This is a genomic window from Streptomyces sp. NPDC041122 (assembly GCF_055592445.1).
Map to the genome: position 1 here is coordinate 171,469 of NZ_JBVIYQ010000007.1, position 57,671 is coordinate 229,139.

38 protein-coding genes and 3 pseudogenes (2 of these 41 only partly in view) are annotated in these 57,671 nt (G+C 71.7%); 24 read left to right on the forward strand and 17 right to left on the reverse strand.

What is annotated here, in order from left to right; translation table 11 throughout:
* Positions 1-318: the final stretch of a LysR family transcriptional regulator gene (locus tag ACZ6B8_RS25095; protein ID WP_471608705.1), read on the forward strand. It extends 702 nt beyond the left edge of the window; the window shows 318 of its 1,020 coding nt (coding positions 703-1,020); the start codon falls outside the window, past its left edge; the stop codon is at positions 316-318.
* Between the two features lie 108 nt (positions 319-426).
* Positions 427-654: a hypervirulence associated TUDOR domain-containing protein gene (locus ACZ6B8_RS25100; protein ID WP_471608917.1), complete on the forward strand. Its 228-nt coding sequence runs from the start codon at positions 427-429 to the stop codon at positions 652-654.
* A gap of 103 nt (positions 655-757) precedes the next feature.
* On the opposite strand, the gene ACZ6B8_RS25105 is transcribed toward ACZ6B8_RS25100, so the two are convergent.
* Positions 758-1,453, reverse strand: coding sequence for a GntR family transcriptional regulator (locus ACZ6B8_RS25105; protein WP_471608706.1), 696 nt, complete (start codon positions 1,451-1,453; stop codon positions 758-760).
* A 129-nt stretch (positions 1,454-1,582) separates the two neighbouring features.
* Here ACZ6B8_RS25105 and ACZ6B8_RS25110 point away from each other — a divergent pair, with 129 nt between their 5' ends.
* The 4 genes and pseudogenes from ACZ6B8_RS25110 to ACZ6B8_RS25125 all read left to right on the forward strand — a co-directional run bounded on the left by ACZ6B8_RS25110 (position 1,583) and on the right by ACZ6B8_RS25125 (position 5,533).
* A complete protein-coding gene (locus ACZ6B8_RS25110; protein WP_471608707.1) occupies positions 1,583-2,116 on the forward strand; it encodes a YbhB/YbcL family Raf kinase inhibitor-like protein in 534 nt (177 codons plus the stop codon).
* 7 nt (positions 2,117-2,123) lie between these two features.
* Positions 2,124-2,791, forward strand: a pseudogene (locus tag ACZ6B8_RS25115) (metal-dependent transcriptional regulator).
* A gap of 275 nt (positions 2,792-3,066) precedes the next feature.
* On the forward strand, positions 3,067-4,257 hold the full coding sequence (locus ACZ6B8_RS25120) for a spore photoproduct lyase family protein (protein WP_471608708.1): 1,191 nt from the start codon (positions 3,067-3,069) through the stop codon (positions 4,255-4,257).
* 178 nt (positions 4,258-4,435) lie between these two features.
* On the forward strand, positions 4,436-5,533 hold the full coding sequence (locus ACZ6B8_RS25125; protein ID WP_471071580.1) for a carboxylate-amine ligase: 1,098 nt from the start codon (positions 4,436-4,438) through the stop codon (positions 5,531-5,533).
* A 158-nt stretch (positions 5,534-5,691) separates the two neighbouring features.
* Here the strand turns inward: ACZ6B8_RS25125 and ACZ6B8_RS25130 are convergent.
* The 3 genes and pseudogenes from ACZ6B8_RS25130 to ACZ6B8_RS25140 form a co-directional block, all read right to left on the reverse strand.
* Positions 5,692-5,841 (reverse strand): annotated as a pseudogene (locus ACZ6B8_RS25130) (uS14 family ribosomal protein); the annotation flags it as partial.
* 41 nt (positions 5,842-5,882) lie between these two features.
* Positions 5,883-6,566 (reverse strand): HNH endonuclease family protein, encoded by a 684-nt coding sequence (locus ACZ6B8_RS25135; RefSeq protein WP_471608709.1) that lies wholly within the window; start codon positions 6,564-6,566, stop codon positions 5,883-5,885.
* A gap of 283 nt (positions 6,567-6,849) precedes the next feature.
* On the reverse strand, positions 6,850-7,176 hold the full coding sequence (locus ACZ6B8_RS25140) for a hypothetical protein (RefSeq protein ID WP_471608710.1): 327 nt from the start codon (positions 7,174-7,176) through the stop codon (positions 6,850-6,852).
* Positions 7,177-7,338: 162 nt separating this feature from the next.
* Between ACZ6B8_RS25140 and ACZ6B8_RS25145 the strand changes: the two genes are divergently transcribed.
* Positions 7,339-7,701, forward strand: a complete 363-nt coding sequence (locus ACZ6B8_RS25145) for a hypothetical protein (RefSeq protein WP_471608711.1) — start codon at positions 7,339-7,341, stop codon at positions 7,699-7,701.
* Between the two features lie 171 nt (positions 7,702-7,872).
* Here the strand turns inward: ACZ6B8_RS25145 and ACZ6B8_RS25150 are convergent, their stop codons facing one another.
* Entirely contained in the window at positions 7,873-8,247 is a 375-nt protein-coding gene (locus ACZ6B8_RS25150; RefSeq protein WP_471608712.1) for a VOC family protein, read from the reverse strand.
* Between the two features lie 95 nt (positions 8,248-8,342).
* On the opposite strand from ACZ6B8_RS25150, the gene ACZ6B8_RS25155 reads away from it, so the two are divergent.
* Positions 8,343-8,804, forward strand: coding sequence for a MarR family winged helix-turn-helix transcriptional regulator (locus tag ACZ6B8_RS25155; protein ID WP_471071561.1), 462 nt, complete (start codon positions 8,343-8,345; stop codon positions 8,802-8,804).
* A gap of 50 nt (positions 8,805-8,854) precedes the next feature.
* Here the strand turns inward: ACZ6B8_RS25155 and ACZ6B8_RS25160 are convergent, their stop codons facing one another.
* Positions 8,855-11,170, reverse strand: a complete 2,316-nt coding sequence (locus ACZ6B8_RS25160; RefSeq protein WP_471608713.1) for a glycosyl hydrolase family 18 protein — start codon at positions 11,168-11,170, stop codon at positions 8,855-8,857.
* A 538-nt stretch (positions 11,171-11,708) separates the two neighbouring features.
* Here ACZ6B8_RS25160 and ACZ6B8_RS25165 point away from each other — a divergent pair.
* Complete coding sequence (locus ACZ6B8_RS25165; protein ID WP_471608714.1) at positions 11,709-12,437, forward strand: trypsin-like serine peptidase; 729 nt, start codon at positions 11,709-11,711, stop codon at positions 12,435-12,437.
* A 146-nt stretch (positions 12,438-12,583) separates the two neighbouring features.
* Entirely contained in the window at positions 12,584-13,033 is a 450-nt protein-coding gene (locus ACZ6B8_RS25170; RefSeq protein WP_471608715.1) for a spore-associated protein, read from the forward strand.
* Between the two features lie 126 nt (positions 13,034-13,159).
* Here the strand turns inward: ACZ6B8_RS25170 and ACZ6B8_RS25175 are convergent, their stop codons facing one another.
* From ACZ6B8_RS25175 to ACZ6B8_RS25185, 3 genes are all read right to left on the reverse strand, one after another.
* Positions 13,160-14,029, reverse strand: a complete 870-nt coding sequence (locus ACZ6B8_RS25175; RefSeq protein ID WP_471071548.1) for a TauD/TfdA dioxygenase family protein — start codon at positions 14,027-14,029, stop codon at positions 13,160-13,162.
* A gap of 135 nt (positions 14,030-14,164) precedes the next feature.
* On the reverse strand, positions 14,165-23,812 hold the full coding sequence (locus ACZ6B8_RS25180) for an amino acid adenylation domain-containing protein (protein ID WP_471608716.1): 9,648 nt from the start codon (positions 23,810-23,812) through the stop codon (positions 14,165-14,167).
* Positions 23,812-27,858 (reverse strand): non-ribosomal peptide synthetase, encoded by a 4,047-nt coding sequence (locus ACZ6B8_RS25185; RefSeq protein ID WP_471608717.1) that lies wholly within the window; start codon positions 27,856-27,858, stop codon positions 23,812-23,814. Before ACZ6B8_RS25185 ends, ACZ6B8_RS25180 begins: the two co-directional genes overlap by 1 nt.
* Positions 27,859-28,353: 495 nt before the next feature.
* Here ACZ6B8_RS25185 and ACZ6B8_RS25190 point away from each other — a divergent pair, with 495 nt between their 5' ends.
* Positions 28,354-29,181, forward strand: a complete 828-nt coding sequence (locus tag ACZ6B8_RS25190) for an SCO6745 family protein (protein ID WP_471608718.1) — start codon at positions 28,354-28,356, stop codon at positions 29,179-29,181.
* Positions 29,182-29,209: 28 nt separating this feature from the next.
* On the opposite strand, the gene ACZ6B8_RS25195 is transcribed toward ACZ6B8_RS25190, so the two are convergent.
* The gene (locus tag ACZ6B8_RS25195; RefSeq protein ID WP_471608719.1) at positions 29,210-30,106 is read right to left on the reverse strand and encodes a LysR family transcriptional regulator; all 897 of its coding nucleotides are present in this window, start codon (positions 30,104-30,106) and stop codon (positions 29,210-29,212) included.
* Between the two features lie 75 nt (positions 30,107-30,181).
* Here ACZ6B8_RS25195 and ACZ6B8_RS25200 point away from each other — a divergent pair, with 75 nt between their 5' ends.
* Both ACZ6B8_RS25200 and ACZ6B8_RS25205 read left to right on the forward strand, forming a co-directional pair.
* A complete protein-coding gene (locus ACZ6B8_RS25200) occupies positions 30,182-31,132 on the forward strand; it encodes an alpha/beta fold hydrolase (RefSeq protein WP_471608720.1) in 951 nt (316 codons plus the stop codon).
* 53 nt (positions 31,133-31,185) lie between these two features.
* A pseudogene (locus ACZ6B8_RS25205) lies at positions 31,186-31,230 on the forward strand (hypothetical protein); the annotation flags it as partial.
* Positions 31,231-31,274: 44 nt separating this feature from the next.
* Here the strand turns inward: ACZ6B8_RS25205 and ACZ6B8_RS25210 are convergent.
* Together ACZ6B8_RS25210 and ACZ6B8_RS25215 are read right to left on the reverse strand one after the other, a co-directional pair.
* On the reverse strand, positions 31,275-32,249 hold the full coding sequence (locus ACZ6B8_RS25210; protein WP_471608721.1) for an alpha-ketoacid dehydrogenase subunit beta: 975 nt from the start codon (positions 32,247-32,249) through the stop codon (positions 31,275-31,277).
* The gene (locus tag ACZ6B8_RS25215; RefSeq protein WP_471608722.1) at positions 32,242-33,228 is read right to left on the reverse strand and encodes a thiamine pyrophosphate-dependent dehydrogenase E1 component subunit alpha; all 987 of its coding nucleotides are present in this window, start codon (positions 33,226-33,228) and stop codon (positions 32,242-32,244) included. The genes ACZ6B8_RS25210 and ACZ6B8_RS25215 overlap by 8 nt, the downstream gene beginning before the upstream one ends.
* 663 nt (positions 33,229-33,891) lie before the next feature.
* Between ACZ6B8_RS25215 and ACZ6B8_RS25220 the strand changes: the two genes are divergently transcribed.
* The gene (locus tag ACZ6B8_RS25220; RefSeq protein ID WP_471608723.1) at positions 33,892-37,791 is read left to right on the forward strand and encodes an amino acid adenylation domain-containing protein; all 3,900 of its coding nucleotides are present in this window, start codon (positions 33,892-33,894) and stop codon (positions 37,789-37,791) included.
* A gap of 139 nt (positions 37,792-37,930) precedes the next feature.
* Here the strand turns inward: ACZ6B8_RS25220 and ACZ6B8_RS25225 are convergent, their stop codons facing one another.
* The gene (locus ACZ6B8_RS25225; protein WP_471608724.1) at positions 37,931-39,232 is read right to left on the reverse strand and encodes an aminotransferase family protein; all 1,302 of its coding nucleotides are present in this window, start codon (positions 39,230-39,232) and stop codon (positions 37,931-37,933) included.
* A 52-nt stretch (positions 39,233-39,284) separates the two neighbouring features.
* Positions 39,285-40,307, reverse strand: coding sequence for a methyltransferase (locus ACZ6B8_RS25230; protein WP_471071518.1), 1,023 nt, complete (start codon positions 40,305-40,307; stop codon positions 39,285-39,287).
* Positions 40,308-40,855: 548 nt separating this feature from the next.
* Here ACZ6B8_RS25230 and ACZ6B8_RS25235 point away from each other — a divergent pair.
* The 7 genes from ACZ6B8_RS25235 to ACZ6B8_RS25265 all read left to right on the forward strand — a co-directional run bounded on the left by ACZ6B8_RS25235 (position 40,856) and on the right by ACZ6B8_RS25265 (position 47,819).
* Positions 40,856-41,743, forward strand: coding sequence for a fatty acid desaturase family protein (locus tag ACZ6B8_RS25235; protein ID WP_471608725.1), 888 nt, complete (start codon positions 40,856-40,858; stop codon positions 41,741-41,743).
* 61 nt (positions 41,744-41,804) lie between these two features.
* A complete protein-coding gene (locus ACZ6B8_RS25240; RefSeq protein ID WP_471608726.1) occupies positions 41,805-42,470 on the forward strand; it encodes a GNAT family N-acetyltransferase in 666 nt (221 codons plus the stop codon).
* Entirely contained in the window at positions 42,442-44,124 is a 1,683-nt protein-coding gene (locus ACZ6B8_RS25245; RefSeq protein ID WP_471608727.1) for an aspartate aminotransferase family protein, read from the forward strand. Before ACZ6B8_RS25240 ends, ACZ6B8_RS25245 begins: the two co-directional genes overlap by 29 nt.
* Before the next feature lie 2 nt (positions 44,125-44,126).
* Positions 44,127-45,632 carry an AMP-binding protein gene (locus ACZ6B8_RS25250; protein ID WP_471608918.1) on the forward strand — a complete coding sequence of 502 codons (1,506 nt, stop codon included), beginning with the start codon at positions 44,127-44,129 and terminating at the stop codon, positions 45,630-45,632.
* Positions 45,629-46,609 carry an amidohydrolase family protein gene (locus ACZ6B8_RS25255; RefSeq protein ID WP_471608728.1) on the forward strand — a complete coding sequence of 327 codons (981 nt, stop codon included), beginning with the start codon at positions 45,629-45,631 and terminating at the stop codon, positions 46,607-46,609. The genes ACZ6B8_RS25250 and ACZ6B8_RS25255 overlap by 4 nt, the downstream gene beginning before the upstream one ends.
* On the forward strand, positions 46,606-46,854 hold the full coding sequence (locus ACZ6B8_RS25260; protein ID WP_471071505.1) for a hypothetical protein: 249 nt from the start codon (positions 46,606-46,608) through the stop codon (positions 46,852-46,854). Before ACZ6B8_RS25255 ends, ACZ6B8_RS25260 begins: the two co-directional genes overlap by 4 nt.
* Positions 46,851-47,819, forward strand: a complete 969-nt coding sequence (locus ACZ6B8_RS25265; RefSeq protein ID WP_471608729.1) for an amidohydrolase family protein — start codon at positions 46,851-46,853, stop codon at positions 47,817-47,819. The genes ACZ6B8_RS25260 and ACZ6B8_RS25265 overlap by 4 nt, the downstream gene beginning before the upstream one ends.
* Positions 47,820-47,845: 26 nt before the next feature.
* Here the strand turns inward: ACZ6B8_RS25265 and ACZ6B8_RS25270 are convergent, their stop codons facing one another.
* Complete coding sequence (locus ACZ6B8_RS25270) at positions 47,846-48,760, reverse strand: phenylalanine 4-monooxygenase (RefSeq protein ID WP_471608730.1); 915 nt, start codon at positions 48,758-48,760, stop codon at positions 47,846-47,848.
* Positions 48,761-48,931: 171 nt separating this feature from the next.
* Here ACZ6B8_RS25270 and ACZ6B8_RS25275 point away from each other — a divergent pair, with 171 nt between their 5' ends.
* Positions 48,932-50,920 (forward strand): cytochrome P450, encoded by a 1,989-nt coding sequence (locus ACZ6B8_RS25275; RefSeq protein ID WP_471608731.1) that lies wholly within the window; start codon positions 48,932-48,934, stop codon positions 50,918-50,920.
* Positions 50,921-50,923: 3 nt separating this feature from the next.
* On the opposite strand, the gene ACZ6B8_RS25280 is transcribed toward ACZ6B8_RS25275, so the two are convergent.
* Both ACZ6B8_RS25280 and ACZ6B8_RS25285 read right to left on the reverse strand, forming a co-directional pair.
* Complete coding sequence (locus ACZ6B8_RS25280) at positions 50,924-54,901, reverse strand: non-ribosomal peptide synthetase (protein ID WP_471608732.1); 3,978 nt, start codon at positions 54,899-54,901, stop codon at positions 50,924-50,926.
* A gap of 24 nt (positions 54,902-54,925) precedes the next feature.
* On the reverse strand, positions 54,926-56,227 hold the full coding sequence (locus ACZ6B8_RS25285; RefSeq protein WP_471071489.1) for an MFS transporter: 1,302 nt from the start codon (positions 56,225-56,227) through the stop codon (positions 54,926-54,928).
* A 164-nt stretch (positions 56,228-56,391) separates the two neighbouring features.
* Here ACZ6B8_RS25285 and ACZ6B8_RS25290 point away from each other — a divergent pair, with 164 nt between their 5' ends.
* A complete protein-coding gene (locus ACZ6B8_RS25290) occupies positions 56,392-57,279 on the forward strand; it encodes an EamA family transporter (protein WP_471608733.1) in 888 nt (295 codons plus the stop codon).
* 60 nt (positions 57,280-57,339) lie between these two features.
* Positions 57,340-57,671 carry the beginning of a helix-turn-helix transcriptional regulator gene (locus tag ACZ6B8_RS25295; protein WP_471071483.1) on the forward strand. It continues 361 nt past the right edge of the window, so 332 of the gene's 693 nt are visible here — the first part of the coding sequence; the start codon lies at positions 57,340-57,342; its stop codon lies off the right edge, out of view.

Here is a 57,671-nt window from a genome sequence, read left to right on the forward strand (position 1 = left end):
GACCCGACGTGCTTCACCCTGTTCCCCAGCGACGCGCCGCTTCCCGACCGCACGGGCCTGCGCTCGATCCCGCTCACCGCGCCCACCCCGCTCTACGCGTGGTCGCTCGCCTGGCGCGAGTCCCACCGCCCCGCACGCCTCGACGCCCTGTTGCGCGGTTTCACGGAAGCGGGCCGCACCCGGCGCTGGTTGGACTACGCGCCGCAGCGGGACTGGCTTCCGGAGGCGGACCAGGCACACCTCGTGGGCCCGGCGGGGCACCGACCGGCGTCGCCCGAGTCGCGAGAGGGCGCGCGGGCGCTTAGACCGGACGTATGAGCGGTCGTGGATCCAGGGCTCGGGGGCGATCTCTCCGGGCTCGAAGATCTGCTCGTCCTGTCGGTCGCCGTCACGTGGCCGACGCGGCCGAGGGAAGGTGAGTGGAGCGTGGCGAAGGACAAGAAGTTCAAGAAGGGCGATCGCGTCTCCTGGAAGAGCCACGGCCAGACCGTGCCGGGGTCGGTGAAGAAGAAGATCACCGATCGTACGGAGGCGGCGGGGCGCACGGTCGACGCCTCCACGGAGGAACCGCAGTACGAGGTGGAGAGCGAGAAGTCCGGCCGCACGGCCGTCCACAAACCGGAGTCGCTGCGCCGGAAGGGCAACAGTTCCTGACAGGTGTTTTGCCGTGACTCATGGGTCACCGGAGTGAACTCCGGTCAGTACCAAGTGAGTTGAGGTCGGTGCCACCTGGTGGGCGGTTGCGCGCACGCCCTCCTTACGCGGTTCCGTCGTGCGGCCCGTCGGTCAGGCCCGCCGCGGTCAGCGTGAGGTGCCGGACGAGCACTTCGACCGCCGTGTCGGCGTCGCGGGCCAGCGCGGCCTCCTCCAGCCGGCGGTGCTCGGGGGCGCCGTCGCGATCGGGCAGGCGCAGCGCGGACCAGCGGCGCGTCAGCTCGCTCGCCAGCCACATCCGGTCGAAGGTCTCCAGCAGGGCCCGGTTTCCGCACCCGTCCAGCAGGGTGTGGTGGAAGACCCGGTGGGCCTCGGCCCACGCCTCGGTGTAGTGCTCGCGCTCGTCCGGTTCGTATGCCGGGGTGCGGGCCAGCCGGTGGTGGGCGGCGCGCACCCGAGCCTCCCAGTCGACGTCGCCACGCTCGATCGACATCCGCAGCATGACCGGCTCGACGGCCCGGCGCGCTTCCGCGATCTCCTGCCAGCGGTGGTCGGAGACGGCCGGGACGGCGAAGCCGCGGTTCGGGAGCCGGTCGGCGAGCCCCTCTCCGACCAGCCGTACGAGCGACTCGCGCACGACCGCCAGGCTCACGCCCTGTTCCTTGGCGAGGTCCTGCGGTTTGAGCGCGTCACCGGGGGCGTGATCCCCGCGCATGATCGCGTCCCGCAGGTGGGCGTGGACCTGCTCGGAGAGCATCTGCTTGCCCGGTGAGGTCGGGGTGACGGCCGTCTGCGTCATGGGCCCATCGTAGACGATCTCATTAAGAATCGATTATTAATGTTATCGTCGATTCAGCGGCGACGGAATGCGGAGGCAGACCCCGAGGCCGCCCTACTTCCTGCATGGCTTGAAAGGAACGACGACGCGATGAGCGCCAACGACCCCTTCGCCCGCCTCCCCGAGGCGGCTTCCTTCACCGTTACGAGCACCACCGTCACCGACGGCGCCGCATGGCCCGCCGAGCAGCTCTCCTCCGGCCTCCCCGGCGGCAAGGACCGCTCCCCGCAGCTGTCGTGGAGCGGCGCCCCGGACGGCACCCTGAGCTACGCCGTCACCGTCTACGACCCCGACGCCCCCACCGGCTCCGGGTTCTGGCACTGGGCGGTCGCCGACATTCCGGCCTCCGTCACCGAGCTGCCGGAGGGCGCGGGCGACGACACCGGCTCCGCGCTGCCCGAGGGCGCCTACCAGCTGCCCAACGACGCCCGCGCGCCGCGCTTCATCGGCGCCGCCCCGCCGGCCGGACACGGCCCGCACCGCTACTTCGTGGTGGTGCACGCCCTCGACGTCGAGTCCATCGGCGTCCCGGCCGACGCCACCCCGGCCGTCCTCGGCTTCACCATGGCCGGGCACATACTCGGACGCGCCGTCCTGACCGCCACCGCGGAAACCCGGGCCTGAGCTGCGGATGACGCACCTGATCGACACCACGGAGATGTATCTCCGCACGGTCCTGGAGCTGGAGGAGGAGGGCGTGGTGCCGTTGCGCGCCCGCATCGCCGAACGCCTGGACCAGAGCGGCCCCACCGTCAGCCAGACCGTCGCCCGCCTGGAACGGAACCAAATGCTGCGCGTCGCCGACGACCGGCGCGTGGAGCTGACCGAGCACGGCCGGCGGCTGGCGACGCGGGTCATGCGCAAGCACCGCCTCGCGGAATGCCTGCTGGTCGAGATGATCGGCCTGGGATGGGAGCAGGTCCACGCCGAGGCGTGCCGCTGGGAGCACGAGATGAGTGAAGCCGTCGAGCGCCGCGTCCTGGAACTGCTGCGGTACCCGACCACGTCGCCCTACGGCACCCCCATCCCCTGTCTTGAGGAGCTGGGCCACGAGGGCGGCACGGGCCCGGCCACCGAGGAGGACGCGGTCCGCCTCAGCGAGCTGGATCCTGGACCCGACGGCGCGAGCGCGCTGGTCCGGCGCATCGGGGAGAGCACACGCTGCGGCATGCCGGGATCAGGCCCGGCGCGGTGATCACCGTGACGTCGACACCCGGCGGCGTACGGGTCGGTGGCGGGGCGGGTACCGCCGAACTGCCCCTGGGCGCGGCGGCCTGCGTCTTGGTGGCCGCGCACTGAGCCCGGCCACGGGAACAGCTGGGGCCTCGATCACAACCCGTGATCGGGGCCCTTGCTCAGTCCCGAGAGGGCCAGCACGCCGTACCGATCACGGCGACGGGCCGCGCTCGCAGCCTGCCCGTAGCCGTCCGGGCGAGGCCGGGGCGTCCAAAGGTGGCAGAGTCGGAAGGGACGGGCAGGGCTGCACGAGGTGGCAGCGGCATGGCCACGGACGACAGGAACGACGACACGTGGATCGCTCAGCGGCGGGATCCGGCCCGATGGAGTCCGGCCCGATGGCATCAGGCCCGGCGGAACCCGACGCGGCGGGCCCGGCGCCGGCGGAGCCCGAGCAGCAGGCGCTCTTCGGATGGGCGGACACCGTGGTCCCGCCCTCCGCCCCCGCACCGTTCAGGGACAGCCCCCAGGCGCGCCGCATGCTCGACGTACGGGAGGTCTACGCGGAGCCGGCGGCCCTGGACTCGCCGCGCGGCCGGCAGATCCTGGACCGCCTGCCGGGCGTGCGCGTGACCGAGGTGGACAGCCACTGGCGCATCCCCTCCCTGCACGGCAACGACGGCAACGTCGAGCGGTGGGTCCGCGTCAAGACGGAGACGCTCGTGCTCGGCGTCAAGCAGCACCTCGTGACGCGGCCCAACGGCAGATCGGCCGACTGGATCGCGCCCGGACCTTCCAACGGGTGCGCGATGGCGTGCGCCTACTGCTACGTCCCCCGCCGCAAGGGCTACGCCAACCCCATCACCCTCTTCACCAACACCGAGGCGATCGTCGCCCACATCCGGCGCCACGTGCGGGCCCAGGGCCCGAAGACGGAACCCAACCAGTGCGACCCCGACGCGTGGGTCTACGACATCGGTGAGAACGGCGACTGCTCCGTCGACGCCCTGGTCAGCGACAGCACAGCGGATCTCGTCGCCGCCTTCCGCGCGCTGCCGACGGCGAAGGCGTCCTTCGCGACCAAGTTCGTCAATCCGGACCTGCTCGCTCTCGACCCCCAGGGCCGCACCCGGGTGCGCTTCTCCGTCATGCCGCCCGACGACGCGCGGCTGCTGGACATCCGCACCAGTCCCGTACCGGAGCGGATCGCCGCTGCCGCCGACTTCCTCGACGCCGGATACGAGGTCCACTTCAACCTCTCGCCCGTCGTCCTGCGGCCGGGATGGGAGCGGGACTGGGCCGACCTGCTCACCCACCTTGACGACGTCCTGCCCGCCCGGGTCAAGGATCAGGCGGCGGCCGAGATCATCATGCTGACCCACAACCGGGCGCTCCACGAGGTCAACCTGGGATGGCACCCCCGCGCCGAGGAGGCGCTGTGGCGGCCCGACATCCAGGAGGCGAAGCGTTCCCGGAACGGCGCCCTCAACGTGCGCTACGCCGTCGAGGTCAAGCAGCGGTCCCTGGCGCGACTCCGGCACCTGATCGCGGAGCGCGCGCCCTGGCTGCGGATCAGGTACGCCTTCTGACCACCGTCGACGTCAGAGCCGTACGCCACCGAGCGCCGGCCGTACGCCACCGCGTGCCGCAGGCCGACGTGGCGCGTTTCGCCGTGTTGCGGGTGCCGTGACCGGTGACGGACGATGAGGCCGTCCGACGTACCGATCTGCCCGATTCATCACCTTTAACCGGGGTACCTGAGGCGACATGATCACCATTGGGGTCGAGGAAGAGTACTTGCTGCTCGATCCGGACACCTGCATGCCGGTGCCGGTGGGAGAGCGGGTCCGGGCCGCCGCCGGGCTGGGGCCCATCGCCGAGGACACCGAGGTGCAGCCGGAGCTGCTGCAGGCCCAAGTCGAGGTCGCCACCCCCGTGTGCACCGATCTGGACGAGGTCGGCGGCCATCTGCTGCGCCTGCGGCACGCGGTCGGAACGGCGGCGGAGAAGCTCGGCTGCCGGATCGCCGCCTGTGGGGTGGCCCCGTTCCGGGCGTCGTCGCCCGTTCCGGTGACGCGTGTCGCCCGCTATCTCGCCCTGCGGACCCACGCCCCGCAGCTCGTGGACGAGAACCTCGTCAACGGCATGCACGTACACGCCGCCGTGCCGGACAAGGAGACGGGCGTGGACGTCCTGAACCGCATCCGTGTCTGGCTCCCCGTCCTCGTGGCCATGTCCGCGAACTCGCCCCTGTGGGACGGCAAGGACACCGGGTTCGCGAGCTGGCGCACGGTGATCTTCGGCCGCTGGCCGGTCAGCGGCCCACCGCCGCACTTCACGTCGCTCGACGACCACGACAGCCGCGTCCGCTCGCTCCTGCACACCGGCACCATCGTCGACACCGGCCAGCTGTACTGGCAGGCGAGGCTCTCCGAGCGGTACCCGACGGTCGAGGTGCGGTGCGCCGACGTCCAGTTGCGCGCGGACGCGGCGGTCATGTTCGCCGGACTCGTCCGCGCGCTGACCGCCACCGCACTGCGGGAACAGAAGGCGGGCACTCCCGCGCCCCAGTGCCCGCCCGAACTGCTCCAGGCCGCCAACTGGCACGCGGCCCGGCACGGGCTCAGCGGCCTCCTCATCGACCCGGCGGGCCGGGCGCGCCGCGCCGGTGACGTGCTCTGCATGCTGCTCGATCACCTCGCTCCGGCGCTGGAGGAGGCGGGCGACACCCGCGAGGTGACCGCGCTGGTGCACCGGCTGCTCCAGGAGGGCACGCCCGCCGACCGGCAGCGCCGCGCCCTGGCCGAGGGGGGTCCGCCGGCCCTCGCGGACCTGATCGCGGGGGAGACGTGCGCTTCCTCGTGAAGCGGTGTGGTGAACCCTGTCGGAGAGCCGCCTCCTCGCCTGCGTCCGCGTCTGTGTCAGCGCAGGCACTCAGGCCACGAGCACCCGCGTTCCGGGCGAGGCGCCCCTGAGTGAGGGGGCGCGACCCGAGCACCGGGCCCGCGCCCCCGACACCACACCTACGAGGACGACTTCGTGACGCCGGGCAGAAAACCGGCGTGCGCCTGCTCCCGTACACGGACCCGGGAGAGCCCGAACTTCCGCGGATGCCCCCGAGGGCGGCCGTCGACGCCGTCACCGTTGCGCACGCGGGTGGCACAGATGCGCGGAGGTGTGGAACTGAGGCTTCACGATGTGTGGATCCGGGGCTTCACGCCGTGTCCGGTGCCACCGCCCGGACGTCGTCGATCTGCTGGTGGCCGCACCCCTCGGCGAGCTCCCGCAGGGCGGTGATCTCGGCGCGGTCCGCGGACAGCTTCCAGCGGAGTTTGGTGGAGATCCAGTCCGCCGCATAGGTGCAGCGGGCGTCGGCGAGCGGCGGCAGCCACTCGGCCGGATCCTGGTCGGCCTTGCTGCGCTTGGCCTCGGCCGTGACCGCGACGAGGCTGCGGTCCGCGATCAGGTCGTTGGCGTAGTCCTCGCGCCGTTCGCTGCTCCATGCCGAAGCTCCCGAGTCCCACGCCTCCGCGGGCGGGACCGTGTGATCGATGCCGAGGCCGCGGGGATCGGTGACGGTCTTCCCGTCGTAGTACGAGAACCAAGTGCCGCCCGTCACCTGGCAGGTCCCCTTGATGACCGGATCGGTCCGGGACTCGGCGATCAGCACCTCGGCGCGGGTGGAGCACCCGTCGTGGTCGGCGTCCACCCAGTGCTTGAAGGCGCTGCGCACGTAACCGTCGCGGGACTCATCGGCGACCGGCAGCCGGTTGATCGCCGCGGCCAGACTCATCTGCTGAGGTTGGGGCACGGGCGAGGTGGGGTGGGCGACTGGGGCGGCGTGGGGCAGGAGAGCGAAGGTGGCGGCGGCGAGGGCCGGCGCGGTCAAGGTGAACATGGAAGCAGTGCTACCGGCTCCGCGGGGCACGCGCCGGACATACCCGGGTGGCGTCACCCGCTGGGCGGATAGGTCGTACCGGAGACGTCTCCTCGGTGACCCCGCGCTATACGCCGTGATCGGGTTGCCGTTCCACGGGTATCCGTTCTGGCCGGACGCCGTGTTGCGTTTCCTGTACTTCGGCGGAGGACTGGTTCTGATGTTGCTCGGGTTGGAGTTGGTCGTCCGGCGGCAGCAGCGGAGGCAGCGGCAAAGATGAGGGGCGGGGGCCCAACGGGCGGTCCTACAACGAGCGGAACCAGCCCAGCAGTTCGAGGGCCCCGGGGCTCTCCGCGTCGAAGGTCTGGCCTTGTTGTTCGACGGGAAGGAGGTCCGGCCCCCAGAGGCGGGCGCCGTGACAGCGGAAGCAGAAGGCGATCGCGAAGAGCTGATGGGTGGAGTCGTGCGCCCTGATTCCCCAGCCGGGGAGGAAGCAGCGGTACAGTTCGCCGCCGGGCAGGTCGCCGATCAGGGACAGCGTCCGCCCAACCCGGTCGCCCTCCCAGATGGCGACCGTCTCGCCGGACAGGTCCTCCGAAACGATGTGCCTGGTGGGATCCGTGATGCGCACGACCTCAATGAGTCCGGTCCTCTCGTGTGTACGCGGCAGTAGCATGCCGCCAGACTCCCTGATCGCGACCTCACTGGCCAAGTGGAATGTGCGGAGCCGCCGTTGGCGTGAGGGCCGGTCGGCTCGGTACGGGAAGGGTGGTGCTCCACGCTTCCTCGGGCGGTGAAACTGAGCCGCGCCCTGGAACGCTTCGGCGATCAGGCTCAGTCCGCCCGCGCCCAGTCCCACCTCGTCTCGCTCCAGGACACGGGACGGGACAAGGCCGCGGAGGCGTCCGTCCTCGCCCGGCTGGAGCGTCTCAAGGGCGATCTCCCCGCCGCGAGCCGCGCCCTGCAACGGGCACGGGCCGCCGTCGGGACCGATGGCGCCAAGCCGGACGGGACAGTGTCCGAGTGGCGCCGCCGGGACATCGGCCGGCTGATCACCGAGCAGTGCGACGAGGACTTCACCGGACGGTCCGCCCGGGCCGAGGAGGCGGTGGCCGGACTGACTGCCTACGTCGAGGGGCCGCCCGCCGCCACCTGAGGTCGGACCCGGCCCCAAGAGACCTCAGGCGCACCGCAGCTGAGGGCCACCGCGCATCGTCGACCGGCGCTCCGGCACGCTGCACGGCGTCGCCCACTACGTCGTCGACCCCGCGGGCGCCCGGCGGCTGGGGGATTTCGCAGGACCTGCTCGCCGAGGCGGCGGCGCGGGTCAGCCGCCGTGTGCGGTGAGGGTGTACCCCTCCGGGCCCTCGAAGGAGAACTTCGGCCCGAAGGGGCTGTCCGCCATGGGCTCGACGATCTTGACGCCGGCGGCGACGAGCTGGTCGTGGAGCCGATGAGCGTCCGTGGTGCTGAACCAGAGCACCACGCCGAGGCCCGGCCGCGCGGCGTCGGTGAGGTCGACGCCCGGGAGGAGCGCGCGGACCGCGAACGGGGTCGGCTTGGTGTCGAACACGACCGCGTGCGGGGGCGAGACCGCGGCGCGGCGCAGGCCCAGGTGCTGCTCGCAGAAGGCGGCCGCGGCCTCCACGTCGTGGACCTGCAGGGCGACGAAGTCGGGACCGTCGATGGCGACAGAAGACATGTGCGCTTCCCTCATTGGTGTATTCAGGCATGGGTGTATGTCAGGACTTTGACATGAAGGTTACGGCGTGGAGGTACCTATGTCAAAATGCTGACATGAAGGAGAGCGAGCCGACCGAGCCCGTGCGTCCGGCGGACGACATCACCCACCACGTGGGGTACCTGCTCAAACGCGCCCAGGCCGCCCTGCGCGGCGCGATGGACAAGGTCCTGCGCGAGCACGGGCTGACCGTGCCGCAGTACTCCACCCTCGAACTCCTGGCCCAGCACCCCGGCATGTCCAACGCGGACCTCGCCCGGGCGACCTTCGTCACCCGTCAGTCCGGGAACGTCGTCCTGCGGGGACTGCAGGAGGCGGGGCTGATCATCCGCCCCGCCACCGCCGATCAGGGCCGGGCCCTGCCCGCACGCCTCACCGAAGAGGGCCGGGCGCGTCTCGCCGCGGTCCAGGCTTCCGTGTACGCCGTCGAGGAGCGCATGATCGCGGGGATGGAGCCCCGGCGCCTCACGGCGCTCCGCGCCGACCTCGACCGCATCGCGACTGCCCTGGAGGGCTGATCCGGACGCCGCCGCCCCCGCACGGGCGGGGGCGGCGGTCGCCGTGAGCGTTACTTGAGGCCGCGGTCCAGGGCGTTGAAGAGGACGTTGTCCGAGGTGTCTCCGGACATCTCCCAGATCATGCCGCCCAGCAGGCCCTTGGACTTGATGTACGCCGTCTTCTTCCCGATGGACCAGGCGTCGTCGAAGGACCACCACTGGCCGTTCGCCCCCGTGTAGCCGTACGTGGAGACGGACTGTTCGTCGTGGTAGACGGTCAGGTTCGGCAGGCTCGCGACGAGGTTGTCGTAGCCGCGGGTGCCCGCCTCCTCCTGGAACTGGCCCGGCGCGGCGCCGTTGGCGCTCTGCCACTCGCCGTGCGTGCCGCCGTCGGCGACCTGCTGCCAGCCGCGCCCGTAGAACGGGAAGCCGATGGTCAGCTTGCGCGGCTTGACGCCCTGATCGGTGTACACCTTCACGGCGTCGTCGACGCTGAAGTCGTTGGCGTACGGGCTCTGCGCGTCCTTGTACAGGTTGGCCTGGTGGCCGGTGCGATGGGGCTCCCAGGAGTTGTCGCTGCCCGCGCCGTGGAAGTCGTAGCCCTGGACGTTGCCGAAGTCCAGGTAGGTGAAGACCTCCTTGAGGTCCCAGCCGTCGTTGATCTTCTTGGCGTCGGCCGGGGTGAAGGCGGTGAGCAGCCGGTGGCTGCCGCCGAGCGCGTCGAGCTGCCTGCGGAACTCCGCTATCAGGGCCGTGTTGTTGGCCTTGTCGTCGGTGCTCCAGTGGTTGCCGGGGTGGCCGTCCGGCGATCCGGGCCACTCCCAGTCCAGGTCGAAGCCGTCGAAGATGCCGGCGGCGACGCCGTCACCGCCCGCGCCGTTGTACGCGGGCAGTTTGCCCTTGATGTACATGTCGACGCAGGACTTGACGAACTTCTTCCGCGACTCGTCCGTCTTGGCGACGTCGGAGAAGTACTTGGAGTACGTCCAGCCGCCGAGCGAGACGACGACTTTGAGGTTCGGGTGCTTGGCCTTGAGCTTCTTCAGCTGGTTGAAGTTGCCGCGCAGCTTGCCCCAGCCGTCGTCGGCGACGCCGTCCACGGACTGCCCGGCGGGGAAGGCCCGGCCGTAGTCGGCCTCGGCGTCCCCGGCCCCGTCACCCTGGTTGGGGTCCTGGGGGTTCTGCGTGGTGCCCTTGGTGACGCCGTTGAGGCAGGTGAGGTTCTTCGGGTCGACGTTGGCGAAGGCGTAGTTGATGACGTCGAGTTTCGCCGCGGCGCCGGACGTCTCCAGGTCCCGTACGAAGTACTGCCGTCCGTAGATGCCCCACTGCACGAAGTACCCGACCTTGGCGTAACCGTCCTGGCCGACGGGGTCCTTGGTGGTGACGGCCGCGGTGTTGCTCGCGGGCGAGGTGTTGTCGGCGGCGTCCCGCGCCTTGACGGTGAAGGCGTACTCGGTGGCGGGCGCGAGGCCGGTGACGGTGCTGGTGAGGGTGTCGGCGGGCAGGCTCTCCACGAGGGTGGTGCCTCGGTAGACGTCGTACGCGGCGACGCGCTGGTTGTCGGTGGCCGCGTCCCAGGCGAGCTTCACGGTGCTCGAAGTGACCTCGGAGGAGCGGAGGTTACGGGGCGCGGTGGGCGGCACGGTGTCGGTCGCGGGGTCCACGGTGGTCGCCGTGACCGGGGCGCCGGCGTCGCCGGTGTTGCCACGCGAATCCTTGGCCCGGACGCTGAACCGGTAGGCCGTCGCCGGCTCCAGGCCGCGCACCGTGGCCTGTGTGGTGGCGCTGGCCGCCACGACGGTGGTCCCGCGCAGCACCTCGTACGAGGCGACGGGGAAGTCGCCCTGCGCGGCCGCCGTCCACTTCAGGCTGACCGTACGGGCGGTGGTGTCGGCGACACTCAGTCCGGTGGGTGCCTTCGGGGGCACGGCCGCGGTGCCGTCGCACTTGTCGCCGTTGATGAGGCAGCCGGTGGGCGCCTTGAGCTGACCGCTGCCGCGGAAGGTGTAGCTGTACGGCTCGGTGTCCCGCCCCGCGGGGACGCGGGCGTTGTAGTACGCGGGCGTCACGACCACGTGCTTGCCCTTGACCTCTGCCGTGCCGTGGGTGTGGTCGCCGACGGTGACGCCGTCGGGCAGGTCGAACTCCAGGGACCAGGTGTCGACGGCGGTGTCGCCGCTGTTCTTCACGACGAACTTGCCGGTCCAGGACGAACCGCTGCCCTCGCTGACGAAGGTGGCGGTGAGCTTGGCGGCGGCAACGGCGGGGGCCGCCAGCGAGGTGAGCCCGGCCAGTGCGAGTGCGAGCACGGAGAGGATCGCGATGAGGCGCCGGGGCCCGGCCGGGGACGGGTGAGGTCTGGCTGCGGATCTGAGTGGGGACACGGCTCTCCTTGGGGAGTGAGGCCGACCTGATGCGGTGCCAGACCTATGGGGGCGCGGTCCGACCGTGGTCCGGACCCGCTGTGGTCCAGACCTTCTGCGAAACAGGCCTCTCAGGGAACCACCGCTCGTGGGCATGTCAATGCGGACGGAGAGGCGTCCGGGCCGTACCAATCCGGGGTGGCGAAGCCCTCTGTCGCGCTCCTGAGCCCGTAATGGACTGGACCAATCGGTGGAAATTTTGCTTCGACTTGACTCGGGGTGAGGATCGCTGCGCCCTCAACTGGCCTGAGTGCAGCGACAGTTCAAGGGGAGTGAGACCGTGCTCCGGTGATGTGCGGCGGGACGGGCCGGGTGGGAGCGGGGTTCGTGGCCGGACCCGCGTGGACGGCATGCCGGCCTTCGGTCGTTAACGCGCCGGCCTGCGGATATTCATCGTCGATCAGGGCCATTTGTGGGTGGCGTCACAGTGAATCCTCAGGTTCCTCGGGCATGCTTCCCGGCAACCGGACGAGGGGAGTGGCGGATGAGGCGCGTGTGGGTGAAACGTGGGCGCCTGCGGGCGCTGCTCACCGTCGGCGCCCTGTTCTCGTGCCTCGCGCTGGCGGACAGTCATGCGCTGCCTCGCGGTGTCACCCCGGCCGTGAGCCCCGAGCCGCAGCCCCCCGAGAGCGCGCGGGTCGGCGCCCTCTTCAAGGGCGGCCTGGACGGCCGCCACTTCTGCACCGCGTCCGTGGTGCACAGCAAGGGCCGCGATCTCATCGCCACCGCCGGCCACTGCCTCGGGGACGGAAAGGGTGTCACCTTCGCCCCCGGCTACCACGACGGCAAGGCGCCCTACGGGTTGTGGACGATCAACCGCGTCCACGCCGACGACCACTGGACCCACGACGAGGCCGAGGACCACGACCTCGCCTTCGCCGTGCTCGAACCCCTGCACGGCCGACGGGTCGAGGACGTGACCGGGGCCAATGTCCTGGACACCGCGGCGGGCACCGGCCACCGCGTCACCGTCACCGGCTACCCGTCCGACGAGGACGCCCCGCGCACCTGCACGAACACCGCGCGCCGCTTTCGCGCTGGCCAGCAGCGCATCGGCTGCCCCGACTTCGGCACCGGTACCAGCGGCAGTCCGTGGGTCACCGCCGACGGCCATCTGACCGGCGTTCTCGGCGGCTACCACGGCGGCGGTGACACCCCCGACGTCTCGTACAGCGTGATCCTCGGCGTCGAGGCGGCCGCCCTGTACGCCAGGGCCACGCACGGCTGACGCATCCGGCGCCGCACGACTGGAGCGTCCAGTACCGGCCAAGTCGAATATTCTCGGCCAATCGCCGATGCCGCGACAACCCTTTTCGTGTGCGGTGTGTCACACATAGCACAAACAAAAAGCCAGAAAGACCACAAGGGGGAGATATGCGACTCAGGCGTTCTGTGCTTTCGCTGGCGGCCGTGTCCGCGCTGGTGGCAGGGTCCTCTGCCGTCCTGGCGTCACCGGCGTCCGCGGCGGCCAACACCACACCGCAGAAGGTGTGCGGCAGCAGCTACAAGACGGTCAACTCCGCGTCGGTGGGCTCGCTCGGCACCATCTACCTGACCTACAACGCGTCCAACGGCCGCAACTGTGTGGCCACCATCCGCAGCAACCCGGGTACGGCCATGGACATGTCGGCCTGGGTGTACGTGGCCGACACCGACCAGGGTGATTCGGACAGCGGCGTCTACACCTCGTACGCCGGCCCGGCCTCCGTCTACGGCAAGGGGCACTGCGTCGACTGGGGCGGCAACATCAAGAACGTGTACGTGAGCGTCTACGGCTCCAACTGCGGCGCCCTGAGGGAACACCGGGTCACCACGGTCCGCTGATCCGCACCGTCGCGCCACGTCCACCGCACGACCGCAGGCCCCGCGCAGGATGCTCGAAGTCCGCTGCGCGGGGCCCACTCCTGCCTGGACCGCCGGTCAGTTCTTGAGCCGATCAACATGAGGCGATCAGCCCTTGAGGGGGCCGCCGTTGATCGCCACGCGGCGGCCGTAGCGGGTCAACGGGTAGTAGTCGTACGTCGCGTGGTGCTGGACGCAACGGTTGTCCCAGAACACCAGGGTGTTCGGGGCCCAGCGGACCCGGCAGGTGAGCAGCGGTCGGTCGGTGACGAGGGCGAACAGCATGTCGAGCACCGCCCGGCTCTCGTCCTCCGAAAGCTGCGGGATGCGCGAGGTGTACGCCTGGTTCACGTAGAGGATCGGGCGGTCGGTCTCGGGGTGGCGGACCACGAGCGGGTGTTCGTTGACCGGGACCTCGTAGTTCGGCGGGATGGTGTAGCCGCGGAAGCTCTGCTTCCCGTCGTGCACGGCGGTCAGGCCGTCGAGGAGCCCGCGCCAGGTGGGTGAGAGCATCTCGTAGGCCAGGTGCATGTTGGCGAACAGCGTGTCGCCGCCGCTGTCGCCCTTCGGTATCTCGGTGATGTGGAGCATCGAACCGAGGGAGGGCTCGGCGTCGGCGGTGCCGTCCGCGTGCCAGGCGTTCCCCGCGACGTTCGCGTCGGCCGCTCCGGTCTTGATCTCCAGCACGCACGGATCGCCCTCCGGCGGCGGCGGGTTCACCGGGCGCAGCTCGCCGAACCGGCCGGCGAAGCGCTTGTGCTCCTCGACGGTGATCTCCTGGTCCCGGAAGACCAGGACGTGGTGGTCGAGGAAGGCCGTCCTGATCTCGGCCAGCTGCGCGTCGGACAGCCGGCCGAGGTGCACACCGGAGACCTCGGCGCCGATGACGGGGGTCAGGGGAGCCACGGAGATCTCCCGGTAGCCCCTCGGCTGCCTGGTCGTGATGGCTTCGAGGGCATCGAGTTCGTACTGCTCCACAGCGTCCTCCTGGGGTGCGGCGGGTCGGGGTGGTGGGAATGTGGTGGGAACAAGCATGGGGAGGGCCGTGGCGCGAACCCCCGCGAGTGGGTGAGCAGGTGTCGGACCGTGCGGAACGGTTCGGATCCGCGTGGGTCAGGAGCGTTCCGGTGCGGCTTGGACCGCGGCGTTGACCGCCTCCGCCACCGTTCCGGCGTACGGCGGCCTGACCACGCCGTAGTGGTCCGTGGCCAGCACGCTCCACTTCGCCGTCACCGGCAGATGGGAACCCCACCGGGCGCGCTGCTCCGCCGGGTCGCCGAGCGCCGGAAGGCCGGAGAAGGGCCGTGCGGCCTGCCAGAGGTGGGTGACGGTGGTGTCGAGCCGGGGCACCTGATGGGCCGCCATACTGCGCAGATTGGCCCGGCAGCACCGGGCGAGCCGGTCGGCGTACGCACGGGCCCGCCGACTCGCGGGGGGATCCCCTGCGGAATCCGGAACATCTGCGGGCCCTGCGGCCTGCGCGGCCTCCGCGACGCCTGCGGCCTTCGTGACGCCGAGTTCGGCGGCGAACACCGTGCTGAGCTGCGTGTCGTCGTACTCCTCGAAGACCGGGCCGCTGCCGGGCGGCGGGGGATCGACGAGGTGCAGCGAGCCGGCCGGGTGCCCGGTCGCCTCGGCTTCCGCCGCCATGTCGGCGGCCACCCAGGCACCGAAGGACCAGCCCGCCAGGTGCCAGCGCCACGCCGGTTGCGGGAAGCGGGCCCGCAGGGCCTGCGCGTAGCGCCGGGCGCGTTCGCTCAACGTCCACCCGGCGGGCTCTTCCTGCCGCAGGCCCGGGTCGGCGATCAGCGCGACGGTCAGCCGCGGATCGAGTGCCGCGACCAGAGGACGGTACGACTGGATGTCTCCGCCCACCGGATGCACCAGGCACACCACGTCGGAGCCGGAACCGGAGCCCGTGCCCTCCTGCCACACCTCCAGGGTGATCTCGTCGGTGGCGTCCCGCTGTTCGGCCAGCAGTTCCACGATCTCGGCGAGGCCGGCCCGGTGCCCGAAGGAGGCCAGGTCGAGCTCCACACCGAAGTGCCGGTCGATCTTCTCGATGAGGTCCAGGAGGATCAGGGAGTCGGCCCCCAGGTCGTACAGCGACGCGTCCGGGGGGAGGTCGTCGACGTCCAGCGCGGCCCGCACCCACTCGGTCAGCAGCGCGGCGGGGTCCTCGGCCGGCCTGTCGGAGGATGTGGTGTCCTGCCGTGGCGCGCCGGGCACGGGCCCCGCGTAGAAGGCACGCGACCGGTCGAGATCGGTGGTGGACACGAGCAGGTGCGGCAGGCCGAGTGCGAGCGCCCGCGCGAACGTGCGCAGGCCCTCGGCCATCGTCAGGCCGACCCCGAGGTGCGCCTGGTGCCGCGTGTCGCTCAGCGGTGCGCGCAGCGCCATACCGGTCTCCCGCCACACGTCCCAGCAGATGGTGATCCGAGTGGTGTGCCCCGCGCCGTCCCCGCCGTGCTGGGCGAAGGCGTCGAGCATGGCGTTGGCCGCCGCGTAGTCGTACTGGCCGACGCCGCCGTGCAGCGCCGACATGGACGAGCAGTAGACCGCGAGCGCCGGCCGGAACTGTTCGACGAGGAGTTCCACCAGAAGGGCGCCGCGGAGTTTCGCGGCGTGGGCGGCGCGTGCGGCACCCGCATCGCGCCGGGCCAGCATGCCGCCGGCGGCTACTCCGGCGGCATGTACCACGGAGGCCGGCGCGGTCGTACGGGCGGCGATCCGGGCCGCCACCTCCTTCAGCGGCGTGACCGCCAGATCCGCCTCGACGAGCTCGACACGGTCGGCCCAGCGGGCCAACTCCTCGGGGAGCCGCGGCTGTCGGGACAGGAGCAGCACGCGCCCGTCGGTGTGCTGGAGGAGCCATGACGCGATGGCGACACCGAGGCCGCCGGTGCCACCGAGCACGAGGTGGTCGCCGGCGGTCGGGACGATTGTGCTCGCGGCTACGCCTGCGGAAGCCGCCCCGCCCGCCGTGGGCGCCGTCCCCGCCCGAGTCGGCGCGATGGCGGGTTCCTCGCTTGCCGGTTCCTCGACCCCCTCTGTCGCACGCAAGGGCAGCGTCACCTGTTCCCACCAGTAGCCGCCGCGCAGTGCCAGATGGCGGGGCGGTGGTGGTGCGGAGGCCGGTGTGGCGAGGAGCGCGGACAGTTGCGGAGCCCAGGCATCCGGGTTCTCCACGTCCACCCAGTGACCGGTGGGGGCGCCTTCCTGCGGCGCCACTTCCGTGACACCGGCGAGCAGTGCCGCCTCCGGGCGGGTGACCGAGCCGAACACCGGCCGGGCCCCGCACGACAGCCACCACGGCCGTACGGCCAGCTCGTGCGGCGCGTCCTGGAGGGCGCGTACCGTGGCGGCGGGGGTGTCCAGGCAGGCCCAGGCCGCATGGTCCAGTGCCTTGTCGCCGACCGGCCCGTCGATGCCGAGCGCGAGCGTGTGCAGCCAGTCGACCTCCGTGCAGCCCTCCGCCACGAGCGCGCTCAGGACGCGCCCCAACTGCCCCGCGTCGGCCGGGTCGGCCTCGAAACGGTCGGGCCCTCGGCGCTCGAAGTGCTCCGCCGCCCTGATCCACACCACCCGGCGGTGACCCGCGGCGAGCGCGGCCGGCACCGCGCCGTCCGCGGGGCCGTCGGCGACCACGGCCAACGTCCGCGCGCACGCCGCCGCTGCTTCCGACGGTGCCCGTCGCAGCCGGGTCCACTGCGGCTGGTGCAGCCACTCGGTCTCGGGGAGCCGCGCCGGCATCGCCACGACCTCCGGCTCCCGCTCAGCCTGCGGCTCGGCCGACCGCGGAGGTACGGGCCGGGCGCTCGCGCGGGGCACGTCGTAGTCGGCGAGGTCGAAGGCCGGGGCGGGGAAGTCCCACGGTGGCTGGGCCGGTCCGTCCGGCCAGGCGAGTGTGCGGCCCGCGAGCCAGGCGGCGGCCAGATCCGTGGCCGAGTGCCCTCCGGTCCGGAGAGCGGGCTCGGGAACGGCCTGGGGAGCGCGTTCGGGCACGGCTCTGGCCTGTGACGCGGACGCGGCGGCCGTCCGCAGCCAGTCGATCGCGGACGCCGGATCCCGGCAGACGGCGGCCGCCCGCAACGGGCCCTGCGGGCGGCCCGCCTGAAGGTGCCGAAGGGTACGGGCGTAGTTGTGGGGGTGCCGCGTGAGATAGTCGGCGATCCGCCGGGCGTCCGCGACGAGTTGAGCCTCGCTGACACCGGAGAGCACGACCAGCGGCACCGTGGCGTCGCCCGTACCGGTGGCCTGCTCAGGAAAGTGCGGGGACTCGGATGCGCCTGCTGACGCCTTCACGGGAGCGGATCCGTCGGCCCCCGTCTCTGCCGTCACCCTGGTCTCTCCGGTCTCTCCGGTCACCCCGTCCGCCTCCACGATCACGTGTGCGTTCGTGCCGCCGATGCCGAAGCTGCTCACCGCGGCGACCCGGTCCCGGTCCGCAGGCCACGGAAGGGCCTTCGTCGGTACGTAGAAGGGGGCAGGGTCAGGGCCGATCTCCGGGTTGAGCGCGCGGAAGTCGCGCGTGGGCGGTATGCGGCCGTGGTGGACGGCGAGCACGGCCCTGATCAGGCCCACGGCGCCCGCTGCCGCCCCCAGGTGGCCGATCTGGCTCTTCACCGAGCTGAGGGCACAGTGGTCGGGCTCCGTCACCTCAAGGGCCTGGCGCAGTGCGCCCGCCTCCACCGGGTCGCCGAGCCGGGTGCCGGTGCCGTGCGCCTCGACGTACGCCACATCGGCGCCCGTACGACCGCTGCGCGCCAACGCGCCCCGGATCACCTCGCGCTGCCCCGCCAGGGACGGCGCGCTGTAACTGAGCTTCGCCGTACCGTCGTTGTTTACCGCCGAGCCGCTCAGCACCGCGTACACGGTGTCTCCGTCGCGGCGTGCGAGGGAGAGCCGCTTGAGCACGAGCACCCCCGCCCCGCTGCCGCCGACGGTGCCGCCCGCGTCGTCGCTGAAGGGCCGGCAGTGGCCGTCGGCGGAGAAGATGTGCTGCGGGCGGTAGCGGTATCCGTCGGTCAGCTCCACGTCGACGAGCACGCCGCCCGCGAGCATCACGTCGGCGTCGCCCTGCCGCAGCAGGGACGCCGCGAGATGCACGGCGACGAGCGAACTGGAGCACGCCGTCTGGCTGGTGAGCGCGGGTCCGGTGAGTCCGAGGTGGAAGGCGGCCTTGGTGGCGAGGAAGTCCTTCTCGTGGTGCAGGGCCAGCTGGAAGTCGTCGGGCAGGGTGTCGGCGTCGGTGTCACGGAGCATCGCCCGGTAGTACGTGTTCTCGCCCGCGCCCGCGATCAGACCGGTCCGCGACACCCCGGGGTCGGCGATCCCCGCGTGGGCGAGTGCCTCGACGCAGGTCATGAGCAGTTGGCGCTGCTGCGGGTCCATCAGCCGGGCCTCCTGGCGGCTGATGCCGAACCGCGCGGGGTCGAAGGCGAGCATCCCGTCCAGCTGACTGCGCACGCCGACCAGGCCGTCCGGAGCGTCGAAGTACTCGATGCCGCTCCGTCCGGAGACCACCAGGTCCCAGAAGGACGCGAGGTCCGGCGCGCCGGGCGCGCGGACGGCCATCCCGACCACAGCGACGCCGTCGTCGCCGGCAGTGGCAGTGGCAGTGGCAGTAGCGGTGGCATGGGGGGAGCCGGCCCCGCCCACCTCCGCCACGGACTCCGTACCCGAACGCCCCGTATGCGACAGGAAAGCCGCCAACTTCCTTGGAGTGACGTGCTCGAAGAGGTCCGCGATGGTGAAGCGGAGCCCGAGCCCGGCGGTGCAGCGCAGATGGAAGTGCATCAGACCGAGACTGGACGCGCCGGCGGCGAAGAAGGTCTGGTCCGGCGCGATGGGCGCGCCGGTCGCCTCCTCGAAGACGGCGACCAGCTGGGCTTCCTGTGTCGACGGCGGCGATGCCAGCGATGACGTGGGGGCACGGCCGGGGGCGTCGGCGAGGTCCCGGCCGGGTGCGCGCAGCGCGGCGTCCCGGTCGAGCTTGCCGCTCGGAACCCGCGGCAGTCGTTCCAGCTGCCGGAAGCGTTCGACCCGGACGTGCCCGGGGAGCAGTCCGGCCAGGTGCTCCCGCAGCTCCGCCGGAGTCGGGGCGTCGCCGAGGCACTGGAGACAGGCGACCAGTGAGGAACCGTCGACACCGACGACCGCTCCGAGGACGGCGTCGTGCCGCAGCAGTGCGGCCTCGACCTGACCCAACTCCAGCCGGTGACCGCTGAGTTTGATCTGGTCGTCCGCGCGGCCGAGGCAGTGCAGCAGGCCGTCGTGGTCGAACCGCGCCAGGTCACCGCTGCGGTAGAAGAGACCGCCGCCGGGGAGGTGGACGAACCGTTCCCGGTTCAGCGGGGTGTCACCCAGGTAGCAGGGCTCGACCGGTATGCCGCCGATGAGGAGTTCGCCCGCACTGCCGGGCGGCAGCGGGAGGTCCGCCTCGTCGACGACGCGCAGCACCGCACCGGCCACCGGATGCCCGACCGCCGGACGGTCCGGCCAGTCGGCAGGGTCGCCGTCCAGACACAGGGCGCTGACGACGTGCGTCTCGGTCGGGCCGTAGTGATTGAACAGACGGGCCCCGGGCAGGCCGGCGAACCACCGGCGGACGGCGTCGGTGCACACCAACTGCTCGCCCGCGGTGATCACTTCGCGCAGCCGCGAGGGGTAGCGGCCCAGGTGTACGCCGTGCTCGGCGAGCAACTGCAGCGCCACGTACGGCAGGTGGAGCCGCTCGACGCCTTCCGTGTCGAGGCGGTCGAGGAGAGCGGGGACGTCCTGCCGCAGGGCGGGGTCGATCAGCCGCAGACAGCCGCCGGTGCACAGGGTTCCGAAGATCTCCTGGAAGGAGACGTCGAAGGAGAGCATGGCGAACTGCTGCGTCAGCGCGGGCGCGCCCAGACCGCCGGGACCGGCCTGCCAGTGCAGCAGGTTGCACAGCGTGCGGTCGAAGACCCGCACGCCCTTGGGGCGGCCCGTGGAGCCGGAGGTGAAGAGGGTGTACAGGGGTCGCGCGCCTCGGCGGCTGGTGAGCGGCGGCGCGTCGGGGCGCACGACACCGGCGCCGGCACCCGTCTCGGGCAGCGTGATGTGCAGCCGCGGCACGTCACCTGCGCCCACCGCGTCGAAGTCCGTCCCGTCGCACGGCGGCGGCGGCAGCAGCACGCACAACGGATCTGTCTGCTCCAGGACTTGCCGCAGCAGCGCGGGCGGGTAGGAGGGGTCGAGCGGCACGGCGGTGAGGTTCAGCCGGGCCAGCGCGAGGAGCGCCACGACGTGCTCGACCGACGGTTCGAGGAACAGCGCGACGTGGCACTGTTCGTCCGCGTCCGGCATCCGCAGCGCCGTGGTCAGCTCCGCGGCGAGCGCGGCGGCGTACCCGTCGAGTGCCGCGTACGTGACGGCACCGGTCGCGGTCCGCAGCGCCGGAGCCGTCGGGGTGCACGCCACCTGGTGGGCGAACCCCTCGGCGACCGTGCTCCAGAGCGGCTCGGCCGGCGTGCCACGGCCGGGCTCGGGCAGCGAGCCGCGGTACGGCGCGACCAGCTCCGCCGGCGTGGTGTCCGGGGTCTCCGCCAGCGCGGCGAGACCCTGCCGGAAGAGGCGGGCCAGGGTCGCGGCCTGACCGGCGTCGATACGGTCGTCGGCGTACTCCCAGAGGCACTCCAGACCCTGGGGGCGATCGACCACCGTCAGGGTCACCGGGCATTTGGCCTCGGCGGGCACCGGCCACAGCGGGCGTGCGGTGCAGCCCGGCAGTGCGAGCGAGTCGTAGTCGGTGTTCTCCAGCACGAGGAGGAAGTCGAACGGTGACCCGTCCGCCACGCCGTGTTCGCGCTTCACCAGAACATCGGCGAGCGCCACATCCTGACGCGCCATCACCTGGCGTACGGCGGCGGCGGTCCGCGCCACCTCGTCCCGTACGGACGCCCGCGGGTCCACGGAGAGTGGCAGGAGCACGGTGTTGGCGAACATGCCGACGCTGTCGGTGAACTCCCGCACGGGCCGGTGGGCGACCGGGGCCGCGACGCGGGGCCGGGTCTGACCGGTGACGCCGTACAGCGCCCAGGCATAGAGGCCGGACAGAAGCTCGAAGCGGGTCAGCCCGAGCTCGCCGCCGAGCCGGTCCAGGGCGGCCCGGTCGGTCGCGTCGAGCGGGTCGCTCAGGAGCCGGCCCGCGGCGTCGCGACCGGGGCGGGGCAGGGGGAGCGGCGGGGTTCCGGTGGCCTCGGTGGCGGTGTCGGCCGCGTACAGGGCGGACAGCTCGTCGCGCTGCGCCGCATACGCGGGACTGGCGTGCCGGCGCCGCTGCCAGTCCGCGAAGTCCAGCGGGGTGGGCGTTCCGGTGCCGTCGGTGTCGCTCGGGCTGCCCGCCGCTGCCTCGGTGTACGCGGTGGACAGGTCGCGCAGCAGCACGTTGACGGACCAGCCGTCCACGGCGACGTGGTGCAGGTGCAGCAGCAACGTGCCGCCGTCCCGCTCCGGCAGCCAGCACGCGCGCAGCATCCTGGGACGCGAGAGGTCGAACGGCACGGAGTAGAAGACGTCGTGCGGATCGAGGGGCGAGGCGTGCGGATCCGACGTTCCGTCAGAAGGCTTGAAGCACGCCGGTATTGAGTCGGGAGCCGCCCCGTCGGCCTGCATGGCCACGGTGTCGGTCCACGGGTCGTACGGCTCGCCCACTCGCTGGCGCAGGCCCTCGGCGGTCGCCTCGAAACCGGTGCGCAGCGCCGGATGGCGCTCGACCAGGGCGGAGAGGGCCGACCGCAGGGGCTCCTGGCGCACCGGGCCGGTAATCGCGAACGCCAGCCGGACGTCGTAGGCACGGGAATCCGGCGATCGCTGCTGCAGGAACCACAGCCGTTCCTGCTCGCCGGTGGCGGGGCCGGACACCGCGCCCGCCGCGACGGCCTCCGGGAGGGCGGGCGCTGCGTCGCGGAGGGCTTCGCGCACCGCGTCCGCGACACCGGCGAGGTCGCCGTGCAGTACACGGTGCGCGGCCACCTCGCAGCGCAGGCGGCGCCGGATCCCGTAACGCAGCCGCAGCGCCTTCAGGGAGTCACCGCCGCACGCGATCCACCGGTCCCCGGGCCGCAGCCCCGACACGCCGAGGATCTCGCCCGCGAGGTCGAGGACCACCCGCAGCGGCTCGTCCATCGCCGTCGGGGCGCCGGATGGCGAACCGCTCACGGCATCCGGCCGCCACGGTGCGCCGCCGCTCGCGCGCAGGGCCGCCTCGTCGATCTTGCCGTTGGCGGTGAGGGGCAGGGCGGGGACGCGGTAGAGGTGATGCGGGCGCATGTAGGCGGGCAGGCCGGCGGCCAAGTGCTCCTCGAACCCGGCCCAGGACAAGCCGGGTTCGGCGACGAGGTAGGCGTGCAGCTCCGCCGGGCCGCCCCCGCTGTCCCGGCGGGCGCACACGTACACCTGCCGTACCTCCGGGTGTTCGGCGATGTGTTGCTCCACCTCGCCCGGCTCGATGCGGAAACCGCGTACCTTGACCTGCCGGTCGGCGCGTCCTACGTACGTGAGGTCGCCGTCGGAGGAGCGGCGGACCAGGTCGCCGGTGCGGTAGTACCGGGTGGTCGTGCCGTCGTCGCCGGTCAGGGTCACGAAGCGGCGCGCGGTCTCCTCGGGCAGGTTGCGGTATCCGGCGGCCAGGCCGGCGCCGGAGAGGAGCAGTTCGGCCTCCTCACCGGGCACGGCGGGGCGGTCGGTGCCGGGGGCCAGCAACGTCACGCCGGTCCCGGGCAGCGGGCGTCCGAGAGGTACGACGGGCGCGTCGAAGTCCCGCGGAATCGGGTGGTGCAGCGCGAACGTCGTGCACTCGGTGGGGCCGTAGATGTTGTGGAGCCGGGTGCGACTGCCGGCGTTGGCGGGGTGGCCGAGCCAGCGCCGCACGAGCGGCACGTTGAGCTGCTCGCCGCCGATCAGCAGCTCCGTCAGGCCGGCGAAGCACCCGGGCTCGGTGTCCACCACCGCGTTGAACAGCGCCGTGGTGAGGAAGGCGGTGTGCACCCGCTCCCGTCGCAGGGCCGCGGCAAGCCGTTCCGGGGACTGCGCGTCCTCGTCACCGAGCACGACACAGCAGCCGCCGGTCAGCAGCGGTGCCCATACCTCGAAGCTCAGCGCGTCGAAGGCCGGGTTCGACAGGCAGGCGTAGCGGGCGCCCTGCGAGTCGGGCAGGAACCCCGGGTCGGCCAGGCGCATGATGCCGGCGTCGCGTACCTCGACGCCCTTGGGCCGTCCGGTGGTCCCCGAGGTGTAGAAGACGAAGGAAACCGGGGCGGGCGCTGCCGGCGCGGGCCCGTCCGATGTACTGACCGGCGCGCCGAGCAGCTCGTGGACCGGTAGTGAGTCGATCGGCAGCCCAGCGACCGGCGGTGCGGCGGTCCGGGCGGTCGGGCCGGACGGGAACGTGCCGTCGTGCACCAGGAGCCGGGCGCCGGAGTCGTCGAGGATGTGCCGGAGCCGGTCGGCAGGGCTCAGCCGGTCGGCGGGGACGACCCGGGCGCCGAGCCGGAGCACGCCCAGCATCACGCAGACGAGCTGCCACGAGCGGGCGAGCCCGACGGCGACCGCGTCACCGGGGCCGATCCCGCGCGCACGCAGCCCGGCCGCGACGGCGGCGGCCGACGCGTCGACCTCGGCGTGGCTCAACGACAGCCCACCGTCCCTGACGGCAGGGGAGTTCGGGGTCAACAGGCTCTGTTCGTGCACCGCTTGGGCCAGCCCGGCGCAACGGGATGTGGTGCGCATCAGTCCTCGGTCGTGGCAGTCGTAGCGGTCGTGGTAGCTGTGGCAGTCGTAGAGGTCGTAGAGGTCGTAGCTGTCGTGGTGGTCGTCGCCGTCGAGGCGGTGCCGGCAGGGTCCGTATCGCCCGGGGCGGCCGGGGCGCCGGGCCGGGTGAGCCGGTCCGCGATCAGCGCGGCGATGCGCGGAATCCGTTCGCCCTCCAGGACGTCCCAGTGGCCGCCCTCGACCGTCTCCACGCTGAGGCCGGCGTCGGCGCGGGCGAGCCAGAACCGCCGCAGCGCCGCGCGCGCCGCCACGGGGTCGCCCCCTTCGGGGACCTCTGTCTCGGCGGCCTGTACGAGGAGCAGGGGGGCGTCGGAGGCCTGCGGCGCGTAGTCGCGGGCGGCCGCCCGGTTGAGGTTGTAGATCTGGAAGTACCGGTCGATCTGGGCGTCGTCGATGCCGGGGTACATGCCGTTGAAGCGGACCAGTTTGTCGCGGAATTCGGCGGCGTCGACCGGCGCGAGCCGCGCACGCTCCGCAGGGTCGTCCGTCCCGTGCGTGTCGAGCAGCACCACGGACACCCCGCGATGCCCCGCCAGCGCGAGCCGGCGCCCCATCTCGTGCGCGACGAGCCCACCGAAGGAGAGACCGCAGAGCACCAGGTTCTCGTCGGGGGCGGGCCGCAGCAGCGTCAGGTAGTGCCCGGCCATCGCCTCCACCGAACGCAGCGGCTGCTCGCCCGGGTCGATGCCCTGCGCCTGCACGCCCTGCACACGGACGCCGTCCGGCAGAGCCGTGGCCAGCGGGAGATAACAGAAGGCGGTGCCGCCGCCCGGATGGACGCAGACCACGCGCTGCCCGTTCCGGCCCGCGCGGAACTCGATGAGCCCGTTGTCGGGCGTCGCCGGTGCCTGCCCGCGCAGCCGGGCGGCGAGTTGCTCCACGGTGGGGTACTGCAGGACGTCCCGGATCGGCAGCGTCCGGCCGAACTCCTCGCGGATCAGGTGCGCCACCTTGATGGCCGAGAGCGAGGTGCCACCCACCGCGAAGAAGTCGTCGGTGATGCCGATGTCGGGGTGCACCAGGACCTTGCGCCATATCCGGTACAGCGCCATCTCGACCCGGTCGCGCGGCGCGAGGGTGTTGACCTGGTCGGACCGCGCGGCGCGGGCGCGGTCGAGGACTTCCTCGCGGTCCAGCTTCCCGCTGCGGTTCAGCGGGAGCCGGGTGAACTCGGCGAAGAGCGCCGGAATCATGTAGTCCGGCAGCCGTTCGGTGAGTGCGGCGCGCCACTGCGCGGGGGTGGATTCCGGAGCGTCGCCGCGGCCGATGCCCGCGACCAGGCGGAGCTCCCCTGCCTCGTCGCGGTCGGCGAGGACCGCGGCCTCCAGGACGCCGGGCAGCTCCCGCAGGGCCGCCGCGACCTCGCCGGGCTCGATGCGGAACCCGCGCAGCTTGACCTGGTCGTCGGCGCGCCCGACGAACTCGTAGTCCCCGTCCGGCAGTCGGCGCGCCAGGTCACCGGTGCGGTAGACCCGCTCGCCCGGTACGAAGGGGTCGGCGAGGAAACGCTCGTCGGTGAGGTCGGGCCGGTTGAGGTAGCCGCGGGTGACACCGGCTCCGCCGATGTACACCTCGCCGACGACCCCGGGAGGCACCAACGCGCGCCGCCGGTCGAGCAGATGGATACGGGTGTTGTCGACCGGCCGCCCGATCGGGGAGCGCCGGTCCAGGTCCCGTGGCACGTTGTGAGTGATGCTGTAGACCGTGGTCTCGGTCGGCCCGTAGACATAGCACACGCGCAGCCCCGGTAGCACCGCGCACAGGCGCCACAGCGCACGTTCGGGCAACGGCTCAGCCCCGGTGGCCAGTTGGCGCAGCGACAGCCCGGCGAGGCGCGCTTCGGGGTCCTCGTCGATCCAGCTGACGTAGGAGGCGGGCAGCCAGGCGTGGGCGATCCGGTGCTCCCGCATCCAGCCGAGCAACACCTCAGGGTCGCCGCGCAGTGCGTCGGGTACGAGGTGCAGCACACCGCCCGTGGTCAGCGGGAGGAAGAGTTCGTGCACGGACGCGTCGAAGCCGAAGCTCGCCCAGGCCGAGGACGGCTCCCCGGGCAGCGCGCCGTAGGCGGCGAGCCAGTTCTCCAGCAGGTTGGCGATGTTGGCGTGGGTCGCGGCGACGCCCTTGGGACGGCCGGTGGAGCCCGAGGTGTAGATGACGTAGGCGAGTTGTGACGCTGACGGTGGCTCGCCGGGTGCATCGTCGCGCACCCCTTCGGCCTCCACGTCGGTCAGCGACAGCCATGGTCCGGGCGGGTTGGCCACATCGCCGAGGACCACGGCGGGCGCGGCCTCCTCGACGATGGCCCTGAGCCGCCCGTGCGGCTGGCCGGGGTCGAGGGGCAGATACGCGGCGCCGGTTTTGAGAACGCCCCACATGCCGACGACGAACTCCGCCGTGCGGCCGCAGTGCAGCCCGACGACCTGGCCGGGCCGCACGCCCTGGGCGCACAGGGCGTGCGCGAGCCGGTTGGCCCGCCGGTCCAGTTCGGCGTAGGTCAGCCGGGTGTCGCCGCAGACCAGAGCCGGTTCGTCGGGCCGCAGCCGTACCTGCTCGGCGAAGCGCTCGACGGGCCCGACGACCGGGCCGGAGGTGACCCGGCCCCGGCCCTCCGCCAGGAGCTGCGCGCGCTCGTCGGCGTCGAGCAGTGAGTACGCGGTGATCTCCCGCTCGGGGTGCCGGGCCAACTGCTCCAGGACGCGCGTGAGATAGCGGCCGAACCGCTCGGCCGTGTCGTGGTCGAAGAGCGCGCGGGCGTAGTCGAGATACCCGGTGACGCCGTTCTCCTCCCGGTGCAGCAGCAGCGTGAGGTCGAACTTGGCGGGGGCGTACGGGATGTCGAGGGCCTCGACGCGGGCCCCGGGCAGCTGGAGCAGGCCGCGCGGGGTGGTGCCCCAGGAGAACATCGTCTGGAACAGCGGGCTGTGGGCGAGGCTGCGGGGCGGGTTCACCGCGTGCACCACCCGCTCGAAGGGCAGATCCTGGTGGTCGAGCGCCTCGCGCAGCACAGCGCGCACCCGGCCGATCGCCGCGGCCCCGGTCGGATCGCCGGACAGATCGGCGCGCACCGCGAGGGAGTTGGCGAAGAAGCCGATCAGGCCCTCGTACTCCGGCCGGCGCCGCCCCGCGACCGGGATCCCGACAACGATGTCCGACTCCCCGGAGAGCAGGCCGAGAAGGATCTGCCAGCCGGTGAGGACGGCGGTGAACAACGTGGCGTCCTGCGCGCGTGCGGCACTGTGCAGCGCCTCCGTGAGCGCGGGGGAGAGCCGGACCGGGACCCGGCCTCCGGAGTGGTCCTGGCGCATCGGGCGCGGCCGGTCGGCCGGGAGGGCGAGCAGCGCCGGCGCGCCCGCCAACTGCCTTTGCCAGTAATCGGATTGTGCCGTGGCATCCTCGCTCTCGACCCAGGAATGCTGGCGTGCCGCATGGTCGGCGAACTGCGCGGGCAGGGGCGGTAACGGGTCCGGCTCGCCGCGCCGCAGGGCCGCGTAGAGGGTGCTCAGCTCCGTCAGGATGATCCCCATCGACAGACCGTCGTAGATGGAGTGGTGCAGCGTCAGCAGCAGCGCGTGCCGCTCCGGCGCGAGCGTGAGGAGCTGCCCCCGGGCGAGCGGCCCGGCGCCGAGGTCGAAGGGGGTCTCGCACTCCTCGCGCTGCCGTGCGACGAGGAGTTCCTCGACATCGGGCCGACCGGAGAGGTCCTCCGAGCGCAGCGCGAAACCACTCCCGGGCGGCGCGATCTCCTGGCGCGCCTCGCCCGCCACCGGGACGAACCGGGTGCGCAGCGTCTCGTGCCGTGCGGCCAGCGCGTCGAGGGCCCGCGCGAGCGATACCCCGTCCAGTTCTCCCTCGATGAGGTAGGCGAGCTGCTCGTTGTACGCCGCGTGGGAGCCCTCCGCCTGTTCCATCGCCCACAGGCGCTGCTGCCCGAAGGAGGAAAGGGTCGGAGCACCGGGTTCCGGTACGGGGGAGGAGGGGTGGCGGGGGGTGGGTGTCGCCGTCAAGGGGCGGTCCTTCTGCCGTGAGGTGGACGGTCGTCGCCGACGAGGGCCGGTCGCGGCGTCTCCGTAGCGGGCGCGGGGAACGGGTGGGTGCCGAGGGGTGCCGGGGGCGGCACAGCGAGAACGACCGCGAGCGACCGGGGCGCGTCGGGTCACGGACCACTGGGCGGGGCCCGGAGGCCGGCGCCTGCGCGTCCGGCGGTCTCATCGTGAGGGACGGGTTCTGGTGCGTGAACGTGGGCGGCGGGAATGGATCGCGGGCCGTCGTCAGGCCTGATCAGAGGGTCAGTGGTCCGGCCAGCAACAATCATTGGCCTCGGTTGTTCACTGTGTCAACGGCCGCCTGTGCCCCGTTTGCCGCCCGTTTGGGCCGACCGGGCGGCGACTGGGGCATCCGGAGGCGCCGTTCGGGCATCAGCACCGCGGAGACGGCGAACTCCACGCGCCTGGATCCGCCCTGACCGCGAAACGACCCGACCCGCGGGCACAATGCGGCTCATGACTCACCTCGCCCGCCGCATGTTCGGGCTCTTGGAACCGATCTGCCTGGTCACCTTCCACGCCGACGAGGCCAACGAGGAACTGGCCGCACTCGGCCACCGGACCTACTGGGACGGCTACTTCGCCAGCCGCGCCGCGCCGTTGGGGCGGGCGCCCGCCGAGGTCGTGCACGCGGCCTTCTACAGCTTCGCCGACGGCGAGGTCGCCCGGCACATCCCGAGCGCGTGGGAGACGATCCCGCCCGAGGCGTCCGTCGCCGCGCGGCAACGCGGCAGCGCGGCCTCTCTACGGCGGATTCTCGGCGGCAGAATGGCCGAATCCGCGGGCCTGGCGCGCGCCGCCGACCTCACCACCAAGGCCGCGACGAGCGCGCCCATGGAAGGCCGGACGATGTACGCGGGGATGCGCACTCTGCCCGTGCCGGACGACCCGGTCGCCCGGCTGTGGCACTCCGCCACCATGCTGCGCGAGCACCGCTGCGACGGTCACATCGCCGCTCTCGTCGGCGCCCGCGTCGGCGGCACGGAGGCCCACGTGCTCAGCGCGCTGGACATGGGCGTCCACCCGGCCGAGTCGTTCGGGCGGATCCATCACCTGCCGAAGGAGCGGCTGGCGGCGGTCATGACCGGGTTGCGCGAGCGCGGGCTCGTCGACGGCGACGGCCGTTTCACCGAGGCGGGCCGCGAGACCAAGCGAGGGATCGAGGCCCTCACCGACGCCCTCGCCGCCCCGCCGTTCGAAGCGCTGTCCCCGGCCGAACTCGACGAGCTGATCACGGAGCTCGAACCCATCACGGCGAGGCTGGTGGCGGTCGGTTCGCAGTGACGGGTGACGTTGCCCCTGAGTTTCAGGGTCAGAGCGCGAGGCGACTGCAGGCAGCCAGCAGGTGCGTCAGCGGCCGGCCCGGCGGGTCCGGGCGAACTACCAAGTAGGTGGGCACGGTTGGGGTGGGGTTGGCGAGGGGACGGAAGGCGACCCGGGGTGCCGGGTGGTGCTCAGCCTGCGCGGCGTAGTAGACGGTCCAACTCGGCTTGCCGGTGGCGACGGCGGCGAGGGTGTCCTGGTCGGTGGTGAACGCGGGGCCCAGGAGGGGGCTGAAGCCCGCTGTCCGGCAGGCGTCGACGACGGTGTCGACCAGGTGGGGGTTGGTCTCGCGGGACGTGATCCGCAGGGGGAGCTCGGCCAGCTCCGCAAGGTCGATCTGCTGCCGGCCCGCGAGGTGATGGCGGGCCGGGAGGGCCGCGACCAGGGTGTCCTGCCAGAGAGGGAGAAGCTCCAGGTCGGGGATGCACTCGGAGCCGCGGACGAGGGCCGCGTCCAGCTCTCCCGTGCGGACCCGCTGGAGCCGGACGGCTCGGGGCATGCTGATGAGTTCGACCGGCAACTGCGCGTCCTGTCGGCCCAGTTCACCCAAGAGGTCGTCGAGGTGTGAGCCCAGCCCGGTGCTCGTACCGAGTGTGAGGGTCGATCGCACTTCAGCGCGCAGGTCGGCCATCGAGGCACCCGCCGCCCGCTCGGCATTGAGGATGGCCTGCGCGTGGGGGAGGAACGCCTCGCCGGCCCGGGTCAACGTCACGGTGCGGGTGGTGCGATGGAACAGCTCGAGCCCGAACTCGCGCTCCAGTCGCCGGATCTGCTGGCTGACGGTGGGCTGCACGATGTGCAGCCGTTCGGCGGCCCGCCCGAAATGCAGTTCCTCGGCCACGGCCACGAAGTACCGCAGCTGGCGCAGCTCCATTGTGCCCCCCATTCATCACGATCCTTGATCACTATATGAGTGAAGCGCCCCTTGGCCGGCGTCCGTGTCCGGGCTGGAATGGCCTGCGTGGTCGAACTCCGGCTACGGGCCCGCACCCTCACGGACGCGGGCGGGCAGAAGGGACGAAGGATGGCCTACGCGGCAGCGAACGGAATCAGGCTGTACTACGAGGATCACGGCGCCGGACGGCCCGTGGTGTTCCTGCACGGCCTGGGGAGCAGCGGTCGGGTCTGGGACGCCCAGGTGGCGGACCTGATGGCCGGCCACCGGGTCATCACGCTCGACCAGCGCGGCTGCGGCCGCTCCGAGCGGCCCACCACCGGCTACACCATCGCGGACGCCACCCGCGACATCCTGGCGTTCCTCGACGCCCTGGATCTGGACGAGCCGGTGCTCGTCGGATCGTCGATCGCCGGCTCGTTCGTCCTCGAGGCCGCGCTCGCGGCGCCGGACCGCATCGGCGCGATCGTTCCGGTCGGCGCCGGCGTCCACCACTTCACCACGGTCCGCGATGCGGTGGACGAGCTGCTGGCAGACCTTTGCACCGACCGCGCCGGCACCCTGGCCGGTTTCGTCCCGCGCTGGTACCGGCCGGGGACCAGCGCGGCGATGATCGACTGGACCGTCCGACAGGTGCTCGAATCGACGTCCCTCATCGACGAGTTGATCCTCGATCAGGCCTCGTACGATCCGCGTGAGCGCCTGGCGGGCATACGCGTGCCCACCACATTCCTCCACGGTGACCTCGACACCGAGATTCCGCTGTCGGTCCCCGAGGAGTGCGCACGCCTGATCCCCGGCGCCCAGCTCACGATGGTCGAAGGCGGCGGCCACATGGTCCAGCAGGACCAGGCGGAACGCTTCAACCAGGCACTGCGAGCGGCACTGCGCCGGCCGATCACCGACATCCCCGAACCGGGCCGGGACCCGGCCGGCCGATCACGTCGACCATCGGCATGCCCCGGAGCCACCCACCAGCCGTCCACGCCCCACCCGAAGAGAGCAGGCGTCGCATGACCACCAAGATCGGAATCGTCCTGGGCAGCACCCGCCCGGGCCGCCGGGGCCACATGGTGGCCGACTGGGTCGCCAAGACCGGCGTCGAGCACCTGCCCGAGGTGCGTTTCGACATCCTCGACCTGGCCGACTTCGGTCCCAGCTACTTCGCCGCCCCGCACACCCCCCGCACCGCCGCCACGAGTTGGTCCCGATGGGGCTGGGCCGCGCGGTCGAGTTCCAGGGCGAAGGGCAGGACCGTGCCGTCGGGGCGGGTTACGCGCCGGGGCGGCGCGGTGAGCGTGAGTTCCTCCGCGGCGGTGCTGACGACCTCGGCCGCGAAGCCGCAGAAGCGGTTGGTGTCGTCGATGACGACCAGCCGGCCCGTGCGGCCCACGGACGCGGCGAGGCCGGCCCAGTCGAACGGGTACACCGTGCGTGGGTCGAAGACCTCGACGGAGAGGTCGGGCGCCAGTTCGTCGGCGACCGCGACGGCCTCCGGCACCAGATGGCCGACCGCCACCACCGTGACGTCCGAACCCGGACGCACCACGTTGCCCACGCCGAGCGGCAGCGGGCCGAGTGCGGAGAGGTCCACGTCCTCGCGGTCCATGGAGGAGGCGGCCGGGGTCAGGACCACCACCGGGTCGTCGTCCCGGATCGCCGAGACGAGCAGACCGTAGGCGTCGGACGGGGTGCTGGGGACGACGGTCTTCAGGCCGACATGGGCGAACAGGCCGTAGGGCTGGTCGGAGTGCTGGCCCGCCCAGCCGACGCGGGAGCCGGACCCGGGCACCAGATAGGTGACCGGCACCTTGGCCTGACCACCCGTCATGAGCGAGAACTTGTGCGCCTGGTTGGCGATCTGCTCGAAGACCAGGAACAGCAGCGACGGGATCTGGAACTCGATCACCGGGCGCTGCCCGACCAGGGCCGCACCGGTGGCGAAACTGGTGAAGGCCTGCTCGGAGAGGGGCATGTCGACGATCCGCTGCGGGCCGTACCGGTCAACGAGCCCCTTGGTGATGTTGGCGACGCCCACCCGCACGTCCTCGCCGAAAATACAGACGTCGGGGTCGCGGGCGAGTTCGTCGGAGAGGGCCCGGGAGAGCGCGCCGAGGTAGGAGAGCTTAGGCATGGGACGCCACCCCCGGTCGCGGGCGCAGCCCTGTCGCGTACAGATGGTCCAGGGCGTCGGCGGGGTCGGGTTTGGGGCTTTCCAGGGCGAACTCCCGTGCGTACTCCAGCACGTCTTCCACCTCGCGGTCGATGCGGTCGCGGGCCTCGGGCGGGATGAGCTCCGCCTGGATCAGCAGCGGGTCACGCGAGCGGCCCTCGGCCACTTCCTCCTGCGTCCGGTATCTGACGAACGACTTGTGTTCCCAGGTGTGATGGGCGTCGAAGCGGTAGGCGGTGCACTCCAGGAGCGCGGGGCCGCCGCCCGAGCGGGCCCGGTCGGCGTGTTCGCGGGTGGCGGCCATGACGGCCTCGGCGTCCGCGCCGTCGAGCTGCACGGCGGGGATACCGAAGGCGGCGGCCCGGCCGACGATCGTGCCGGCGATCGCGTCGTCCACGGTGAGGGTGGAGGCGTACCCGTTGTTCTCACAGACGAAGAGCACCGGAAGCCGCCACAGCGCCGCCAGGTTGAACGATTCCAGGACCACTCCCTGGCTGACCGCGCCGTCCCCGAAGAAGCTGACCGCGACACGGTCCTCGCCGGCGCGCAGCGCAGCCCAGGCGGCACCGGCCGCGATCGGGGCCCCGGCCCCCACGATGCCGTTGGCGCCGAGGATGCCGAGGCTGACGTCGGCCGCGTGCATGGAGCCGCCGCGGCCCTTGTTGAGACCGGTGACCCGGCCCGTCAACTCGGCCATCATGGCGGCGGGGTCGGCCCCTTTGGCCAGTACGTGGCCGTGCCCCCGGTGCGTGCTGGTGATGTAGTCGTCGGGACGCAGCGCCGCGCACACCCCGGCGGCGATGGCTTCCTGGCCGATATAGGGGTGGATGCCGCCCGCGATCTCCCCGGACCGCACCAACTTGATGCAGTACTCCTCGAAGCGGCGGATCAACCGCATGGTCCGGTACAGCCGTTCCCTGGTCGAGTACTGCTCACTCAAGGCGTGCTCCTCGTGGTCGAACCCGACGCCCGAAGACATCGAGGCGGAAAGGACGAGCGCTACCGCGGGGCCGCGGCCGGCAGGGCGGCCGGAGCGGAGAAGAGAGTGACGGGGAAACGGAGACGGTCCCGAGATTCCACATCCGCCTGATTTTGTGGCTGCACTGCGCCTCGCGGTAGGGAAACCGCCTCATCCGGTCGACGATATTCCGGTCCGAAGATGCAGGGTGCAGACATACCTGTGTCAGCCGTGGAACTCCGGGATCGTAACCCGCTCTCCGGAACGGCAGCAAGCATCCGTCCGCCCGGCGGCGGAAGCGCGTGCCAGGGGTCAAATACTGCCGACTGTCGCTAAAGACCGATATGCCCGGCGGGTCGGTTTTTGCCGTGATCCAGCCCTCTTCCCAGGCGGTGAGCGTGCTTGCTACAGTCCCTTTTCGCTCTCCTGAAGCTCGCCATGACTTCACCCGCCACGACTTCGAAATCAGGGCCCGTCGGCCGGGTTTATCTCCCGTCAGTGGCCGCATCGCCCGAGCAGAGCTTCTGGTTCCCAGGAAACGTGCCACATGTTTCTCATGACCGCATTACGACGAATGCGAGGGACTTCATGCCGGGGCCGCAGGACAAAGTAACTCCGGACCGTTCGAGCGAGTTGTTGCCCCTGTTGGCCGCACAACGGGGAATTTGGTTCGCGCAGGCTCTGGCACCCACCGTCACCCACCACAGCATCGCCGACTGCCTCGACATCGAGGGGCCCCTGGACCCCGCACTCCTCCAGGAGGCCCACCGCCGGGTGGTCGCGGAGGTGGAGGCGCTGCGCCTGCGCTTCGTGGAGACCGCCGACGGACCGGCCCAGTACGTCGACGACCTGGCGGAGCCTCCGGCCCATTACTTCGACGTCAGCTCCGACGCCGACCCCGGGGCCTCGGCGGAGACGTGGATGCGCGCCGACATGGCCAAGGAGGTGAAACTGTCGGAACCCCCGCCGTTCACCACGGCCTTGTTCAAGCTGGCGGCCGACCGGTTCACGCTCTACCGCCGCGTCCACCACCTGCTTCTCGACGGCGGCAGCCTGGGCATGCTCCACCACCGCACGGCGCAGGTCTACACCCGGCTCGCCGCGGGCCGGGCCGTCGACGACACCCCCTTCCGGCCCTTCCGCATGCTCGTGGAGAGCGAGACGGCCTACCTCGCCTCGACGCGCCGCGAGCGGGACCGCAAGTTCTGGCTCGAGCGGCTGTCCGGCCGTGCCGAACCGGTGCGCCTGACCACCCGGCGCGCGGCGGGCGGCGAGAACGTACTGCTCCGCAGGACCGCCATGGAACCGGCGCTGCTGGCGAGGCTGCGCGCGGCCGCCGAGCGGTACGCCGTCAGCTGGGTCGAGCTGACCACCGGCCTCACCGCCGCCTACACCGCACGGATGACCAACTCGCCCGAGGTCACCGTCGGCATGCCGGTCGCGGCGCGGCTGACCCGGGTCGAGCGGGACACCCCCGGCATGCTGACCAACCCCGTACCGCTGCGGATCGCCACCGACGCGCGGACCTCGCTGGCGGACTTCTTCCGGGAGACCAGGGCCGAGGCGCGCGCAGCGTTCCAGCGCAGCCGGTACCCCTCGGAGGAACTCTCCCGGGAGCTGGGGCTGCTCGGCACCGAACGCCGCCTGTGGGGGCCCGCGCTGAACGTCATGGGCTTCTCCCACGACCTGGACTTCGCCGGGTCCCCGGCGCGCATGCGGGCGCTCTCCCACTCGCACGTCGCCGACCTGATGTTCACCTTCTTCCAGACCTCCGCCGACGGGTCGGTCGAGCTCATCGCGGCCGGCAACGCGGACCTCTACACGTCGGCGGAGGTCGGCGCCCACCTCGACCGGTTCCTGCACTTCGCGAACGGCCTCGCCGCCGCGGACGCCGAGACGCCGCTGGGCCGTCTGCCGCTGCTGCGGGCGCAGGAGCGGGAACAACTGCTGGCCTGGGGCGCCGGGCCCGTCCGGGACATCCCGGAGACAGGGGTGCACACCCTCGTCGAGCAGTGGGCGCAGCGGACTCCGGACGCGCCGGCGGTGGAGGTGCACGGCGGCGCCACCTACAGCTACGGCGAACTCAACGCGCAGGCGAGCAGGTTGGCGCGGTACCTGGTGTCCCGTGGCATCGGCCCGGGCAGTGTGGTGGGCCTGTCCCTGCCCAGGTCGCAGGAGGTGGTGGCCGCGGTGCTCGGCGTGCTGAAGACCGGCGCCGCCTTCCTGCCGCTCGACTCCGCCTACCCGGTGGAACGCCTCGCCTTCATGGTCCGGGACGCCTCGCCCGCGCTGGTGCTGCTGCACTCCTCGACCGCTCACCTCGCCGAAGCTCTCGGCACCGAGAGCGTGCTGCTGGACGACCCCGGCCTGCGGCGGACGCTCTCCGGGCTGCCGGAGCAGGACCTCACCGACGCCGAGCGGACCGGAGCGTTCCACCCCGCCCTCCCCGCGTATCTGATCTACACCTCGGGCTCCACCGGACGCCCCAAGGGAGTCGTGGTGCCCCACCGCGGCGTCGTCAACATCACCGGAGCCATGCTCGACCGGCTCGGTTCCGGGCCCGGGAGCCGCACGCTGCAGTTCGCCTCCGCGAGCTTCGACGCGTCGGTGGGGGAGATGACGCAGTCGGTGCTGGTCGGCGGCACGCTGGTGGTGGCCGCGAGCGACCGCCTCGCGCCCGGCCCCGACCTCGCCCGGCTCATCGACGAGGCGGACATCAACGACCTGGTCCTCGCCCCTTCGGTGCTCGAGGTGATGTCACCGGACGACCTGCCGTCCGGGGTCACCATCACCATCGTGGGGGAGGCGTCCTCCCCGGACGTCGTCAGGCGCTGGTCGCCGGTCTGCCGGCTGATCAACGGCTACGGCCCCACCGAGGCCACCATCTCCACCGCGATGAGCCAGCCGCTCACACCGGCCGACGCCGAGGCGCCGCCGATCGGCACACCCCTGCGCAACGTCCGCGTCCGCGTGCTCGACGAGCGCCTTGAACTGGTGCCCGTCGGAGCCGTGGGTGAGCTGTACGTGGCAGGGGCCGGCGTGACGCAGGGCTACCGCGGGCGCGACGAACTGACCGCCGAACGCTTCGTACGCGACCCCTACGGGCCCGAGGGCACCCGGATGTACCGCACGGGGGACCTGGTCCGCTGGACGCCCGACGGTGACCTGGTCTTCGTCGGCCGCAACGACGACCAGGTCTCGCTGCGCGGCTACCGCATCGAACTCGGCGAGGTCGAGGCCGGGATCAGGACCGTGCCGGGCGTAGCGAGGGCCGCGGCCACCGTGCTCGAGGACGAGACCGGGGAGCGGCGGCTGATCGGGTACGCCGTGCCCGAACCCGGCCGGCGCCTCGATGCGGCCGCCGTGCGCTCCGAGGTCGGCGACCGGCTGCCCGGCTATCTGACCCCCGGCCGGCTGGTGATCCTGGACGAACTGCCGCTGACCGCCAGCGGCAAACTGGACCGCAACGCGCTGCCCGCGCCCACCGCGGCCGTCGTCGACCGCGACCAGGTGCCGCGGACGGCGGTCGAGGAGATCCTGGCCGGGCTCTTCGCCCGCATCCTCAAGGTGCCCCAGGTCGACATCGACGACAACTTCTTCGACCTGGGCGGTCATTCGCTCTCCGCCACCCGGCTCCTCGGCCGGATCCGGACCACGCTGGGCCGGGAGCTGTCGGTCGGCGAGCTGTTCGCCAACCCCACCGTGGCCGGTCTCGCGGGGCAACTCGGCGACGGCGCCGTGCGGAACCGCGACGCCCTGCTGATCCCGCTGCGGGCGACGGGCAAGAAGCCGCCCCTGTTCTGCGTCCACCCCGCCGACGGACAGAGCTGGGCGTACCTGCGCCTCGCGGGCCATCTGCCCGCCGACGTGCCTATGTACGGGCTTCAGGCGCGCAGCCTGGCGGAGGAGACCGGGCTGCCGGCCACGCTGGAGGAGCTGGCCGCCGAGTATGTGGATGCCGTGCGCGGCATCCAACCAGCGGGCCCGTACCGCCTGTTGGGGTGGTCCTTCGGCGCGCGGGCGGCCCACGCCATGGCCGTGCGACTGCGGGGACAGGGCGAGGAGGTGGAGCTGCTGGCCATGCTGGGCGGCGAACCCGCCGGGGGAGCGGCGGAGGGGGCGGAGAACGGCATGTCGGAGCAGGAGGCGCTCCGCGCGCTCCTCGACCGCTTCGACTGCCCGGTGCCGGACACCTCGGGCGAGCCCCTGACGGTCGCACGGGCCACCGCCGCCGTGCGGGAGTTCTCCGCGGAGCTGGCCGACCTCGCGGAGCTCGACGAGAGCAGGACCGCGGCGCTGGCCCGGACGCTCCGGCACACCAGCGCGCTGTTGGCCGGTCATCGTCCCGAACTCTTCGACGGGGAGGCGGTGTTGTTCACGGCAACGCAGGGCGGACAGCCGGGGGGCGCACCGGCCGAGTCCTGGCGCCCGTTCGTGGGAGGCCGGCTGGAGAACCACGACATCGACTGCGCCCCCGGGGCGTTGCTGCACGCCGCGTCGCTGGCCGAGGTGGCTCAGGTACTGGGCACCCGGCCGGGCGCCTGACCGCCGGAGAGAAGCAGGCCCCGAGAAAGCACGCCCCCGAGAACGCGGGCCCCGAAAAAGCGGACCCGTACAGCCGCCCGCCCCCAAGCCTCAGGGCCAGGGGGCGGGTTGCTTCGCTGCGGCCGTGGGGCGTGGCCGGTCAGTACCTGATGTCCGCGAGCGCCTTGTCCAGCGTCGTGACGATCTCCTCCATGTCGGACGCGGTGACCACGAGCGGCGGGATGATCATGATGGCGGGGACCATGGCGAGCGAGGAGACCAGGACCCCCCGCTCCTCCAGGGCCAGCCGCAGATGGTCCGCCACGGCGCCTCCCGCGGTGGCCCCGTCCCCGCCCACCGCCATCTCCACCGTCTGCATCAGGCCGGTGCCGCGGACCGCGGCCACGTGCGGATGGCGCGCCGCCACCTCCACCAGGCCCTCCCGCAGCAGCGCGCCCATGGACTCGACGTTGTCGAGCACCCCGCCGTCGGCAAGGGTCTCGATGACGGCGATCGACGCGGCGAGGGCCAGGGGGTGGCCGTCGTTGGTCGAGCCGACCAGGAACTTCTGCTCGAAGTCGAGGTCGAAGAGCCGGGCCGAGACCTCGTCCGACAGCACCACGGCGGAGAGCGGCGCGTACCCGGCGCTCAACCCCTTGCCCAAGGTCACGATGTCGGGGCGGATACCGACCTGTTCGGTCCGGGTGAACGCGCCCGTCCGCCCCATGCCGGTGCTGACCTCGTCGACGATCAGATGGATGCCGTGGCCGCGGCAGAACCGCTCCAGCGAGTGCAGATACGCGTCCGACAGGACGTGCCCGCCCTCGCCCACGACGAGTTCGAGGACCACGGCGGCCACCCGGTCGGGACCGTAGGCGGTGATGGTCTGCTCCAGCCCTTCACCGGGAGCAGCCGCACCCTCGAACGGGCCGGCGACATGGTGGACCTGCGGCAGTAGGGGCCCCGACTGATCGTGTACGTACGACATGCCGGTCACGGCGCCCGCGCCCGAACCGAGGCCGTGGTAGCCGCGCCACATGCCGAAGACCGCGAGCCGCTCCCGGTCGCCGCCGCTGTGGTGCAGGAAGCGGGAGAGCAGTACCGCCGTCTCCACCGCCTGGGAGCCGTTGCTGCAGTAACGGATCTTGTTCATGTGCACCGGGAGGTGCGGGAGCAGCGCCTCGGCCGCCTCCACGGCGATCGCCCCCGGCCGGCCGTAGCCGACCAGGTTGGCGAACGGCAGGGTGTGCAGCTGCCGTTCGACGGCTTCCGTCACCGCCGGATGGTCGTAGCCGAGCGTGACGTTCCACAGCCCGGAGCGGGCGTCGAGGAACCACCGCCCCGCGGCGTCGCGCACCCGCACGCCGCGCCCCTCCACCAGCATGTTCTCGCTGGACAAGGTGGTGAGGTAGGCGCTCATGCTCGGGCTGTTCCACAGCGGATAGGTGTCTCGATCGATCACGGCCTTGCTCCTTGTCTGCGGTCCGCTGACGCTGGTCTCCCGATCACCGCGCTCAGGGGGCGGAGATCGGACGTGCTTCGATGACACACATCCCGGGCGGCCCCTGGACCACGCGGTCGAGCCGCCAGCCGGCACGCTCCAGGAGCCGCCGGAACTCCGGCAGCGTCCGTTCCCGGGCCCGGTGGTAGAGCGCGAGCATGGCGACGTCGGCCCAGCCCTGGAGGGCCGACGGAACGGCGTCGTCCGGCAGGACGTCCTCGAAGATCCGCAGCACGGCCGTACCGTCCCCGCCGCGCCGCACGGCGTCGAGGATCGCGGCCACGCTGTCGTCGTCCCAGTCGTGCAGGACGCGGGAGAGCACATAGACGTCCGCCCGGGGCGGCGGGGCGAACAGGTCGCCGGTGCGTACCGTGCAGCGGTCGTCGACGCCCTGTTCCGCGAGGTAGGAGCGGGCGCGCCCGAGCACCTCGGGCTGGTCGACGAGAATGCCCCGGGCGTCCGGCGCTTCGTCCAGGATGTCGGCGAGCAGCACCCCGATGCCGCCGGCGATGTCGGCGACCGTGCCGTCGGCGGGCCAGTCGAGGAGCGGCACGCACGGCAGGGTCAGCAGGCGCGCCTGCTCCGCCATCGCCTCGCCGAAGAGGAGTTGTTGGCCCGGGTGCTTCGCCAAGTGCTCCCAGAAGTCGACCCCGAGGGCGTGCCGGGTGGCGGGCCCGCCGTCCTGGAGGGTCGCGGTGAGCGCGTTGCCGACGTCCGGGATGCCGAAGGTGGCGAACGTCGCCCACAGCGACATCGGGTGACGGTGGCACAGCACCTTGCCCCGTTCGGTGAGTGCCGCGCTGCTCCGGTCCGCGGCGACGTCGACGACCCCGCTGCCCGCGAGGAGCACGAGCACCCGCCTGAGGGCGTCCTCGTCCGTCCCGGTCTCCGCGGCGAGTTCGGCGATGTCGCGTCTGCCGTCCGCCATGCGGTCGGGGATGGACAGCCGGCTGACGGCACTGAGGCAGTGAAAGACGAGACCCTGCCGATAGATGTCCAACAACGCGGCGACGTCGCGTAATGGTTCAGCAGCCAAGAATCCTCCAGCAAGCCGTTGACGTCTGCTTTCGCCGTGATGCGGGCAGGTCGTCCGTGATGCGGCACGGGATGTTCCGCGGATGCGCTTTGCGTGGGGAGAGACGGACCGCGGGAGCACCCTTGAGGGGTGATCCGATTACGTCCGGTATACCGAGAGTGACGAATCCGGCTCGGGCAATCGTCGACTATACATGGCGAGTTGATGGAAAGGGGGGCCTTGACTGTGGGTGCCGCCCGCAATGAAGATGGCATGCGGGTGCGCCACTGGTGCACCGGAGATACAGCTGTCCTGGCCGTAGAGATTCCCGACGCACCACGATTTGAGCGTATTCGGAACGCCGGAGAGATGAAGCGCATCTCCGTCACAGGACCCTGCCCTGAGGCAGTGGCGATTTCCATGCAGGCGGCTGCAGTCGTCCACCGCAGCCCCGCACTTCATTGCTCCCGACAGTGGTCGGTCGAGAAGGGGGACCAATGGGACGCCCAGCGGACGGAGGGGCGAGAAGTGATGCCCGGCCACCGATGGATGCAGTAGCCATTCGTGAAGTGCGAAACGCAATTCGTGGCGAGATCCGCGGCCGATTATTCACGTTTAAAGTGCTGGTCTGCGCCGTGATCACGGCGGCGGGATGCGGGCTGGCGCTCCAGTCGCAGGTGCCCCTGCGGGTGATGGGGATCCTGCTGATCGGGCTCATGTTCGCGCACGCCGCGGAACTGCAGCACGAGACGCTGCACGGTCTCGCCTACCGCGGCCGGCGCGCCAACCGCGTGATGGGCGTGGCGCTCGGTCTGCCGATGCTCATCTCGTTCACCGCCTACCGCGTGGCCCACATGCGCCACCACCGGGACCTCGGCACGCCGGGCAACCGGGAGTTCTTCGACTACGGGGACCAGTACGGCAAGAGCGAGCACCGCAGCCGGTTCGGGACCGCGCTGACCTGGCTCGTCCGCTTCACCATGGCGTACCACTACTGGCAGTTCGCGCTCGGCGTCGCAAGGGCGCTGCGGGGTGGCGCCTTCGACGGCGAGAGCGCCCGCAACACCCGCCGCATCCGCGTCGAGCATCTGCTGGCCCTGGCCGTCCTGGTCGCCGCGGTGGTGCTCTCGGCGGTGTACGCGGCCACCGCGGTCCTCTGGGTCTGGCTGCTTCCGCTGGTCCTGGTGGCGGCACCGGTGCACGCCCTGATCGAGCTGCCCGAGCACTTCCGCTGTGACACGCTCGACCGCTCGCCGTTCGCCAACACCCGGACCATCAAGTCCAACGTGCTGCTGACCTGGTACACCAACGGCAACAACTTCCATGTCGAGCACCATCTGATGCCCAACCTTCCCATCGAGCGGTTGCCGGACCTGCATGTCGAGGTGCGCGACCGCCTGCGCCACTACCACCCCGGCTACTTCGCCTACTTCAAGAGCTTCGTCGGCAGCAAGTAGCCCCTCCCCGCGACGTGGACGACACAGCAGATCGTGGACGGACGTACGGAAGGAAGGGACCATGCTCGACGACATCACCTTCCGCAGGGCGCGCACCCCGGCGGAGGCCGCGGACGTGCTGCGGCTGCGGGAAGCGGTGTACGTGCAGGACCAGGAGCGGCTGACGGACACCGCGCAGACCGCCGACACCTTCGACAAGTTCGATGACCAGGCCTACTACCTCCTCGCGTACGCCGGAGCCGAGGCGGTCGGCACGATAAAGATCGTCCCGGATTCACCGGCCGGCCTGCCGTGCGAGGACGTGGCCGCGCTCGGCGCATGGCGTACCGGGCACCGGCTCGTGGAGTTCGGCCACCTGATGACGCTGCCGGACGTGCGCCACCACAAGGTGGGCATGCGGCTCATGCGCGAGGCACTGGTGCACAGCGTCCGGACGCACCAAGTCACCTGCATCCTCGGGGACTTCTTCGTCGACGACCTCGACGGCCGGCTGCGCGACTTCTACACCGACATCGGATTCGTACCGGTCCACGGCCCCTATCGGGACCCGCGGTTCACCGGTGCGCCGCTGAGCATGGTGGCCGCTCTCGACGTGCCGCGGGCGGTGCGCCGCTGCAAGGAGGCGGGCGCCGAGGCCAACCGGGTGCTGAGCTACTTCTTCCGGGACTTCGACGGCTACGCGAGGGGGTCCTCCGAGTATGCGGACATACCGGCAGGTACTGGCTGAGGCCAAGGCGGCCCACAACCACCCCACTTATTCCAAGATGGCCTTCGTCATGGGGTGCGGTGTCCAGGGCGTGGGCACCGGGTCCAGCGTCCTCGACGACGCCGGGCGCTCCTTCCTGGCCATGTTCGACCAGTACGGGAACCAGTCCCTGGGCTACTCCCATCCGCGGATCGTCGCCGCACTCCGCGACCAGCTCGACTCCGGTGTGCTCAACAGCAGCAAGATCATGTTCGAGGAGGTGCAGATCCGCCTCACCGAACGACTGGCCGAACTCACCGGCCGGCTGCTGCCGTTCGCCTATCTCGCCAACGGCGGCGGCGAGACGATCGACAACGCCCTGAAGCTGGCCAGGGCCGCCACCGGCCGTCCGCGGTTCATCAGCGCGCTCGGCTGCTTCCACGGCAAGACCTTCGCCACGCTCGGCGCGGCGGCCCGGCCCGAGCACCAGGACCGCCTGGGCCCGCTCATGTCCGAGTTCCAGCAGGTGCCCTTCGGGGACCTCGACGCGCTGGCCGCGGCCCTGGACGACTCCGTGGCCGCCGTGCTGCTCGAACCCGTCCAGGCGGAGGCCGGCGTCGTCCCGCCGCCGCCGGGCTATCTGCGCGAGGTCCGGCGGCTGTGCACCGAGGCCGGCGCGCTGCTCGTGCTCGACGAGATGCAGACCGCGTTCGGCCGGTGCGGCACCTTCTTCGCGTACCAGCGGTACGACATCACTCCCGACCTGGTCTGCGTCGGCAAGGCGTTCGGCGGCGGCATGCTCGCGCTGTCCGCGGTGCTGGGCACCGAGGCGGTTTGGGACGTCCTGCGCGAGCTGCCCTCCACCTTCGGCTCCAGCCTCGGCGGCAACCCCCTGGCGTGCCGGGCCGGCCTGGAGACGATCGCCATCGCCTCCGACGAGGAGTTCCTGGCCGGTGTCCGCGTCAAGGGAGAGCGGATCACCGCCCGGCTGGCCGCCGCCGCCGAGCGGTACCCGGAGGTGATCGCGGAACACCGCGGGGTCGGCATGATGCACGGCCTGGAACTCCGCGACGACGCCCTGACCGGTCTGGTCCTCGGCCGGCTCATCGAGGAGGGCGTGACGTCCACGTACTCCCTCTACAACCCCAGGGTGCTACGGGTCCAGCCGCCCCTGGTGATCTCCGACGCCGACCTGGAACGCGGCCTGGGCGTCCTGGAGGGCGTCCTGGCCGAAGCCGACGCGGCCCGGGGGAGCGTACGGACGACGGCGACGCCGTCCCCGCTCACCCGCGTCGCCGCGCTGGCCCGGCCCGCCGACGCCGTCATCGAGCTCCTGCACGCCGGGCCGCGGCTCCTCGATCCGTTCGCCCGGGACAACCGGGGCGGGCGGCCGGGAACGGAGGAGGAGTTCAGCGGCCGGCTCGGCCAGGACGAGGTGGTCTGGGCCGACCGTGTCGAACTGTGCGACGACGGCGTCGAGTTGCGAGCGGAACCGTGCTGGCTGTGGCAGGAACTGGAGCGCACCACGGTGGTGCGCCCCGCGCCCGGCGGCGGCTGCACCGTCGAGGTCCGCGTCGCCTGGGACACCGGCAGCGGCGGTTACGAGGAGATGCTCGGAGGCCGGGTCGCGCTGTTCGTCGAGGACCGCCTCACCCACCTGCTGGCCCGTCTGGAAAAGGAGTTGGAGAACGCGTGAGCATGAACATCGCGGAGCTCGGCGACCGGTACCGCAAGCACACCGACGCACAGCTGACCGAGATCGACATCTCGGGCGGGCGACGCGTCGTCACCTACAGCCGGCTCCACGAACTGGCCGCCGAACGCGCGGAACAGCTGGCGGCGGCCGGCGTGCGGCCGGGGCAGCTGGTCGGCATCCGCGCGCCCGGCAGCATCGACTGGATCACCTGGGACCTCGCGACGCTGATGCACGGTGCGGTGCTCAAGGCGTTCCCCGAGGACACCGAGGTGCCCGACCCGGCCGAGTTCGTCGCCCGGCACGAGCTCGCCCTGCTGATCGCCGACGGCCTCGGCTCCGACTGCCCCGCGGTGATCGCGCCGAGCGGGCGGCCGGGCCCCGGCGTGGTGCCGGCCACGGCGGGACAGGTGGACCGCGACGAGGTCCACAGCCTCGTCTACTCCTCCGGCACCTCGGGAAGGCTCAAGGGGCTGAAGATCAGCGCCAAGGGCACCGAGTACGTCATCAACCGCTTCATCGAGGCGTTCCACGTCACCCCGGACGACCGCCACCTGATCTTCCTGCCGCTCTCCAACTACCAGCAGCGGCTGTCCCTCTACTGCTGCCTGTGGCTCGGCGCCGACCTGACGCTCGCCCCCTACCAGCGCGTCTTCCAGGCGGTCAGAAGCGAACGGCCCACCTTCCTGATCGGGCCCCCGGTCTTCTACGACACGGTGCTGCAGCTGCACCGCAAGTCCCCCGACGCGGGCGCGCTCGGCGACTTCCTCGGCGGCGCGATCCGCTTCCTGATCACCGGCATGGCCCCCATCAGGAGGGAGACGCTGGACGCCTTCTGGGAAGGGGATGTGAGGCTCCTGGAGGCCTACGGTCTGACCGAGACCGGAATGGTCGCCTGGAACACCGAGGACGAGCACCGGCTCGGCTCCGTCGGCAAACTCCTCGACCCGAGCCACGTCCGCCTCCTCGACGACGGCGAGGTGATCCTGGACCGCCCCGCCCCGCTGAGCAGCGGCTACTTCGAAGCCCCCGACGAGGGCGCCGACGAGACCTTCCGCTCCGACGGGACCATCGCCACGGGCGACTACGGCGCGCTCGACGCCGACGGGTTCCTCACCCTCCTCGGCCGCAAGAAGGACGTGATCGCCCTGGGCAACGGGCGCAAGGTGCACCCCGCCCAGATAGAGGAGGCCTTCGCCTCGGTGGCGGGGATCGCGGAGATCATCGTCGTGCCCACCCCCGAGTCCGGCCGGCTCGGCGCGGTGGTCACCACCACCGACCCCGCGGACCGCGACCTGCCGGCCACGGTGCGCACCCGCATCGACGAGGTCAACCGCCGCCTCGACCCGCACCAGCGGATCGCCTCCGTGATCTTCTCCGACCGGCAACTGCGTTCCGACGCACGGTTCATGACCGGCAACCTGAAGCTGAGCAGGGCCAGTGTCGCGCGGCACTTCGCCGACACGGTCCGCGGCGCGGGCCCCGGCGGCGCGGGGACGGAGCCCCGGTGACCCCGGCACGGGAGACGGCGCCCGGCGCCCACCGGATCATCGACGCGCAGGTCAACCTGGCCAGCCTGCTCGCCATCCCCCGGGCCTTCATCGAACACCAGGCCGCCAACGTCCACCACCGGCTCGACGCCTACGGAGTGGGCGGCCGGCCCGACCGCGTACGCAACCAGGTCTTCTCGCTGTACGCGGACGACGACGCGGACCAACTGGTCGCGGAGATGGACGAGGCGGGGGTCGACCAGGCCTTCCTCATCGCGCCCGACTACTCGCACGTGGCGCGGTGCGCGCTGAGCCAGCCCGAACTGGCGGCTCTGCACGACCGGGTGAACCGACGCCACCCGGGGAGGTTCCACGTCTTCTGGGGAGTGGACCCGCGAGGCGGGCAGGACGGGATCGACCTGTTCGAGCGGTGCGTGACGGAGTACGGATTCGCCGGTCTCAAGCTCTATCCGCCCTGCGGGTACGAGCCCAGTGACCCGCGCCTGTACCCGTACTTCGAGCGCTGTGCCCACTACGGCATCCCGGTGCTGACCCACACCGGCCCCGGCTGGGGGCCGCTGGACTTCACCTTCGGCAGGCCGCTCCTCGTGGACCGGGCGGCCCGGGACTTCCCCGGGGTCGACTTCATCCTCGGACACGGCGGGGTCACCCATGTCGAGGAGACCGCGTACCTCTGCGCCCACCGGCCCAATGTCCACCTCGACATCAGCCAGTTCCACTCGGTGCTCAGCGCCGACGGCTGGCAGACCCACGTCAACCGGCTCTTCCGGGCCGGGATAGCGCACAAGATCCTCTTCGGCACCTGCTGGCCGTCCTTCCGTATGTCGGAGTCGCTCGGCGGCCTGCTGAAGGAGTTCTCCCGGGGAGCGCCGGCCGTGGCCGGACTGCGGGAGGCGGAACGAAAGATGATCATGAGCGGCAACAGCCTCCGCCTCGTGGGGCGGAAACCTGCGGAGCAAAGGGGTGGTCGGCCGTGAGCGAGGACGTCTCGGCGGTGGAGAAGGATCTCATCGCGTGGGTGGAGAACTGGAACGAGGGGGAGGCGGAGGCAGACATCGACGCCGAGACGGAGCTGACCCACTCCGGTCTGCTCGACTCGATGGCGCTGGTCGGCCTCATCTCCTACCTGGAGGAGCGCAGCGACCGGGAGTTCGACTACGCGACCTACGACCCGGGCGCGGGCGTCAGCGTCCGCGGCCTGGTGGAGCACTGCTTGCGGTGATCGTCTACGACGGCCACTGCCATGTGGCATCCACCGACTTCGTCCCGTCGGCCTTCGTCGAGGGGGTGTCCCGGAACGTGCACAGCCGGCTGTCCGCGCGAGGCCCGGCCCCCGCCCCCGACCGGATCGCCGACGGCTACCGGGCACAGCACCAGGACCACCAGGCCGACGGCCTGGTGGCCGAGATGGACCGGGCCGGGATCGACCGCTCGGTGCTCCTGGTACCCGACTTCAGTCATCGGATGGCCTGCCCGCTCACCCCGTGGGAGATGGCCGAGCGGCACCACCGGATCCGGCTCAGGCACCCCGGCCGGTTCTGGGTCTACATGGGGATCGACCCGCGCCACGGCCCCGAGAACCTCCGGTTCTTCGAGACGGTGCTCGACGACTACGGCTTCGACGGCATCAAGCTCTACCCGCCGTGCGGCTACTCACCGTCGGACCGGAGCCTGTATCCGTACTACGAGACGTGCGCCGCCCGTTCGCTGCCGGTCTTCGTGCACACCGGCCCCAGCGTGCCCTCCCTCGACACGGAGCCGGCCCACCCGCTCCACATCGACCGGGCGGCCAGGGACTTCCCCGGCGTCGACTTCGTCCTCGGCCATGCCGGGGTGACCGACGTGGAGACGGCGGCCTATCTCGCGGCGCACCGGCCCAACGTGTATCTGGACATCGGCGGATTCGCCAGCTCCGCGACCCTGCCGAGCTGGCCGGACCACCTCAACAGGCTGTTCCGGATGGGCATCAACCACAAGGTGATCTTCGGAACGGACTGGCCGCTCGGCCGGATGTCGGGAGGCCTGCGCCGCGCGGTGCACGAGGTGGTGGAGGGGCCGACCGTCTTCGCCGGGGTGCCCCGGCGCGACCGCGAACTGCTGCTGCACGAGAACCTGCTGAGAGTCCTCGCCCCGTCGAGCCGTCCAACGGGCGGCGCACCGAAGGAGCCGGGCCGGAGCCGGACGTGAACCGGCCGGCCCGGGCCCGCGCCGCGCTAACGCGCGACGAGCTCGCTGTCGTCGTCGACACTGGTCAGGAATTCGCTGAGGAAGTCCTCGAAGTGATTGAAGGACTCGGCGCGGAACAGCACCGGCTGGTATTTCTCCACCAGATAGCCCTGGCGCCCCATGGCCGCCGAGTCGAACGGGAAGATGTCCGCCCCGAGGAAGTAGTCCATCTCGCCGCAGGAGGACAGCAGACTGGCTCCGCAGGCCTTCGTGCGACCGCCCTCCTTCACGAGTCCGTATTCGATGGTGAACCAGAAGACCCGGGACACGAGACCGACGGCCGCATCGGACTCCAAACGGCGCACCGTCTTCCCGAGAAGTTCGTACAACGTCGCCCATCGATTACTGGAAAGGTGCGTGCCGTGCCCGACCACCTCATGAATCATGTCCGGTTCCGGCGAAAACCGCGGAAATGAAGGATGGCGTATGTACTGCGTCGCCTGAAACCTGCGATCGGCCAGCGACCCGTAGAAATCGCGCTGCGCCACGAGACCCGCGGCGGGGCCGAAGGTGAATCCGGTGAGCGGATTAACTCGGGCTGATACCTCGCTGAGCTGCGGAAGCCGGTCGCGCCGCAGGTCGAGCAGGTCCGACGCGTCGAGGAATTCACGGCAGGCATGCACGCGGTGCTTGGCGGACAATTCCTCGCTCACCATGCGCCACGTCTCGTGCTCGGCCTCCGTGTAGCAAATATCGGGGGCCGGCTCGCCGGGCCTGTGCCGTAATGCCAGATCGGCTATGCGGGCCCGGTGCTCCTGATAGGGCCGGTCCTCGTAACCGGGGTGGTCCTTGGCGAAGATCACGGAAACCCGGCCGTGGTCATTCGTGATTACCGGAGAGTAGAGGGTGGCTTCCTTGAACATCAGAACCGCCTGGTGGATGACGATGATTGAAGCGTTCAACGTACCCTAACGGGTCGTTGAGTGAGTGTCACCCCTGGAGGGTTATAGGTAGGCGGCGCCTATTGCGAAAATCCGGAGCCCACGATATTGCGTGCCAGAAAGGGAACCATGAAAATTCGGACTCCTCGATGGACGGCCGGTCGGGATGGTGCGGACCTCGCCGACCCCTACTTGTACACCGACGAGACGCATCTGGAAATGTGGCGGCAGGCGCGCGGCGCGCATCCGGTGGCATGGACGGAGTCGGAACTGGCCGGCGGCTTCTGGTCGGTCGTCACCCACGCCGAGGGCTCGGAGGTGATCCGCCGGCCGGCGAGCTTCGTCTCCGTCCAGGGGATGCGCCTCCAGGCCAACCCCGCGGGAGTGCGGGCCGCGGCGGGCCGCATGCTCGTCGTCTCCGACGGCGCCGAGCACCGGCGTCTGCGCGGTGTGCACCAGGCGTGGTTCAACGCGCGCTCCGTCGCCGCCCTCGTCCCCACGCTCGGCGCCCGCGTCGAGGAACGCCTGGACGCCCTGCTGGAGCGCGGTACCTCCTTCGACGCGATCGCCGAACTCACGGCCGAGGTACCGCGGTGGGCCCTCTTCGACCTCCTGGGCGTCCCCGAGGAGGACCAGGACGGCCTGGCCCGCACCATGGAGGCCGCCTTCGACGACTCCGACCCCGGCCCCGCGGGTGAGGCCGCCCGGACGGCCGCGCACACACAGATCTTCGGCCACTTCGAGGACCTGCTCGACCTGCGCAGGGCGGAACCGGGCGACGACATCGTCTCCGCGCTCGCCGAAGCCGCCCCGGACGGCGTGCCGTTGACCGACGACGAGATCCTGCTCAACTGCGACGGCCTGATGAACGGCGGCCTGGAGACCACCTCGCACGCGCTCGCCGGAGCCCTGCTCGTCTTCGCCCGCCGACCCGAGGTGTGGCGCCGGCTCAGGGAAGATCCGGGGGCGATCGACACGGCGGTCGAGGAGATCCTGCGGTGGACCTCACCGGCCCTGCACGCCCTGCGCACCGCTGCGGAGGACACCGTCCTCGGCGACGTCAGGATCGCCGCGGGCGACCGGATCGCGGTCTGGTATCCCTCCTGCAACCGCGACGAACGGGTCTTCCCCGATCCCGACACCTTCCGTCTGGACCGTCGTCCCAATCCGCACATCGCTTTCGGCGGCGGGCCGCACTACTGCGTCGGTGCCACCCTGACCCGCCTGGAGGTGCGGTGTGTACTGGCGGCCGCGGTCGACCGGATCGCGGCGATCGAACTCGCCGGCGAGCCCGTCCGGCGCCCGTCCAACTTCCTCCAGGGCCTCTCCCGCCTCCGGATCGGGCTGGCGCCGGACCGCCGCCCCGGCCCGCGACACCGACCGGCCGACGCGACCCCCGCACCTCCCGCACCCGAGGAGAGGACTCCGGCCGACCTGCGCATCGCGCTGCCCGGCACGGATGCGGGCGGCGGGACCGTCGAGGTCCGCAGCAACCAAGAGGTCACCTTCGGCCGCGGGCCGGCCGACGCCCAGGTCGACGCCCAGGTCGACGTCCGGATCGAGGACCCCGACGGGGAGCCCGTCGCCGGACGGATCAGGGCCGCCGAGGACGGACTGTGGTTCATCACCAACCTCAGCCGGTCGCGCACCTACGTGGTGGAGAACGAGGAAGGCGGCGGCGAGTACGTCTGTGTGCCCCCGGGCCGGCTCGACATGCCCGTCCCCTTCACGCACGCCAGGATCAGCCTGCCGTCCGCCTCCGGCCCGGCGCAGCTGTCCGTCCGCGCGCCGTCCCCGGCCAACGCGTACGCCGGGGACGCGGGCCCCGCCGAGGAGCCGAGCCCGGCGTTCGCACTCGACCCCGGCGCCAAGTACTTCCTGGTCCTCGTCGCGCTGTGCGAACCCCAACTGCGCACCCCCGCCACGGTGGCCATCCCCAGCACCGCCGAGATCGTGCGCAGACTGAGCCCGCTCGCGTCCTGGCACGGGATCAGCCCGGCGGCGGTCAACTTCCACATCGAGTACATAGCCCGGCACAAGCTCGGCGTCCGCGACCAGCAGCCGGCGTCGGGCCGTTCCGGCGGGAACTGGTTGCGCCAGGCCGTCGTCTCCACCGCGCTGCGATTCCGGCTGGTGTGGACCGAACATCTGGCGCTCCTGCCGGCCGCCGAGGCACGGTGACGGTCAGCGGGTGTCGCCCAGTCGCCGGGAGACCAGCTCGCCCACCGACTCGGCGAACGCGCCGGTCAGCAACTGGTGGTGGGTGCAGTCGAGCGCCACGTCCTCGACGGCGCCGTCCACGTACGGGCCCCAGGCCTCGGTGGCGGACGGCAGCACGTCGCCCCGGTCGAGGGCGGCGGTCACGAAGAGCAGCGAACCGTGGAACGGCTTGGGGTGGAAGGACCGGGCGAGGTCGTTGTCGTTCTCGAAGACCTCGACCATCGCCGTCAGCCGGCCCTCGGTCAGGCCGAGGGCCGCGGCGCGCTCCACGGCGTCCGGCGCCGCCCCGTCCACCCCGAGGGACTCGTGGATGGCGGCGAGCGCGTCCCCCGGGCCGTCCCCCGGCCCGTCGTTGGCGTCCTGTGCCGCCAGGTCACCGGGGTAGCCGTCGAGAACGCACAGCAAGGGCACCTCTTCGCCCTGTTCCTGGAGCAGTACGGCCATCGCGTGGGCGACCAGGCCGCCGAACGACCAGCCCAGCAGGTGATAGGGGCCGGCCGGCTGGACGGACCGCAGCTGCTCCACGTACTCGGCCGCCATCTCCTCGACGCTCGTGGGGAGTTCGCTCGTGGGGAGTTCGGCGGAGGGCGCGATGCCGCGCGCCTGCACGCCATGGATGGGGTGGGCGGGAGCGATGTGGGGGAGCAGGGCGGCGTAGCACCAGGCGAGGCCGCCACCGGGATGCACACAGAACAGTGCGGGGCCCGAACCCGACGGGCGCAGCGGCAGCAACGTCCGGAAGTCGTCGTCCTCCAGCATCTCCCGACGGCCGGGACGGTCCGTGAGGCGCAGCGCGAGTTCCGCCACGGTGGGGGCCTCGAACAGCGCCCTGAGCCCCAGCTGCCGACCGGTGGCGGCGCGGATCCGGGCCACCAGACGGGCCGCGAGCAGGGAGTGGCCGCCGAGCCGGAAGAAGTCGTCGTCGGCCCCCACGGCCGCCACCCCGAGCTCCGCGGCGAAGAGCGCGGACAACTGCTCCTCCATGGCTCCGCGTGGCGCCCGGCCCGTGGCCGAGGCGCCGAACTCCGGCCGTGGCAGCGCCTCGCGGTCCACCTTGCCGTTGCCGGTCAGCGGTACCTCGTCGATGGTGACCAGGGCGGCGGGCACCATGTGATCGGGCAGGGTGCGCTCCACGAAGCGGCGCAGCTCCGCCGGGTCGGGACGGGCGCCCGGGGCGGGCACGACGTACCCCACGAGGCGTATGTCTCCGGCGGCACCGGCGTGCGCGGTGACGACCGCTCGGGTCACGGCGGGATGGTTCGTCAACGCCGCTTCGACGTCGCCGAGTTCGACGCGGAACCCCCGGATCTTGACCTGGTCGTCGGACCGGCCGAGGAACACCAGGTTTCCGTCCGGCCGCCAGCGGACCACATCTCCGGTGCGGTACATCCGGGAAGCGGGCGGCCCCCACGGATCGGCCACGAACCGCTCCGCGGTCAGGCCCGGACGTCCCAGGTAGCCGCGGGCCACTCCGGTGCCGCCCACGTACAACTCGCCCTTCACGCCGACCGGGACCGGACGCAGCCGTTCGTCGAGCACGTAGAGGCGGTTGCCGGGCTGCCGGGCGCCGATCGGCAGCTGCCCGGGCGGCGGCTGCTGTCCCGGTTCCAACCGGTACTCCGTGCAGGTGACGGTGGTCTCGGTGGGGCCGTAGAGGTTGTGGGTGCGCAGCCCGGGGCGCCTGCGGCGGGAGAGCTCCAGGGCCTGTGCGGTGAGGGGCTCACCGCCGAGCATCAGATCGCCGGTGGGCACGAACGCCGTGGGCAGGGCGTCGAGCAGCGCCAGATGGCTCGGGGTCACGTTGAGCAGGGTGCACGGGTGGTCCGCCAGCCAGGCCTCGAGCCGGGGGTCGTGTTCGAGCGGCGAAATCAGGACACAGCCGCCCACGGTCAGTGGCGCGAACAGCGTCGTGACGGAGATGTCGAAGGAGACCGAGGAGCTGAGCATGGCGACGCCGAGCGTGCCGGGGTACTCCCGGCCCACCCAGGAGACGTAGTCGATCACGGCCCGGTGGGTGACGACGACGCCTTTGGGCCTGCCGGTGGAGCCGGAGGTGTAGATGACGTAGGCCGGGTGGAGGTCGTGCAGCGGGGCACGGCGGTCCTCGTCCGTGAGGTCGTGCTCGGCGCCCGGTTCCGCGGGTTCCGGCCGGTCGAGCTCCCAGACGGGCAGACCGGTGTCCGGCAGGGCCGTCCGCAGGGAACGGGTGGTGAGCAGCAGCGCCGAGCGGGAGTCCGCCAGCATGAACGCGATGCGTTCGGCCGGGTAGCCGGCGTCCACGGGCAGGTAGGCGCCGCCGGCCTTGAGCACCGCGAGCAGGGCGACCAGCAGGTCGACGGAGCCCTCCACGGCGACGGCCACCACATCCTCGGGCCCGATCCCGAAGGCCACCAGGCGGCGGGCGAGCCGGTTCGCCCGCGCGTCGAGTTCCGCGTAGTCGAGCACGTCGCCCCGGCACCGGACCGCGGGCCGGTCGGGGGTGAGGGCGGCCTGCCGCTCCACGAGTTCGGCCACCGAGGTCGCGTCCGCACCGCCGGCGCGGGTCTCGTCCCCGGCGCCGCCCCAGTCGGTCAGCAGTCTGCGGCGTTCGGCGGCGTCCAGCAGGTCGATGCCGTGCACGGGTACGTCGGGGTCGGCCACCACCGTGTTGACCAGCCGGACGAGACGGGAGGCCATGGACTCGACGGTGGTGCGGTCGAAGAGCTCGGCGTCGTAGTCGACCACGCAGCGGATGCCGTGCGGCTCACCGGCGGGACCGTACTCCTCCTCCAGTTGGAAGAGCAGGTCGAACTTGGTGGCGCTGGTGTCGGTCTCCACCGGTACGGCCCGCGCGGCGCCGAGGTGCCACGGCGCGGTGGAGCGCACCTCGAACGTCAGCATCGTCTGGAAGAGCGGGTGCCGGTTGAGCGAGCGATCGGGGTTGACCGCCTCCACCAGCCTTTCGAACGGCAGGTCCTGGTGCTGGTAGGCCGCCAGGTCGGTGTCGCGCACCCGGCCGATCAGCTCCCGGAAGCTCGGGTCCCCGGAGAGGTCGGCGCGGAGCACCACGGTGTTCACGAAGAAGCCGACGAGATCCTCGAACTCCTCCTCGGAGCGGCCCGCGACGGCCGAACCCAGCGGGATGTCCGTGCCTGCACCGAGCCGGGAGAGCAGCGCCGCGACCGCGGCCTGCAGCACCATGAAGACCGTCGCCCGGCTCTCCTTCGCGAGGGCGACGAGCCGGCCCTGCACGGCGGTGCCGAGCCGGAACTGCAGCGTGCCCGCACGGTGGGCCGACACGGCGGGCCGCGGCCGGTCGTAGGGCAGGTCGAGTTCCGGCGGCAGCCCGGCCAGGGCGGCCGTCCAGTACCTCAACTGCCGTGCCTGCACGCTGTTCTGATCGTCCGGATCGCCCAGGAAGTCGCGCTGCCGGGCCACATAGTCCGCGTACCCCGCGGGCAGCGGCTCGTCCCAGTCCGGTTCGCCGCCCGAGCGGCGTGCCTCGTACGCCGTGCCGAGATCCCGGGTCAGCGGCCCGACCGACCAGCCGTCGGCCGCGATGTGGTGGGCGAGGATCAACAGCACATGGTCGGTCTCGCCGAGCACGAACAGGTGGCAGCGGACGGGGAGTTCGGCGGCCAGGTCGAAGACATGGCGTGCGGCGGCGTCGAGGTCCGTCGCGAGCCGCTCCGGGTCGCTCTCCCGCACGAGGATGACCGGCCGGGCCTGCTCGCCCTCCCGCACCTGCTGGTAGGGCTCGCCGTCGACCTCCGCATAACCGGTGCGCAGCATCTCGTGCCGCTCGACGAGATCGGTGAAGGCCCGGAGCAGCGCTTCCCGGTCCAGGGGGCCGGTCAGCCGGAGGGCCAGCGGCACGTTGTAGGCGGCGCCGTGTTCTTCGAGTCGGGACAGAAACCACAGCCGGCGTTGGGCATAGGAGAGCGGGATCATGGGTTCCCTCATCCGATGACGGTGTGACGCGGTGTCCTACGGCTTCTCGGCCACGGATTCGGCTTCCGGGCCGGGCTTGCGTTCGGGCGCGTGCAGGGGAATGTCGCGCATGCCGCGCAGGGGCGAGAAGAACAGCCACAGGCCCGCGCAGCACCCGCCGATGACGGCGATCCACAAGGTGGGCCGGACGCCGAGGAGGGTGGCGAGCCCGCCGCCGACCAGTCCGCCGACCGGCAGGGTGCCCCAGGTGATCCAGCGGGCGGCGGCGCTGACCCGGCCGAGCAGCTCCGGCGGGCAGGCGGCCTGCCGGTAACTGGTCAGCGAGATGCCCGCGACGGTCGAGGAGAAGGTCCACGAGATCCAGCCGAAACCGAACAGCAGCACCCACCAGCCGGAGCCGGCCATCGGAATCAGCAGGCCCGGCAGCGAGAGCACGGTCATGGAGATCCAGCTGATCCGCGCGGAGCCGAACCTCGCGGCGAGATGCCGCGCCGCCACCCCGCCCGCCACCCCTCCGACGGCCCCCAGCGCGAGGAGCAGCCCGACCAGGCCGGGGCGCAGGTCGAGGGTACGGATCAGGAAGACCGGGCCCAGGGTCTCCACCATGATGACGAAGAAGTTGGCGGTGCCGTTGAACGCCACCGAGTTCCGCAGGATGCGGTCGCGCAGGACGTAGTCGAGCCCTTCACGGATCTGCGAGCGCAGCGTCGGCCGCGGGCCCGGTTCGGTCTGACGGCGCGGTTCGGGGGAGCGGATCGCGCTCAGCGCGCTCGCCGACAGCACGAAGGAGACCGCGTCGGCCGCCATCGCGCCGGCGGCACCGACCAGGGTCACGAGACCCGCGCCGGAACTGGGCCCGGCGACCTGGGCGACCGACCGGGAGGCGGCGAGTTTGCCGTTGCCGTCGAGGAGTTGGTGGTGTTCGAGGACCGCGGGCAGGTAGGCCTGATAGGCGACCGCGAAGAACACGGAGAGGACGCTGGAGACCAGGGCGACGGCGTAGAGATGGGCGAGGGTCAGGGCGTCGAGGGCATGGGCGAGCGGCACCGATCCGATCACCAGGAAGAGCGAGACGTCGCACCAGATCATCAGCCGCCGTTTGGCGACGCGGTCCACGATGGCTCCGGCCGGCAGGGCGACCAGGAGATACGCGCTGGTCTCCGCGGCGGCCAGCAGGCCGACCTGGAACGGGGTGGCGTCCAGCAGCACGACGGCGACCAACGGCAGGGCGAGAACGGTGATCTGCGTCCCCATCTCGCTGACCGTCTGACCGCCCCACAAGAGCAGGAACTCGCGGTTCTTCCAGATCGAGGAATGTCTTTTGCTGTCATCGACCATCCGTCAGATGGTGTCATCGGCCCCAACGCGTGTCCATGCCATCCTCAGTCACGGAGGTCACCGAATTCCCCGCCGACGACGCTCCGCCCCACGGTTCCCGACGACGAGACGGACGTGACCATGTGCGCTGACCGGTGTGTCGCCGTACGCGGGCGGGGGTGAAGGTGGGCGCCGGAAACGCGAGCGCGCGCGACACACCCGTCCGGGGCCGGGCGGGGGCCCTGGCTCTCCTGCTCGGCGCCGACGCGGCGGTCCAGTTCGGATCCGCCGCGGCCGCCCTGCTCATCCCCGACGTGGGCGTCTGGGGCGTACTCGTCCTCCGGCTCACGGTCTCCGCGGCACTGCTGCTCGCGCTCTGCCGCCCGGCCCTGCGCGGCCATGGGACGGGGGACTGGGTGGTGGCCGGCCTCCTGGGGCTGACGCTGTGCGCCTGGAACAGCTGCTTCTATCTCGCGATCGAGCGCATGCCCCTGGGGCCGACCGTCACGCTGGAACTGCTCGGTCCGCTGACGCTCACCCTGCTCGGCTCCCGGCGCGCCACCGACCCGCTGTGGGCGCTGCTGGCCCTCACCGGGGTGTTCCTGCTGAGCAGGGACGGTTTCGACGGTCTCGCCCCCGCCGGGGTGGCCTTCGCACTCTGCGCCGCCGGCCTGTGGGCCTGCTACATCCAGCTCAGCGTGCGCACCGGCGTGCGCTTCCGGCGGCTCGACGGGCTGGCGGTCGCGATGGCCGTCGCCGCCGCGACGAGCGTCCCGGTGGGCCTCGCCTTCGGGCGGGTGACCCTTCCCGGGCCGGGCGACACCGGGCTCGTCGTCGCCGTGGCCGTGCTGTCCTCGGTCGTGCCCACCGCGTCGGAACTCATCGCTCTGCGTACGCTTCCCCCCGTCGTCTTCTCGGTCCTGATGAGCCTCGCCCCGCCCGCGGCGGCACTGGCCGGACTGCTGGTCCTGGGCCAGGCGTTGACCCACCTCCAGTGGCTGGCCATGGCGCTGGTGGTCCTCGCGTGCGGTGGAGCGCTCCTCACCCCTGCTCCGGCGCGCCGGGAGCGGTGAGCGCGGGCTCGGAGTCCGGCGAGAACGATCGCGCGGCGATGGTGTTCTTAGACTGGCCGCGTGGAGGACATCGATGCGATCGCGGCCCTGCAGGATCCGGTACGGCGTCGCCTGTACGCGTACGTGACGGCGCAGGGCCGCGAGGTGGGCCGCAACGAAGCGGCCGAGGCGGTCGGGGTGGCCCGCACACTGGCCGCGCACCATCTGGACAAGCTGACGGAGGTCGGGCTGCTGGAGAGCGGCAGCCGCCGTCTGACGGGCCGGTCGGGACCGGGGGCGGGCCGCCCCGCGAAGGTCTACACGCCGGCCAGGACCGAACGGTCGGTGTCGCTGCCGGCCCGCGACTACCGCACGGTCGCCGAACTGCTCGCCGAAGCCGCCGAGCAAGCGGG

What these genes read in the sequence shown, in the direction of transcription:
- ACZ6B8_RS25105 (WP_471608706.1), bottom strand. Translation starts at nt 1,453, where the DNA reads ATGACGCAGACGGCCGTCACCCCGACCTCACCGGGCAAGCAGATGCTC.
- ACZ6B8_RS25110 (WP_471608707.1), top strand. Translation starts at nt 1,583, where the DNA reads ATGAGCGCCAACGACCCCTTCGCCCGCCTCCCCGAGGCGGCTTCCTTC.
- ACZ6B8_RS25120 (WP_471608708.1), top strand. Translation starts at nt 3,067, where the DNA reads ATGGCATCAGGCCCGGCGGAACCCGACGCGGCGGGCCCGGCGCCGGCG.
- ACZ6B8_RS25125 (WP_471071580.1), top strand. Translation starts at nt 4,436, where the DNA reads ATGATCACCATTGGGGTCGAGGAAGAGTACTTGCTGCTCGATCCGGAC.
- ACZ6B8_RS25135 (WP_471608709.1), bottom strand. Translation starts at nt 6,566, where the DNA reads ATGTTCACCTTGACCGCGCCGGCCCTCGCCGCCGCCACCTTCGCTCTC.
- ACZ6B8_RS25150 (WP_471608712.1), bottom strand. Translation starts at nt 8,247, where the DNA reads ATGTCTTCTGTCGCCATCGACGGTCCCGACTTCGTCGCCCTGCAGGTC.
- ACZ6B8_RS25155 (WP_471071561.1), top strand. Translation starts at nt 8,343, where the DNA reads ATGAAGGAGAGCGAGCCGACCGAGCCCGTGCGTCCGGCGGACGACATC.
- ACZ6B8_RS25170 (WP_471608715.1), top strand. Translation starts at nt 12,584, where the DNA reads ATGCGACTCAGGCGTTCTGTGCTTTCGCTGGCGGCCGTGTCCGCGCTG.
- ACZ6B8_RS25180 (WP_471608716.1), bottom strand. Translation starts at nt 23,812, where the DNA reads ATGCGCACCACATCCCGTTGCGCCGGGCTGGCCCAAGCGGTGCACGAA.
- ACZ6B8_RS25190 (WP_471608718.1), top strand. Translation starts at nt 28,354, where the DNA reads ATGACTCACCTCGCCCGCCGCATGTTCGGGCTCTTGGAACCGATCTGC.
- ACZ6B8_RS25195 (WP_471608719.1), bottom strand. Translation starts at nt 30,106, where the DNA reads ATGGGGGGCACAATGGAGCTGCGCCAGCTGCGGTACTTCGTGGCCGTG.
- ACZ6B8_RS25210 (WP_471608721.1), bottom strand. Translation starts at nt 32,249, where the DNA reads ATGCCTAAGCTCTCCTACCTCGGCGCGCTCTCCCGGGCCCTCTCCGAC.
- ACZ6B8_RS25240 (WP_471608726.1), top strand. Translation starts at nt 41,805, where the DNA reads ATGCTCGACGACATCACCTTCCGCAGGGCGCGCACCCCGGCGGAGGCC.
- ACZ6B8_RS25245 (WP_471608727.1), top strand. Translation starts at nt 42,442, where the DNA reads ATGCGGACATACCGGCAGGTACTGGCTGAGGCCAAGGCGGCCCACAAC.
- ACZ6B8_RS25250 (WP_471608918.1), top strand. Translation starts at nt 44,127, where the DNA reads ATGAACATCGCGGAGCTCGGCGACCGGTACCGCAAGCACACCGACGCA.
- ACZ6B8_RS25280 (WP_471608732.1), bottom strand. Translation starts at nt 54,901, where the DNA reads ATGAGGGAACCCATGATCCCGCTCTCCTATGCCCAACGCCGGCTGTGG.
- ACZ6B8_RS25285 (WP_471071489.1), bottom strand. Translation starts at nt 56,227, where the DNA reads ATGGTCGATGACAGCAAAAGACATTCCTCGATCTGGAAGAACCGCGAG.